Raw genomic sequence first — 57,671 nt, 5'->3', positions numbered from 1 at the left:
TATAAATACTTATCTTTTGCTATGATTCTATAGAGACTTTTTATTTTCGCCTCCTTTTTGTAAACGGTTACTTTTTGTTGTATCTCAATTTCTCTTTCCACTTTGACACCTTCCTTCTTTTTAAACTTGTTTGATTAATCTAAAGGTATTTCACCCTTGCATTTCCTGCAATGACACTTTTTATTTATCAGGTGATTTTTATCGATTGCACTTTTTCTATTTCATTGACTTTTTTTGAGAAAGCTAGTGTTTGTAAGGGGTGAGGCGGGATTGGGCAATTAGGTTCGCTATAGAATATTAGCCGGTAAACATTGTAAATGACATTTTCTAATACAAAGTAATTGGCATGTTGATATAGAAAACTTCCACAGCGGGTCCTTGCATCAACTAAGTTCGTTTGTTTGTCAACATGATTAAAACCGCCAGAAAATATATCTGACGGTCTCTCTTTCAGGAAACGTTAATAAGGTAAAAGTTACCTCATCACTTTTAAAAATTTACGCTTACCAACTTGCACAACTAATTCGTCTGTCAGTGTAATCTGCATTGAAACATCTTCTATCCTTTTACCATTTAGCTTAACACCCCTATTATCAATCATTCTTCGCGCTTCGCTTTTAGAATGTAGTAGCTTTAGTTCAACAAGTAAATCCACAACTGATACTTCCTCGTTGCCCTTCCACTTAAAAACTGGAATCTCTTCAGGCATAGCTCCTTTTTGAAACACAGAAATAAACTGGCTTTCTGCTTTCTCAGCCGCTTCTATCCCGTGGTACATACGCACGATCGTTTTAGCAAGCAGCATTTTTGCATCTCTTGGATGTAAAATTTCATTATCAAGCTCTTCCTTCAATATGTTGATTTGAGCTGGTGTAAAATCAGTTACAAGTTCAAAGTACTTGATCATTAATTCATCAGGAATTGACATGGATTTTCCGTACATTTCTTGTGGACTTTCATCAATTCCGATGTAATTTTTCTTGGATTTTGACATTTTTTCTACACCATCAAGTCCTTCTAACAAAGGCATTAATAAGGCTACTTGCTTTTCTTTACCAAACTTCTCTTGGAAATGTCTACCCATCAAAATGTTAAAATGCTGATCTGTCCCGCCTAGTTCAATATCATTTTCTAAAACAACAGAATCATAACCTTGCATTAATGGGTAAAAGAATTCGTGCAGAGATATTGGTTTATTAAATGCAATTCTTTCTTCAAAATCATCTCTTTCTAAAAGTCTCGCTACCGTAATTTTTCCAGCAAGTTGAATAACATCCTCGAAATTTAGTTGAGACAACCATTTAGAATTATAGTGCAATTCAACCTTTTCCATATCGATAACTTTTGCAAATTGCTCAAAGTATGTTTTAGCGTTATGTTTTACTTCTTCCTGTCAACTGCTTTCTAGCAATAGATTTTCCTGTTGGGTCACCTATTTTTCCGGTAAAATCCCCGATAATGAGTTGAATAATATGTCCATTCTCTTGAAATTGTCTCATTTTGTTTAATACAACAGTATGACCAAGGTGAACATCAGGGGCTGATGGATCTAATCCTAATTTGATTTTTAATGGTCGTTTTTCAACAATTGACTTCGCAATTTTAGCTTCTAATTCTTCCGTTGGGATAATTTCCTGTACACCCTGACTGTATATCTCAAGCTGCCTTTTTACTTCTACTGTTTGTGCCTCAGTTAATTTCATCCGGATCTCTCCTCAGTTTTTAATATAAAAAAACCACATCCCTAAAAAAAGGGACGTGGTTGACTTGTTCACGCGGTACCACCCTTGTTGAAGAATCATGTTCTTCCGCTTACTGGATAACGGTTTGACCGTTCTTTGCTGAAATTTTAACAACAAAGAAAGCTCAAGGAATGTAATTCGTGTTATCTTTGTATCGATTCACACCTACCATCGACTCTCTGTAAACAGGGAGATAACGACTACTTCTTTTCCTATCTTCGCTTGTACTTTATTAAAATTTATTTTCCCTAATGACTCTTCTTAGTAAGTTTGCAATTGATACTTGTTCTGACACACTTAAACTGGAAACAATGTCAACTTCACCTGTATGGAAGCGTGGGTACAGCTCTTCTATCACTTTCTTCCCTTTTTCAGTCAACAAGACAAAGGTATTTCTTCTGTCTTTGTCATCAACTTTCCGGTAGCAAAGTTCTTTTCGTTCCAATGTATTTGTTATGTTACTTATTGTAGCTTTTGACACACCTGCTGATTCAGCAAGTTTTTTTGTTTCAAGAGAGCCCCATATCCATAAATCATAAAGAATCGAAAATGAAGTCCAAGAAAGTCCATATTCTGAAAGTACTTCCTGCTCCATTTTATTCTTTAACCCTTGTGCTATTCTATAGATATTCGTTACAACAGCAACTGCATCCAAATTAAGTGAATCTATTGGTAACTTTGTTAACGAGCTGATTGTATCGACCTCTTCTTGAAGCAATTCTCCATCTCTATTATATATATGAATAAAATCTCACCTACTTTGAATCATAATCGTTAGCTATGAAACGATTTTAACGGAAAATATTTAATAGTGCAAGGTCAAATATACAAAGAACCCCCAATACTAATTGTACGGGGGGTTTCAGCCATTTTCAGTTTATATTGCTTGTGGCTTTATGTTCTGAAACAACGATGGCCTGCTCTTGTGCAAGCAAACACAATTCAGCAGCTTTAAAGGCATGAGCCTGAGTCATCGCTGTTTCTGTTCGGTTCATACAATCCAGGATGAGTTGCCCGAAGAATGGATATCCGACTTTGCCGGTAACGTTAAAATATTGTTCTCCGCCTTTATTGACTAAGTACACATGATTTCCACTTTGTTCTCTTGCAAGATCAACATATTTGCGAATCTCAATTGTTCCTTCTGTTCCGATAATAAACGTTCTTCCGTCTCCCCATGTACTTAATCCATCAGGTGTGAACCAATCTACTCGGAAGTAATTTGTGGCCCCATTATCACCAACAAGTGTGGCATCACCATAATCCTCTAACTCAGGAAATTCACTATTATGATAGTTTGCTATTTTACTATGCAGGACTTTCGCATCCTGACAGCCAGCATAGTACAAAAACTGTTCGATTTGATGACTGCCTATATCACATAGTATCCCACCATATTGCTCTTTCTTAAAAAACCACTCAGGTCGGCTCGGTGCATTTAAGCGGTGTGGCCCAAATCCGGTAACTTGAATTACTTGACCAATGGCACCTTCCTCAATGAGATCACCAGCAAATACAGCCCCTTCAACATGGAGACGTTCACTGTAATACACCATATACTTTTGTCCGGTCTGCGCAACCACTTTCTTTGCCTCTTCCAATTGTTCCAGGGAAGTAAATGGTGCTTTGTCTGTAAAGTAATCCTTACCTGCTTTCATCACTTGAATTCCAAGTTCACTACGTTTTGATGGAATCGCTGCTCCTGCGACAAGTTTAACCTCTGTATCAGTTAATATTTTCTCTAAAGATTCAGCAGGCTTTACTTCTGGAAATGCTTTAACAAACTGAGCTACTTTTTCTGGATCAGGGTCATATACCCATTTCAATGTGGCACCTGCTTCTACTAGTCCATTACACATCCCATAAATATGACCATGATCAAGACATGCAGCAGCAAATTGAAATTGCCCTTTTTCTACGACAGGATTTGGTTTTCCTTTTGGGGCATAGTTCATTCCATCCTTTGACATCAATAAATCCCCTCTCTTAATGTGTTCCCGACACATCTAAAGTCATTTTAGTTACGTTCTTTTTTCTGAAAGTAGATTGGCTTATTTTTTCTTGCAGTTTTTCATGATAAAGCTCTGGATTAATTGGCAATTCAACCGGCTCATTTAACCATGATGATAAATAAATTGCATTTGAAATTTCCAGCCCTTTAATTCCTTCTTCACCAGGTGCTAATAATGGGGTATCTTTTGTAATTGAATCAATCCAGTTTTGAATAATTCCCTGATGCTCTGTTGCTTTTCCCTCAATAGGTATATCAATTGTCCAGCATTCAGGACTTCCAAATCCACCTTTATATGTTGCATTAAATTCACGTTCTGATTGAGTTAAGCGATAAAAGGATAGTTTATTATTTTCGACAACCATTTTTCCGCGATCACCGACAATTTCAAAACGGTTTGTGCCAGGCGCTTCACCTGTTGAAGTAATGAAAACACCTGTTGCACCATTTTCATATTCAACGTATGCTGTAATATCATCTTCAACTTCTATATCGTGGTATTTACCATTATGGCAAAAGGCATGGACTTTCTTTGGCATCAATCCTGTTGTCCACTGCCATAAGTCCAGTTGGTGTGGCGCCTGATTTAATAATACGCCGCCTCCTTCACCTTCCCAAGTTGCGCGCCATTCACTTGAATCGTAATAGCTTTGAGAGCGGTACCAATCTGTGATAATCCAATTGGTACGTTTAATTTCACCTAATTCTCCAGCTTTAATTAGACTGCGCAATTTTTGATATATCGGGTTTGTCCGTTGATTGTACATGATACTAAAGACTTTTCCGCTTTCTTTAGCTGCAATGTTCATCTCAGCCACATCTTTTGTATATACACCTGCAGGTTTTTCAATAAGTACATGTATTCCCTTGGAGAATGCCTTTATTGCTAAATTTGGATGATCATAATGCGGTGTTGAAATAAGAATAGCATCTATTCCTGATTCATTTAAAAATGTATCTTCATCAAGATATGTTTGTACATGACCAGATGCGTACCGAGATATCATATCAAGCTGTTCTTGATTTTGATCACATATTGCTGACAGAGTTGCTCCATTAATTTTCCCGTCTACTAAAAGCTTTGCGTGTGAACTTCCCATATTTCCAATGCCAATAATCCCTACTTTAATTAATGTCATCTTTCCACCTCAAACCCTCTCATTTTATTTTACTAGTCATTTCCCGTAAGTTTCTTAAACTAATTTCCAAGCTTTCTAATGGAGGACGTTCACATATGTCCTGTTCTACTGCATACCATTCAACACCATTTTCTTCACCCCATTGCAAAATCGGGCTAAAATCAATTACACCTGTTCCTACTTCAGCAAATGTTTGACGATCATCATTTGTCATATCTTTTAAATGGATAATCGGCATCCGATTTGCATATGGTGTGAGATATTCTAATGGTTCCTTACCAGCCTTTTTAACCCAATACACATCAACTTCTGCTAGGATATTGTTTCCATTTTGCGGGTCAAGAAGATAGCTAAGGCCATCCTGCCCATCAATTTCTATATCAAATTCGAATGCATGATTATGATAGGAAATGCGATATTGTGGTGCTTCATTTGCGACTTGGTTTAATCTTCTTTTTATTTCCTTAAAACCCTCTGCATGTTGTAATTCTTTTGGAATAAATGGAAGGATAATATCTTTAGTTCCATAAAGGTCTGCTTCTTTTACTACACCTTCAAGGTCATTTGTTAAACGATCTAATGAGATATGCATTCCTGCAGCTTGCAAATTGTTTTCTTTTAAGGCAAAAGCTACTTCATGCTTGTCATATCCTTCAGGCAAAGCTGAAATTTGTACTCCAGCCCATCCCATATTTTTTAGTTTTTTAAATAACGGATGTATCCCTTCTTTTATCTCTTCTCGCAAAGTAAATAATTGTGCAGCAAATTTATGTTCCATACCTAACCACTTCCTTTATTGAGGATTTAATCGCATATTTCGGTATTCTTTTGCGGTTATGCCCGCTTTTTCACGAAAATAACGGCTAAAATGTGTGGGGCTTTCAAAACCAGATTCATACGCAACATCTTTTAACGGTTTAAGCGGTTCCATTTCAAGCAAATATTTTGCCTGGGTAAGCCTGCATTCCATTACAAATTCCATTATCGTATAGCCTGTCATTGTCTTAAATACTTTCGCGACATAGGATCTACTTAAATTCAACTCATCTGCAACACTCTGTAATGTAATCTTTTTCATGAAATGCTGTTGAAGATAATTTGCAATGTTTTCGGCATGCAATGTTTTATCTTCTTTTTGATTTGGAATTTCAATCGAACTCATCCTTCCTAAACGATGTACAATGGTCAAAGCATGAAGCAACAGTATTTTCATCTCAGTCTCGTCATGTAAGGTGGGTTTTCCAGCTGTTCTGTATAAATTAGCTAATCGATTAAAAACCCTCTCTAATTCCTTTGATTCCTCATTTTCATTGGTCCGAATTAAGCAATTATGCAAAGTTTGAAATGTTTCCAGTAGATACATACTCCCCATTTCCATAAGAAGATTTTTAATCCAAACTGGAGAAAACTGAATCACACTTCGAACATACTCCCTTGTTGGCTTAACATTTGGTTTATGCAATGTTAACCCATCCATAACAATAATGTCACCAGGCTCTAGATCATAAATTTGATTATGAATTAAATACCTTCATTCTCCTCCATGAAAAAAATAAATTTCATAATCTTGATGAGAATGATAATTAAAGGGGTGCTCCCCATTCCATTTGTTTCGATAGCTAGCAGATAGCATCTCTTCCTAAAACCTCCAATGGAACTATCCTTATTATAGTGAAATCTCACGGTTCATTCATCGTCTCATATTATCTAGTTTTCTTTTAAAATTATCTGAGAGTCTTTTCATATACTTTACTATTTAAACATTTTCATGAAAATCCCTCTAAAAAAGGCAAGAAAAAATCTTGGCATTGAATAGAAGTTCCAAGTTCGTTATTTCTATATCATTTTCATCATCCATAATTTGTCACTTGTTAGGAAACGTTTTCCAATGTTATTAATGACAATATTAAACTATATTTCTTTGATAAGAGAGAGAGGACGTAATAATGAAGGTTGGCGATGAAGTTATTTATGAATCTAAACGGTATAAGATTGTGCACATTTACGACAGCGGGTATTGTGAAATTAAGAAAGAGGATAGTAGTTATGAGGTTTTGCTGGTAAAGTTATTAGAGCTTAAAAAATAATCAAAATTGCTTGTCATATGAAATTTTGGATCTATATACATACCTACTAGATTATGGGGAAAAATATAAGCGTTAAATTAAACCTAGGTGGTTAAATTATGTATGTTTTGTATGTAAATTTTGATTTAGCAAAAGGTATTTGGTATCCAATCGTTCTTACTATTTTACTGATTCTTATTATCCTTATTTCACCAAAGAAGCTTTCAAAACAGGAGTTTTATGTCACGTTTGGTGTTATTGGATATGTTGTATGGATGGTGGATATAACACTTGCAGCTCCCTTCGATATATTCGATATTGGGACTAAACGTAATGGCCTTCCAGAATTATTGTTATTTGGACTTATCCCATCTTGCATAGCCATTATTTTTTTAAACTTTTATCAATCAACTTCAAAGAAAAAAGCACTAATAATCCTGTTTATCATTTCATCATTTATTCTTGAGTGGTTAGCCGAAATAACCGGAATAATGACTTCGAAAATCTGGCATGCTTACTATTCAATTCCAATTTTTACAGTTGTTTTTTACTTCGCTTTACCTTGGCATTTAAAATTTATTAGAACAGGGGATTATTCTAATAAATGATGGCTTATCTATCCAAACCTCAGTTCCGTATGTTAATCGGATCTGAGGCTTCCTGCCATTAATAGTATGAATGCTCTATTTAGGAACATCATTTTCATTTATTAGTGAAATTGACGATTTTCCTCCTCTAGAAACTGCTGAAAGATATTTAGAGTTCGAGTAGGATGATTCGTAAGTAATTCAATATAATGACGTTGACGGTGAAGATCAAGGGCTCTGCTTTTTTCCACTCTTTCCTTCATATAAGAAATGCTGACTTTTTGAATTTCTTTCATGGAATATCTTACTTCTTTTTGAAAAGCAAATCCTAACGCTCCAATTGCGGCAAATATGAGCGTAGAAATAAACATTTCCTGGCTAAAAGGTGTAAAGAAAACCAAACTAAGTAAATTCAGAATAGAGATAGGGATAATGAGAACAGCTAAGAACGAGTATTTTCTCGTTTTTTTCATAATTGGCAATGTTAACTTTTGAATTTCTTCTATTTCCCTTTCTACATATCTAGGAATATTCGTAAACATTTTCATTTGTAATCCTCCTCTTAACGTAAAAATGGCCTATACACTTGGTATGGCCATTTTTATATACACAAATAGACCTGTACCATATTGGTAAGGTCTCGCTAACAACATATGCTGCCAGCAAAGCCGAGAGTTTTGGACACTCCGTAATGACGACCTTGCTGTAAAAGCTACTCCCCTTAAAAAAGGATGTTATTTTATTAGTTAAACTAGTGAACTATATGTTTATTTTAAATCATTCCTAGATATTGGTCAACTTTCTTTTCTCTCATTTTCCTGCTATTAGCCTTTCAAGATATTGAAATGATACGAATCACACATTATTTTCTTTTGATGATTCTCGAATGATAAGCTGGGTATTGATAATCTTCCCTTTTCCTTTCCCTTTTCCATTCATAATACGATCAATCGTCCTCATTACCTCATTTACTAAGACATCATAATTATGATTAACGCTAGTTAAACTTGGGTATACGATGTCTGACGGGTAAATATCATCAAAGCCAACAAAAGAAAAGGTATCAATAGAAATATTTTGATCTCTGCACTCCTTGTAAGCTCCGTATATGACAAGATCATTCATACCAATAATTGCACTAGGCAGTGAGTTTCTTTCTAACAATTTTTTCATCGCTTTCCTACCAGATTCGACTGAAAAATCAGAATATATTTGCCAGTCTTCGTTAAATTCTAAATGATACTCTTTTAAAACACGTTTAAAAATCGCAAGTTTATGATCTGATGAAGATATCCCTTTCATACCACCTATCAGAGCCATTTTAGTATGTCCCAGTGTTACTAAATGCTCCACAATCGAACGAATTCCTTCTTCTTCATTTGATCGAATATTTACTGAGTTTACCCCTGTCATTTTACCATTTACCATAATAATCGGAACTTTACTTAACACATCCTGCATTTCATTAATCTCGTCATCTGAAGGATTGGTCTTATTAATACGTCCTCCCATGAACACAATACATGCTGCTCTTCTTTCGGTAAATTCACGCAGATGTGTGGATTCAACTTCACTATTACTCATTGAGTTCCTTAATAACAAAGTGTAACCCTTTTCAAATGCCCTTTTCTCTACTTCCAAATAGATTTGTGAAAAGAATGGATTTGTAATATCAGGTAGGATGAATCCTATTAAATTTGCTTGTGGTTTCGTTAGTCTTCTTGCAGCCTCATTAGGTGAAAAATCAAGTTCTTTCATTTTTTCAAGTACCTTCTGTCTCGTACTTTCCTTTACTAACGGATTATTCGTTAAAACTCTTGAAACAGTTGTAGGTGATACATTTGCTTCTTTTGCAATATCATAAATTGTTATATTTTTTTTAGTCATTATTATACCTCACTCTTGAAACCGATTGCATTACCAATATAAGCCCTTTATATTCCCTTGTCAATCAATTTCAAATTGAAGATAAAGGCAACTGCCTATTCGTCTATTTTAACTATTATTAATTGTTTTATCGACATCAACAACAGGCTTTCCACCATAATCTTCCCCGTCTTTCAAAATAAATGGGTCAGCCCACTCCCCCTTAATAATAGGATCTTGCGTTATCATCTCCATCTTTCTTCCTCCAGTTTTTATTGAGGTACGTTTTACATAATCGGTCGTATTCCGATTTTGTGACAGGCAACACTGATCCATGTCGTGGAGTTATAGGCATTGAAAATTCTTTAGGCATATTCCACTTGCCGGAAGTAAGATCGGTTGTTTCCAGTGGTAGATATCCTCTGAGACCATACTCATCAATAAAAAGATACCACTTTTCCTCTACATTTGATTTAAAAACGATCGGTCCTTCCCCGCGGTTCATGAATTCATTCTCAACATTATCGTTTATTAATTTAAACTTCCCATCCAAAAAAGAACTTCCAGATTCCTGTACAATATGCTTTCCTTTACTAAAACGAAACATTTGTCCTTTATGCTCAATTACTGTTGTGTCAATAATTGAGCATCCATAATCTATGAAAACTTGAGGCTTTGTAAATGTTGTAAAATCTTTTGTTTTTACATAGAGCATTTTATGATATCCTTTTGAACCATTTATTGGCTCTTTGTCTGGGAGCATAGATGCCCAAAAGATCAGGTATTCACTTGAAGATTTATCGTAATGGATTTCTGGTGCCCATGTGCATCCTGCTTCTGGCGGTGCTATTTCGACCATCCTTTGATTAGACCATTCTATTAAATTAGTAGATTCCCAGATCATGATATTCCTGCTGCCTTCCGTAACAGCTCTTTGCCAATCCCCATTTCCATGTATCCTTAAATCAGTTGCTATCAAATAAAATTTATCACCATCTGATGAACGAAAAAGATATGGATCCCTTACTCCCTTCTCACCTAATGAGGATGTCAAAACTGGTTTTCCATTATTTAATTCTTGCCAATCTAAAGGGTTATTTCCTTTACTTAAAGCAAAATAAATTTGCTCCCCATCCGCAGTTTCTTCACCTGTAAAGTAACTAAATAAATATCCTGCAAACTCTGTTTGATTTTGCATTATTTTCATCATCCAATCCTTTGTATTGACGATTACTCAAAATTTTCACTTTCTGATAGTGAAAAAAAAGAAAGAGCCAAAGCTCTCAAAGTGTAGACAAAGTAAAATTGCTAGCCCCTCAGACTGATTGCTAACGCTTGCCTTTCGAGGCACGAAGCCTTGTGAGGAGCGGAGTTACCGGTGTTGGTAATGAGCACCGCAGCAAGGTGAGTAACGAAGAAAGCGAGCGTTTGTCAACAGTCTGAGAGCCAAAGCTCTTTCTATATTCTACTAATCATAAACTCGAACTCTATCTCTTTATCCGCTTGAATAAGATGTTCATCATGTACCGGAGCTCCCCAGCTGTCATCTCCACCAACTCCCATCTGCTTTCCTGCAACCGTTACGACTGTATAGTGCACATTTGGAAGCTCATAGTGATGTGCAGCATTTTCAAGTTCAAACGCCGTATATGGTGAGAAATTACATTGTAATGGATCTGTTAATGACTTAATTTTTATCCCCTGGCTATTGTTGTTTGTTAATTTAGCCCAGCGAACTCCTGTCTTGTTACCAGACTCTTGGGGTACAACATATCCTTTGTTGTTTTTGACTTGAGATTTATAAATCCCCAACTTTGCACCGTTATTGCGGTCTGAATAGTTCTCTTCCGGCCCCATAGCATACACTTCAACCTGATCATAATCTGCAGATACCTTAAAGGAAACAGCGAATATCGGCATTTGCGGGAGATTTTCTGCTCCAGAGTAAGTAGATTTCACTCGTAAACTTCCATCTGAATGGACAGTATAGGCAATTTTCACCTTCATATCGGGTGAGATAGAGAACTTATAGGTAAAACCAACCGTGACCTTATCGTTTTCTGTTTCCAGTTCAATGCCGATACATTTTCTTGCCATACTTGCAGTTAACCAGCATCCTGATTGGAAGCTTTGCTTATATCCTTTATCATTATCTGTTTGTGCTCTCCAGAATAATGGTGAAGGAGACTGTTCAATCATTTCTTTCCCTGCATAATTAATAGAAATTAAGCTTCCGACTTGCTTAGAAAACATGATGATGAAGTCTTTACCATGAACACCAATATTTACATCACCATTCACAACTCTTAATTTGTCTTTTGATATACCATCCTTTTCATTTATCAACTGACCTTCATGGAAGATAAACTGTCCAAAAGCAATTTCATATCCCGCTTCAGCCCAAAGGGTATTCTCCTTTAACTTCAATGAAGTTTGAATACAATATTCTCCGGCTGCCTCTACACTCCCCTCCGGTAAGTCAAATGCAATTTGCTGCTTACTCTGTGGCGCTACATCTACATGAATGATTTCTTGGAACTTCTCTTCTCCTTCAAGTACAAGCTTATACTCTAGTTCATAGTCCTTGGTTCTACTAAATAGATTGTTATTATGAATCATTACACCATCCCTATTTGGGACTAGTTTAATATTTTGATATAAAAACTTCACTTCCTGCATTTTCGGCGATAGCTCTCGATTTGCATAAACAATTCCGTTCGTACAAAAACCATAATCTGTCGGGCGGTCTCCAAAATCTCCGCCATACGCTAAAAATTCTTGTCCGTAACGATCTTTCTTTAGTAAAGATTGATCAATATAGTCCCAAATAAAACCACCTTGATACATCGGATATTTCTCCTCAAGATCGCTATACTTATACATACCGCCAAGCGAATTCCCCATAGCATGCATATATTCACAGCTAATATAGGGCTTTTCGGGCTGATTTTTCAAATAGTTCTCAATATCCGCCGGTTTTGCATACATACGACTTTCCATATCACTTGTATCATTATAAGCTCGATTATGGAAAACTCCCTCGTAGTGAACTAGACGACTTGGATCAACAGATTTAAAGTATTTTGAAACATTTAAGATGACTTCACCTGCATAAGATTCATTTCCACACGACCAAATGAGAATAGAAGGGTGGTTTTTATCTCTTTCGTACATAGAGATCGCTCTGTCCATCACGATGTCCTGCCACTCCAGATTATTTCCCGGGACGTTCCATGAAGGCTCAACCGCCCCCATTTTTTGCCATGATCCATGTGTTTCGAGATTCATTTCATCTATAACATATACACCATATTCATCACACAGCTCATACCAATAGCTTTGATTCGGATAATGAGATGTTCGAACTGCGTTGATATTATGTTGCTTTAGTGTCTTAATATCCCATAGCATATCTTCCTTTGTGATGGCGCGACCACTTCGACAGTTAAACTCATGTCGATTTACACCTTTGAACACAATGCGTTCACCATTAATGCACATGATTTTGTCAATAAGCTCAAATCTTCTAAAACCAACCTTTTGGGGTATGACCTCCACCAGAGCACCGTGTTCATTATATACAGCTATATATAGTTTGTATAAATAAGGATTTTCAGCATTCCATAACGTTGGGCTATCAAGTTCTAATGAGAAAGATTGGTTCATTCCACTTATTCGACAATTCGAAGAAGCAACCACATCATTATCTTTATCATGCAATTTCACTACAATCGTTGAACCTTCAGGAACAGAAGATAAAAACTTAAGATCTGCCTGAACAATTCCCTTCGTAAAAGAAGCATCAAGTTCTGCACGAACATGTAAATCATATACGTGGATCTCAGGAACAGTATAAAGATACACATCTCGGAAAATACCGGAAAATCTCCAAAAATCCTGATCCTCAAGCCAACTACCGGTACTACGTTGATAGACTTCCACCGCTAGTTTATTCTCACCTTCCACTAGATAAGGAGAGAGATCAAATTCAGCAGGTGTAAAGGAATCTTCACTGTAGCCGATAAATTCACCATTTAACCAAACGTAAAAAGCTGACTCCACACCTTGAAAAGAGATAAATACCGGTTTATTTTGCATATTTTTCGGTACATGAAAATACTTTACATAGCTTCCAACCGGATTATGATCCTTTGGAATTTCAGGTGGTCGGATATCATTGTGGCCGTCCCAAGGATACATTGTGTTCACATATTGCGGCTGACCATGCCCCTGCAGTTGAATATGTCCGGGTACATGAATATCGCCCCACCCAGCACAATCGAAATCATGCTTATAAAAATGTTCCGGTCTCATTTGAGGATTAACTGAATAGTGAAATTTCCAACTTCCATTTAGATCATATCTCAACTTCATTTCAGCCGAAGCTTGAGCCTCCTGCTTTGTTTCATAAAAATGGTGATCCGAATGGGCTGGTAATCTATTTACTGCAAATACATTAAGATCTGAAAGCCAGCTAATACTAGGGGTTATTTTTTTATTTACACTAGTTGTTGTCATGGATATCTCTACACTCCTTTTCTCATTGAAACCTATTTTGGGTAGCAGTGAGTTTATATCATTATGAAACCGGTACCATTATGTTTAAAATTTTTTTACTAACTTTCTATTAAGATATTATTTTCTTAACCTTAAATACTTTGAAGTGAAAATTAAATCAAAAACTAAAATGAAACTGGTTCCATTCCACTTTCAAAAAAAAGAATGTCTATACCCTACCTCCCACCTATTGAAAGCACTTTCATAAACTAATCTTATTTTACCTTTATTTAAAGATAGGTGTCAATTAATTTCATTTCGATTCTTTTTTTGCATGCTGCCTTCATTACAGTTCAGGAAATTCTCTTCTCGGTAAAGTAAGATGAGACCCCTTTAATGTCTCACCTCACCACCTTTTTCTTGCATACTAACTATAAATAGACTTCTTTTAGGAATCTATTAGTAATAGCTAAACTTTATTGATAGGCTATGGTTTATAACAGTGATTCAGCACCATCAACAAAGATTTCCGTTCCTGTTATATGGTTTGAAGCATCAGAGAACAAAAACTGAACTAGATCTGCAACTTGTTCCGGTTTTGCAGCTTTATGTTCAAGCGGCTGGCTGCCTTCAGGGTAAACGATCGGTATTTTTATCTTTTCCAGATTTTCTTTTTCAGGAAACGTATTTTGACCGATATTGGTTTCTACAGCACCAGGGCAAATGATATTCACACGAATTTTGTACTTGGCAAGCTCTAATGCTGCCATTTTTCCAAACGCTACTTGAGCCGCTTTTGATGAACTATATGCAGACATACCAAATCCTGTAAACTTCCTGTTTCCATTAATTGAGCTAGTAATGACAACACTTCCACCATTGTTCTTTAAATGTGGAATTGAGTATTTTACTGTTAAGAATGTACTTTTTAAATTTGTTGTTATCGTTTGATCCCATTCCTCTGGGGATAAATCTTCAATTGGTGCAACCGTTCCATTAATTCCGGCATTTGCAAAGACAAAATCTAATCGATTCCATTTTTCATAAATTTCTTTTACACTTTGTTCGACTCTTTTAGGATCAGATACATCAGTATCAGTTATGATTGCTTTTCCACCTTCTACTTCAATATCATGTTTAACTTTTTCAAGCTTTTCCTCTTTTAAATCAACAAGACCAAGTTTTACTCCTTCTTTCGCAAGGCGCATAGCAGTAGCACGTCCTATACCAGATCCTGCTCCAGTTATGAGAGCAACTTTGTTTTGAAGTGACATATTAGCATCTCCTTTTTTTACATTTTTAAAATTAATTTACCCATTTTGGGTATTAAGTATGTAAGAAAAGGAAAAAATATAAACTTTTAATATGGCTGTTTTCGCATACTTTGTTGTTTTTAATGCAATTTAAGGTGTAAATTAATTCGTTCCATAGCGAAAACAGCCTTTAAGATAAACATTATGAACTAGGCATAAGTGAAATACCGCTAAATAAGGTTTTCATCGGTATATCATTCATTTGCCTAATCTTTTATCCAGATCTTTTGAACTGATAGAAAGTATTTGACATCCTTCTTATTTAGCAACTAACGTAACGATTGAACGAGGAGGAATGGAAACTGCTTTTTTTGCCGGGATTAAGTTTTTCTCCTCTAAATCATCGTTTTCAGATGTAACATATGGTTTGAATTGGACCGCTTTCTTTTTCCCAGGAAGATGATCAACATTCACTTTTACTGACTTTTCTTCATTACTGTAATTAACAAACACAACAGATAGCTGATCGTCTTCTTCATGATAATACGCGGAGCCCATTAGTTCCTCTTGATCATTTGCTCCTTGTAAATCAACTCGGTAGGCACCTGGTCGAACAAAGCGGCTGTAGTTCCCCATTGCCCAAAGTAATTTTGACTCAATGATCGACTCCTCATCACCAGGCTGAGAATAATCTGTATAAATCAAGCCATCCTTATAATCATAATTTGACATTGCCAGCCACCATTGCCAAGCTGAGGCTTGAGTTTCGACCATATCAAAATGAATTAACCTTGCTACATCAAGTGCAGTCTTCATTGTTAAATCTCTTCCAGGTCCATTACTTCCCAAAATACAATATTCAGACATCCAAAATTTAATATCTTGACCATACTGATTTAGATTTTCCCTTACAGATTTCCTTAAAGGAACAAGACGGTCTTCACCAGAATAATGATCTGACCAATACGCATGTGCACTAATTTTACTTCCGATTATCTCCTTTATCTCTGGGTCTCCCAGCATTTCTTTAATATATTCACGGTACTTTCCAGGATAACTACCATTTGCATTTCCACTATTGTATACAGAATCACCGCCTGTAAATTTCTGATACATCTCATCATCAAGAAGGGATGTATACTCTACGGCTTCAGTAGCATCAATTTCTGTATCAAGTCCTCTCTCTTCAAGTTCAGCGTGTAACGCCAATAGTACTTCTTTTATATCTTCAATGTTATAACGATTGCCTTCCTGACCAGCATAATCCCAATTCCATGTTGGTTCATTAATAGGACTAATATAGTTGAATGGCAAATTTTGTTCTTCAAAGTGCTCCAATACATCTGCAAGGAATACCGCAAAATCATCAACTGATTCTTCTTTTAAATTCGTGCTCCCTACAGAAGGATCAGGTTGAGCGTGGCCATTTTTTGTCATCCATACAGGTGGGCTGTTTACAAACGCAATAAATTCCTCCACACCTCTTTCTTTTGCTGCATTTAGAAACCATTGCTGTCCAGCTTGTTTAGACCAATCATATGGCTCATTTTCGCCTGATTTAAAACTCTCGGCTCTTCTCCACGGGTCTGTAATGATTTCCTTATCTGTTTCTTCACTTCCAGCGCCTATGTTAAAGCGCCACATAGATAAGCCAATTCCTTTTTCCGTTGAAAATAGCAAATCGGCAATCTGTTTCTTATTTTCCTCAGACCATTCAGAGCCTATTTTATCAAAGGACCAAGCACCTGAAGCTCCAAATCCATCAATTTCTTGGTATTTGTTATCTACATTAATCGTTATTTCTTGGGTATTTTCCTTTTTTTTCGTAGACATATTGTTTTCCTTTGCTTTGATATTTGTTGGTACAAGTGTGAACATTAATAGAGATATAGATAATATACAGAATCTTGAAACTGCCTTTTTATTAAGTAACATAACTCTGCCTACCCCCTGCTTACATATTTATGATTTGGGACGAGGGACCTGTCCCCATGGTCCAATTACGTTAAAGCTATTTTCGGTTTCTTCTATTTCGTAGATTTTTGCACGGGATTCTGGGGTGCTGAAGGGATGATGCAGGATGAGCTTCCAGGTGTCTTCAAATGTTTTGAAGAGCATGCCGTGTCCACTGTCTCCTTTGACTAAAGGTTCTAGTTGTTCCCATGGACCTTCCAGTTTACCAGTCTGAGATCTTGCAATTGTTTGGACATATCCTTCATCGTTATAACTTGACCAGAGCATACATAAGTGACCGCCTTTTGTTCGATATAATTGACATCCATCAGATACGTACACTAGGGGCTTTACATTAGGCTTTTGTTCCGCATTTATCCATGGGGCATCTGAAGCTTTAAATAGATGTTTTGGTTCACCATCTGCTGCAGATAAATCAGGCTTTAACGGGATAGCTTCAAAAGTACCATCCAGTACTTGAATCCATTCGTGACAATAGACCATCCATGGTTTTCCATTCTCATCCTCATACAAGGTTCCATCTAAAGTCATAAAGTTTCTAGGTGGCACCGGTCCATCCTTTTTTATTAAATGGAATGGACCTTCTGGAGAATCTGATACTGCAATACTCGTTCCGCGAAGATGATTCGTTTTCCAAACCTCTGGTGGCTCTGCTAATATGGTATCTCTGTTATGAAGGGTAACGAATAAATAATATTTACCTTTGTATTGATGGACTTCCGGAGCCCATGTTCCATGCTTTGGATGTGCCCATATCCCATCAGGAACCTCAAAAATCACAAAAGGTCCCTCCCAATCTAGTAAATCCTTACTCTTGTAAACTAACACCCCATTTCTATCTAAATCTGTTAATTCAGGAATTCCTGTTGTATATAAATAATAGGTATTTGTTTCTTTATGTGATAAGACAAATGGGTCATGTGCAGGAATATCGCTTAGGCTAAAGCCCTTCCTAGGATTGGTTGTATCAGATGCAGCATTATAGGGCATTCGGTCATCATCTCCTCATCTTTATTTTTTTCATTCTAATTAACGTTTATGACAACAGATGAGCTATCCAATCCATCGGACGTTACCTTTAATGTAATTGTCCCAGATTGATCAGAAGCTTTCACATAAATTAACAATTTTCCTTGGTAGGCATTTCTGTAGGTCTCTTTATAATTCTGATGACTTGCAGGGTTGCTGCATTCCATTCCGATGATTTCACCAGGTCCTTCAATTTCGCAATTTATTTGATTATTTGCATCAAAGACAAGATAATTATCGGCATCAAGGATATTTACTTCTACATGTGCTACATCATATTTATCAGCTTTAAGAGCAATGGTATCAGGGTGTAATTGGAGTTTAACAGGCTTATCAGCTGTATTTAATTCATAAGAACAACTAATTTCTCCGTTTCTTTTCCCTACTGCTCTTAATGTCCCTTTCTCGTATGGAACATCCCAATAAATTGTTCCGCCTGGGAAGTCTTTGCTTTTTTTGACTCCATATGATGTTCCATTTAAAATTAAATCCACTTCCGGACAATTTGTACAACAAGCAACTCTTACAAGTTCCCCTTCAGTCCCTTTCCACGCACTAACAACTTCATGGTCCCAATAAATTTGTTTAGATTCTCCATCCTTAATAGCTGTTGTTCCTAAATAAACCATATCTTTTTCAGACCACTGACTTTGTTTGAAAAAGTATAGCGGCTTCTTGAATCCAGCAAGGTCGAGCATCCCTGGTGTTGCATGGCGAACCGGCCAACCACGCGCTTCTCCTAAATAATCAATTCCTGTCCAGATAAAATGTCCTGACACAAAGTCATTATCTTTTACAGCCATCCACTCATTGTGATGCCTTCCGTTTTCACTACCATAAATGACTCTCTTAGGGTATTTTTCATGGTCTTTTTGATAACGAAATTCTTGATAGTTATAACCAACCACATCAAGTGCGTCTGGAAATTCAGTTTCATTTGACATGATGACACTTGCCAGTGCTGCTGTAACAGGCCGTGTCTGATCATATTGTTTTACAACGCTCACCAATTTTTTCGCAATATCTCCCATTCCTTTTGCTTCAGGTTTATCAGCTTTGTAACGATCTTCAAGTACCGGATGTGAATAAGGATCATTAGGATAATCAATTTCATTTCCAATACTCCAGAAAATAATTGACGGATGGTTTCGATCCCTTAATACCATATCTCTTAAATCTGCCTCTGCCCATTCAGCAAAGTCTGATGCATATCCATCAAGTGAAGGTTCTCCCTTATTCCACCCTTCTACCCATTTGTTCTTAGGATGCTCCCATTCATCAAATGCTTCATCCTGGACTAAAAATCCGTAAGTATCACACATATCCAGTAACTCTGGTGCAGGTGGATTGTGGCTCATTCTGATCGCATTTACTCCAGCTTCCTTCAATCGTTGCAAACGTCGGTGCCATACCTTTTCAGGAACTGCTGCTCCAAGGCACCCTGCATCATGATGAAGACAAACACCTTTCATTTTTAGGCTCTCTCCGTTTAGATAAAATCCAGAGTCCACATCAAAGTGGAAATATCGAACTCCAAGTGAAGTTGTCTCAAAGTCAATTACTTCACCATCTTTTATTAACTTCGTTTCAACACTGTATAAGTATGGATTTTCAGGAGACCAAAGATTTGGTTTTTCTAAGAAGATAGAATGAAGAAAATGTTGTTCATTATTTGCTTGAATGGTCTCCATGGAAGAACAGACTATTAAATCTTTACCCTTAGCATCTTTTATACGATGTTCAATTATCATTTCACTTTTGTGATTGTAATCATTTTTTACACTTGTTTGAATGTTAATTTCTGCTTCTGATGTTGAAATATTCGGAGTTGTAACATATATACCGTAAGGCTTGATGTACACATGATCACTTAAATTAATATGTACATTTCGATAAATACCTGATCCCGGATACCACCTGGAATCCGCAAAATCCGAGTGATCCACCTTTACAGAAATGACATTTTCATTTGATTCGAAGTTTATAAACGGTGTTAAATCATAGTGAAATGAGCTGTATCCATAAGGTCTTTTACCAAGAAAATGTTCATTAATCCAAACTTCACTATTTTTATAAATGCCATCGAATTGAATGACGATCTTCTTACCTTTTAAATGATCTGGCACAATAAATTTTTTTCGATACCAACCAATACCTCCAGGTAAATACCCGGTGGAGCTTGCGTATTCCTTCTTAAAAGGGCCTTCTATACTCCAATCATGTGGCAGGTATACTGTGCGCCAATCAGAATCATCATACTGAATTTTGAGTGCTTTCGAGTCGTCACCTTTTAAAAATTTCCAATCAAAGTTAAACTTTCTGCTCTTAACAGATAGATCCCATTCTTGAGTGATTGCATTTTTCATTTTTGTATACACCCTTTCCAGTAATGGAAGATTGATAGATAAAGGGCTATCAAATAAGTATGATAGCCCTCTTTTCACTTTTCTCTTCTAAATTAGTTACCTTCTACAAGTTTCTTATATTCATCCATTTGTTTTTGGATTTCCTTTAAAACTTTCTCATAACCCGCTGCTTCTAATCTCTTACGGAAATCTTCAACAGCTTTTTCCGGGTCTCCCGCTTTACCGAATGCAATTGCCGGTACCATTTGGGCAGTCACTTGTGAAAGTGCAGCAATTTCAGCTTCTACAGGTGTACTATCGAAAACAAATTGTCCATAAGGGAACGGCTTCTTAATTTTATCGTACTCTGCGTAGATCTCAGGCATTCCTTCCCATCTGTCAGAACTAGGGATTTCAAATTTATCTACACGGCCACCCCAGAAGTTAGAAGCAAATGAATCTTTTGTTTCATCATACCCTTCCGGACGAACACGTTTTCCATCTTTAATTTCGTACTGAACTCCTTCAATCCCATAGTTAAATAACTTATAAATTTCCTCATCGTTTCGAAGTAAGTCATATACCATTAACGCACGCTCTGGGTTTTTACTATGTGCACCTACAGCCGTAGCTCCATGAGTAATAGACATTGAGATTAAGTTATCACGAGTGTCAGACCAGGCAAACATATCAATTTCAGATCCTGGCTGTTTCACATCCATTTGTGGACGTAAAGTCGAGAAAGTTTCTGTATGATGCTGATCAGCACCGGTTTTTCCAGCTTGGAATAAAGCACGTGTGTCACCTTTGTAATTTAATACATCAGAACGCCAATATCCTTTATCTGCCCAATCCTTCATTAGCGTTGCATAATCGACAAAAATATCTTCAAACACTGGACTAACAACGTCATACGGTTCATCAGCAGATTTACCCCAGTAAATCGGGAATACTCCTGTAGCAATCGGCAGTTCAATTTGATCTGAGTAAGAAGTTGTATATCCCCATGCTGTTGTAACGTTTGTTCCTGGTGTATCCCAAGGAATCACACCCGGCTTATTATCAACAATCCCTTGGAAGTATTCTCCTAATGTCTCAAAATCTTTAATAGGTTCAGTAATTCCAAATTCCTTTGCCCAATCCGTACGATAGAAGAAGCCGTGGTTAACCCATTGTGTAAAGGAGTCTTCTGGAATCATGACAATTTTCCCATTGTATTTTGTTTGCTCCCAGCTTTCATCAGAAACTTCTTCCCATGTTTTTGGAGCATATGTTGGCAGAAGTTCAGAAATGTCCTTGAATGCACCTTTCTGAGCATTTCCCCATGCATCTAACCAGTCAGTAGCAGTGATAATTAAATCAACTGGTTCACCGGAAGCTAAAGTAAGGTTATACTTTGTCATATAGTCCGCCCATTCAATCCATTTTATTTCAAGATGAGCGTTTACTTTTTCTTTTAATTTCGCATTTACTTGTTCCATTACTTTTTCTAATTGTCCGTTTGTCGGTTTATCCCCCAATGCCATTATTGTAATATTGACAAATTCAGACGTATCAATTTCCCCATTTTCATTAACCTTTGTACTTGGTTTCTTGTTTTCTGAACTTGTTTGACTGGATCCATTACAAGCCACAAGGCTAAAGGTTAACAGCATGACCATGACTAGTACGAAGAATTTTTTCATCTTCAACATTTCATTTCCTCCCCTTTATCTTTTTTTGTTCTTGATCTATGAAACAAGGAAAAATCCTTACTCATATTCATTAGCCCTTAACTGCACCAATTGTAATACCTTGAATAAAGAACCGTTGCACAAACGGATAAAATAGAATAACAGGACCCGTAGCCACAACTGCTGTTGCCATTTTCATAGATTCCAAAGGAATTTCTTGTGGTGCTACATTAGAAGATGCCGCAGAGTTCCTGATAAAATCAGCACTTGTGATGACATTATAGAGAAACAACTGGAGTGGCCGATATTCCATATTAGGTGAAAGGAAAAGCATGGCATTATACCATTCATTCCAATATCCTAAGGCAATGAAAAGTCCGATTGTCGCTAAAGCTGGAGTAGACATCGGTAAAATTAATTTTAAAAAGATTGTAAAGTCACCTGCACCATCCATCTTTGCGGATTCGGTAATTTCATGAGGGATCGACTTTGTAAACGCCTTCATCATAATGATTAGAAAAGGACTCAGCAATCCTGGAAGCAGTACTGCAAGATAATTATCTTTAAGATCCAGATACTGGGTAACCAAAAGATAAAACGGAACAAGTCCACCTGAAAAAAGGGTTGTAAAGTAGATATAGAATGATATTTTATTACGATACAAGAAATCCGCACGTTGCAAGGCATAACCGGTCATGGCCACAATAAACAAACCAACTGCAGTCCCAACAATCGTAATCCCCATTGTTACGACATAAGAACCTATGATAAGCCTTGGATTTCGGAAAACAATTTCATATGCAAATGTAGAAAATTCTTTCGGCCATAAAGCAAACCCACTTTCCATAATTGCCTTCTCAGATGTGAATGAAGAAGATAAGATTAGGACAAAGGGCAAAAGACAACATAGAGCAAATAGACCAATAAATCCATATCCAATAATACGAACCATGATCGTAGAAAAATCTACATTTCGTCTGAATGTATTTTCCACAAGTACATCCCTCCTTTAGAATAATGAATTTTCTGGTGAAACCTTCTTAACAATCCAATTTGCTGTAATGACAATAAAGAAGCCAAAAATAGATTGATATAAACTTACAGCACTTCCTAATGAGAAGTTAAAATTCGTCATTAATGTCCGGAATACATAGGTTTCGATAATATCTGTGGTTGGATATAGCATTGTATTATTGGCACCGACTAAGTTATAAAATAAGCCGAAGTTTCCTTTTAATACTCCCCCTAACGAGAATAATAATAAAATGATGAAAGTTGGTTTTAGCCAAGGAATAATAATATATCGAATACGTTGAAAAGCATTAGCCCCGTCAATTTCTGCAGCTTCTAAAATTGATTTATCAAGGCCCATAATGGCAGCAAAATAGACGATTGATCCGTAGCCTGTAGATTGCCAGAGGAAAGTAATAACAATAATATATGGCCAAATTGCCGGATTCGAATAAGTTTGTACTGGATCTAAGCCAAGCATTTCTAGAAATGAATTGAGTAGGCCATAATCATAACTAAGAATGTTATAAGCTAAAAGTCCAACTAAAACGGCGGAAATGAAATGTGGTAGAAACATAATGGTTTGCGATATTTTTTTAAACCATTTATTTCTTAGTTCGTTAAGCATGATGGCTACAGCTATTTGCAGGAAATTACCTAATATAATGAAAGCAAGATTATAGGCAATCGTATTAAAGGTTAACTTCCATAAATCACCCGTCATAACTAGAAAGCGGAAATTTTCCAATCCTACAAAAGCACTTTTAAAGATCCCAAGTGTATAATCATAATTTACGAAAGCAAGATAAAGCCCCGGCATTGGAAGATACGCAAATACGGCAAAGAAAATAATAGCAGGCATACACATTAGAAGAAGGGTCCGGTTCTTCCATATTTTTTTAAAGTGCGACTCTTTCGTTTGTTTTTTAACAATAGGTGTCTGTGACTTTACAATAACGGCTTTCATATAATTCCCCCCTATGCTCACGATCTTAATTTCGATGCAGCAACCCATCTTAAAAAAAGAATGACAAGGTAATTCTGTAAATACTAATCTTAAAGCAGCTGTGTACCAAAAAATTAAAAGGCATCGTAGACAAAGAAAATGAGGAAATGAAACGGGTTTCATTAATGTGCAAAAAAGTCTAACGGTAAAATCTATATTTGCAATTTATATAAAGTTATACCACACACAAAATGAAACGGGTTTCATAAAAAGCTAAGAATAACTTAACGTTAGAGTCATTTCATATCATTAGTTAGTTATACATGAACCAAAGTACAAGAGCCTTGGTCTCTCTAGGATAAGTAAGTCAATTTAGAAAAGAAAGCTGTTTTTTCGCTTTAAATCTAAATTACCTAAGTTCCTTAAAGAGGTCTTGTCGAAACGACTTCACTTGCACGACATATGCTTTAGATCAAAGTATCAAAGCACTGTCCACGATTAAGAAATTAATAACAACACAAAAATGAAACGGGTTTCATTTTTGTGTATCATTTCTTTGCTAAATACCATATTAATTAATGATCATCATTTTTTGAAAGCGGTTACTTCTCCTTCATTATAGTTCCATTCCTATTAAAAGTAAATAACATTTTATCAAATAAATACACTTTAACTAATAATTCTATAAATTCTGTATTTTCCCTACGTATATAATTGAACGAACTTCTTTTCTGACAACTTATAGAACCTAATGAAAAAAGCATCAATTCCTTATATCATTACAAGAATTAATGCTTCTATCCATTCAGAGGGAAATTCCTCCTGTCTCACGTCATATTCTAAAATGCATTATTCACCACTTGATCGGAAATGATTAATTCAGGCTCAGTGGACTCAATTACATCCTGCACACTATAATCTTGTGCAACTTCAATTAACTTCAATCCATCCTTTGTTACATCAATTACTGCTCGATCTGTTATGATTCGATCCACAACATTTTGCCCTGTTAATGGTAACGAACATTTCTTAAGGATCTTTGGCTGTCCGGCCTTATTCACATGTTCCATAATGACAATAATTTTTTTGGCACCGTGAACTAAATCCATTGCCCCTCCCATACCTTTAATCATTTTTCCAGGTATCATCCAATTTGCTAAATCACCATTTTCCGACACCTCCATGCCACCTAAAATGGCTAAATCAATATGACCGCCACGTATCATGGCAAATGATTCAGCATTACTAAAAAAGCTGGCTCCTTTAATAGCGGTTACTGTTTCTTTTCCCGCGTTAATTAAATCTGGATCTACTTCGTCATTTGTTGGATACGGACCTATGCCTAATAAACCATTCTCCGATTGTAAGACAACCTGTTTATTAGTAGAAATGTAGTTTGCAACCATAGTTGGCATTCCTATCCCTAAGTTTACGTAGAATCCATCTTGAATTTCTCTTTCAGCTCTTTGTGCAATTTGTACTCTTACGTTTTTCGTCATCATTTTCCCTCCTCTATTTCATTTATGATTGAACAGTAAGGCGTTCGATCCTCTTCTCATGTCTACCAACAATCAGTCCTTGAACATAAATACTTGGAGTATGAATTTGGTCAGGATCTAATTCCCCAACTTCAACAATTTCCTCTACTTCAGCAATTGTAATTTTACCTGCAGCGGCCATGATAGGATTGAAATTTTGTGCTGTTTTGCGGTAGATGATATTGCCCATTTTGTCTGCTTTCCACGCTTTTATTAAGCTAAAATCTGCAGTAAGGGATTCTTCAAGTAAATATTTCTTCCCATGAAACTCCCTCGTTTCTCTGCCTTCTGCAACAGGCGTTCCGACTCCGGCCGGGGTATAAAAGGCAGGAATCCCGGCTCCACCGGCACGAATTTTTTCTGCTAATGAACCTTGTGGTGTCAGCTGTACCTCTAACTCTCCGCTCAATACTTGTCTTTCAAACTCTTTATTTTCACCAACATAGGAGGAAACCATTTTTTTAATTTGTTTATTTTTCAGTAATAGACCCAATCCCCAATCATCTACTCCACAGTTGTTTGAAATGACTGTTAAATCCTTTACATTCTTTTCACAAAGTGCATTGATAAGATTCTCTGGTATACCTACCAGTCCGAATCCTCCAACCATTAGTGTCATTCCATAGGTAATGTCTTTGACCGCTTCTTCAAAACTAGTAAATATTTTTTTCATCACAATACACCTCTCGTTTCATAGTTTTCTATAATGGTTGAGGCTCCTTGCCCTCCTCCGATACATAACGATGCTAAGCCATATTTTCCATTTCTTCGTTTTAACTCATGAATTAATGTCGTAAGTATTCTCGCACCACTTGCCCCAATCGGATGTCCTAAGGCAATGGCTCCACCATTCACATTTAATTTATCGTTTGGAAATTGAAGCTCTTTTCCAACTGCTAATGCTTGTGCCGCAAATGCTTCGTTTGCCTCTATTAAGTCCAAGTCTTGTATGGTAAGACCAGCTTTACTTAAAGCTTTATTCGTTGCAGGAACTGGACCAATCCCCATAATACTTGGATCTACAGCTGCAGTTGTATTTGCTCGAATCGTAACTAACGGTTTGATGCCAAGTTCCTTTGCTTTACGAAGACTCATTATGAGAACGGCAGCAGCTCCATCATTAATTCCAGAAGCATTACCTGCTGTTACACGTCCATCCTTTTTAAAGGCAGGTCTTAGTTTTCCTAACTTCTCCGCTGTTGTCCCAGGCTTCACATATTCATCTGTATCAAAATGAAAAGAATCCCCTTTTCGTTGAGGTATTTCAATTGGAACAATTTCATCTTTAAATTTTCCTTCGACGATTGCATTTGCTGCTTTTTCTTGGCTCCAAGCTGCAAATACATCTTGTTCCTGACGGGTTATTTCAAATTGGTCGCAAATATTTTCTGCTGTAATTCCCATGTGATAATCATTAAAAGCACACCATAGCCCGTCATGAATCATACTATCAATAAGCTTCTGATTCCCCATTCTATAACCCTCTCTAGCTCCCATAGAAAGGTATGGTGCCTGACTCATATTTTCCATTCCACCAGCTACAATCATTTCAGCATCTCCTGTTAAAATGGACTGTGTTGCTAAATGGACGGCCTTTAATCCTGATCCACACACTTTATTTATAGTGAAAGCAGAAACATGTTCAGGAAGACCTGCGAGTATAGCTGCCTGCCTTGCCGGGTTCTGACCAAGACCCGCTTGAAGCACATTCCCCATAATGACTTCATCTATTTGATCTCCACAAATTCCAACTTGGTCAATCACTGCTCTAATCACATGTGAACCCAATTGGACTGCACTTACATCTTTTAAACTTCCTCCAAATTGACCAATCGGCGTTCTTAAAGCGCTTACAATTACTACATCATTTTTATCCACTATACTGCTCCTCTCCCTCCATCAAGTTTATTCAGAACTTTCTCTATATATTTACTTATTAATTTACAGCATACCTACTTATGAGTAAAATGAATAATAAGTATATTTTTTATTCCAAAACAGAATAAAAGGTGATAATAAATGGAATTAAAGGATCTTCGATATTTTACCGAAGTAGCAAATTACGGCAGCTTTACAAAAGCAGCTGCAGGTACCTATATCTCACAGCCAACTTTAAGTAAATCGATCAAAAAATTAGAAGCTGAACTCAAAGTCGAGCTCTTTGAACGTTCGACACGTACATTAAAGTTGACGGATGCAGGTGAAATTGTCTTTAGGCAAGCAAGCAAAATATTAGGGGCTACAGATGAGCTTTCTATTCTTTTAGATGATTTAATGAATTTACCAACCGGGAAAATTAAAATAGGCATTCCTCCATTAATTGGGACGCTATTTTTTCCGGAGATAGCGAAACAATTTAACTATCATTATCCAGAGGTAAATGTGGAATTAATTGAACTAGGAGCAAAACGAATTGAACACTTGGTAGATGAAGGTGTGGTAGACGTAGGTATCATTGTTTTTCCTACAGATACTAGTAAGTTTGATGTTACTCCGTTTATAAAAGAGGAATTCATGCTTTACACAAGTACAAAGCATCATCTTGCAGAAATGGACGAGGTCAGCATTAAACTATTAGCTGATGAACATTTCATTCTTTTCAACCGGGAATTTGCCTTACACGAGTTAGTTATTAAAGAATGCCAAAAAGCAGGTTTTCAACCAAACATTTCCTACGAAAGCTCACAGTGGGATTTAATAGCAGAACTTGTTGGAGAGGAACTCGGTATTACACTAATGCCAAAATCAATTTATCGAAAAATGGACCATCGCAACATTAGGATGATAAAATTAACGTCCCCTCCTATGTGGGAGCTTGGATTTATTACCAAAAAAGATCGCTATCAATCATTTGCTGTGAGAACTCTATTAAAGTATGTTTCTAAATTTTAATTTGAAGTTAATAAGCCGATTGAGGAGTGAACCCAATCGGCTTCAATATACTAATTTTTTAATCTAAGAAGCGTTAGACCGCACCTGTCTGCTCATCGCTATTTGACGCCATTTGCCCTGACGCCATCTCCAAAGCATGAGGACACCCCTTAGCCATTCATCAACTATAAAGGCAATCCAAATTCCAGCAAGCCCGAATCCAAAATATATGCCAAGGATATAAGCTACCGGAACACTAACTCCCCACATCGAGAGAATGCCGATAAAAACAGGAAAGTTCACATCTCCAGCAGCACGTAATGAGCTGATAACAACCGCATTAAACGCACGACCTGGTTCAACTAAAGCTGTTAACAACAGCAGAATACTCCCTGTGACAATAATATCTTGATTCGTTGTAAAAAGACTCAGTATCGGTTTGCTAAATAAAAAAGAATGATACCAACAATACTTGTTATGCCTATTGCTATTAAGAGACTATGAACACAGCGCTTATATGCTGCATCAAATTGCTTTGCACCGATTTGATGTCCAATGATAATTTGATTTCCTTGGCCGATCGCGAGTGAAAAGAGCAGAACAAACATCCCAATATTTTGAGCATACACCTTTGTTGTAATTGCTTCTGTACCAAGTAACACAATAAACGAAGTAATCACAAGCTGTGATCCATTAAATGAAAGATGCTCTCCCGCAGAAGGAACTCCAATTTGAAGTATTTTTTTCAGCTCAAAACTTGGAAATCTCCTAAACAAGTACGAAAAAGGCAGTGTAGGATTAACTCTTTTATACAAAATCATAAAAATGATCATCAATCCAATAAGTCTACTAATAATAGTTGAAATCGCTACCCCTGTTACTCCAAGTACCGGAAGTCCAAACAACCCAAATATAAACAGAGCATTACCAACAATATTTATGACATTCATCCCAAGAGTTACAAACATGGCCTCTCTCGTAAAGCGGTAGCTACGTAATATCGCTCCCATCGTCATAATACCTGATTGCAGGAAAATACAACCACCTACAATCTGCAAGTAAAGTGTAGCTTCTGACATGAGATTACTAGAAACACCCATCATAGAAATAACGCTCGAAGCTGCAAACAAGAGGATAATTCCAATCATTAGCCCTAAGAGGATATTTGTAATAATGGAGACAACAGCTATTCGACTTGCTTCTTTAAATGAATTGGCCCCAAGATTTCTGGAAACAAGTACACTCGTTCCTGTTGCTACAAATCCAAACATCACCACAATTAACGATAAAATTTGATTCGAAACCCCAACAGCCGCCACTGCATCATCTGAATACTGACTTAGCATGAGTGTATCAGCATTCCCCATCAGTAAATGTAGAGATGTTTCAATAAAAATTGGCCAAGTAATAGCGAAAAGACTAAGCTTTTGAGCTGTATTTTCTTTCGGCTTCATGTTGATCTCACCTTCGTGACAAATGATTTTTAAATAAATTGATTTTAAGAACCTCCAGCCAATTATAAAGAAACCTTTTTCTTTTCAACATATAAATATCCGACATTAAGGAGTAGAAAGCAGTGTTTTGAAGCCATTGTAAATTACAAAAGATTACAAGGAAAAAAATTGACTTAAAATAAGAAAAAACTTGACTCTCCCCTTAAAGGAGAGTTTAAAATAACGTCTTATAGTTGTAAAAATCTTTTAAGGAGATGTTGAGTATGTTAAGACAGAACATTACTTTAACAATATTATTACTAAATCTTTTCATCGCTTTTTTAGGTATAGGACTTGTTATTCCTGTAACACCCACAATTATGAATGAATTAAATTTATCCGGTTCAATTGTGGGTTACATGGTTGCAGCTTTTGCTGTCGCCCAGTTAGTTGTATCCCCAATTGCAGGCCGTTGGGTAGACAAATTTGGTAGAAAAAGAATGATTATCATCGGATTATTTATATTTGGGAGTTCAGAGTTGTTATTTGGAGTTGGAAATACACTGAGCGTTCTTTTTCTCTCTCGGATACTAGGAGGTATAAGTGCTGCATTTATTATGCCGGCTGTAACTGCCTTTATTGCAGATACAACATCATTAGAAACACGATCAAAAGCACTTGGGTACATGTCAGCAGCTATCTCCACCGGCTTTATAATTGGTCCCGGAATCGGAGGATTTTTAGCGGAAATCGGAACTCGCATCCCCTTTTTCTTTGCTGGTGCTTTAGGATTTTCAGCAGCCATTTTATCCATCATTACATTAAAAGAACCGAAACGGAATTTGCAAGGTGAAGAGGAATTAGAACCAAAAGCTAGATTGAATCGTATCTTTTCACCCGTATATTTCATTTCATTTATGATTATCTTAATTTCAGCTTTTGGCCTATCTTCATTTGAATCTTTGTTCGCTCTATTTGTAGACCATAAGTTCGGATTTACTCCACAGGATATTGCGATCATGATAACTGGAGGGGCTATTGTCGGGGCTATTGCTCAAGTAGCTTTATTTGATCGACTTACAAGATGGCTTGGAGAAATACGTTTAATTCGGTACAGTCTTATATTTTCAGCCATTCTAGTCTTTTTATTAACTATCGTAAATCATTACTATATGGTTTTATTTACGACAATTATTGTGTTTATTGGTTTTGATTTAATGAGACCTGCTGTTACTACTTATCTTTCTAAAATTGCCGGCAATGAACAAGGATTTGTAGGTGGTATGAATTCCATGTTTACGAGTATTGGAAATGTGTTTGGCCCAATCATTGGAGGTATACTATTTGATATGAATTTAAATTATCCATTTTACTTTGCAACCATCTTCCTAGCTATTGGTACAGGGCTAACTCTCGCTTGGAAACAGCATCCACTTGCTAAAGTTTCCCCTGCAAAAATAAACTAAGCCGAAATAGAAATGGGGTGGATTTAATATGGAAGATAAACTTTATTCAATAGGTGAAGTTTCAAAGTTAATGAACATTACCATTAAAGCTTTACGCTACTATGATTCTATAGATTTGTTTAAACCCGTCTATGTAGATCCAAAGTCAAATTATCGTTACTACAGTGATTTACAATTGTATCGCTTGGATCTCATAAAATCTCTAAGTTATATCGGGACTCCTTTAAACCAAATCAAAAAGGTAGAAGATTTAAATAATGAGGAGTATGTTTCCTTTTTAATGGATCAAGAAAAAATTGTGGAAGAAAAACTGGATGAGCTATTTGAAATACAAGAGATTATCGCCAATGTTAGAGAGGAATTACAAAGACAAGACGCTCCTTATGATGAAATTGTCCTTTTAGAAAAAGATGAAATGAAAATAATTCAAACAAAGGTTACTGGTTTAGGGCCAATTAACACACTTAACTCATCATATAGCAGTTTGAAAAAATATGGACCATCAACAGAAGGCTTTAGAAAAAAAGGTTATGGCTCAATTTTTCCATTTAAACAATACAATAAAGTCGAAGATATCAATTATCACTATTTGTTTACACCTGTGCTATCAAATAAACATATTTCATCTCTTCAAAATGATGCGGAATTCGCAGTCTTACCTGAAGGGAAATATTTAAGTATTATTTCAAACTCTACTTCATTTGAAAATTACTTTAAAACTTTTCAAAAGCTAATGGATCATATAAGAGCCGATCAGATAAAACCCCTAAGCGATATATACGAATTCTTTTCTGTTTATTTTCAAAATAATGAGCACCGCTATATAAGCGAGTTTAGAGTAAAAATTATGGACTAGGGGGACAGTACCTCGTCCCAGGAACAAAAGCGCAAGCGCCTTGATCAGCCCCGAAAAGCATAAGACGATTTAGAATAGAAGGCGCTCTTTGTCTTCAATTCTAAATTGGCTTATGACCTCGAGGGGCTAGGCGCTGGAGCTGGATGTCAAAGCGCTTATCCACAGTTCAAGAAATTTATAATTTCCTAAAAGGTGAAAACTGGGACAAGGTACCTGTCCCCCTGTATCTTTACATGTAATAACTAATAAACAAACCAATAAAAAGAAGAAAACCAAAGATTGTATTCGTTTGAGCGGTTGCTTTCATTGCTAAACCAGTGTTCATAGGTATTTCCGTGTTTAAGAATCCTTTGACAGCTTGAATTGGCTTAGGAACACTTAATAAGACAAGGAAAAGCCAAGGACTTGTATTGCCCACTAACACTAATCCGGTAATCCATATATAAGAAATAATAAATAACAATGCCAGAAAATAGACTGCTTTTTTGTGGCCCAGTAATATAGCTAATGTTTTCCTGCCGCCTTTTTTATCTTCTTCAATATCTCGAATATTGTTAGATAGATTAATAGCTCCAACTAGAATGGCGATAGGAATAGAAATTAAGATTATTTGAGTGTTAATGAAACTTGTTTGGATAAAAAATGAAATTAATACAAAAAGAGAGCCCATACATAGACCAGCAAATAGTTCTCCAAACGGTGTATATGCGATAGGAAATGGACCTCCAGTATAAAGGTATCCTACTAACATTCCCATGATCCCAATTAAAGCTAACCACCAACTGCTATTTGCACAAATATAAATCCCTAACAATAGTGCCAAAAAATACAAACCTAAAGCGAGCTGTAATACAGTTTTTGGTTTCATTCCATGACGTACGATAGCTCCCCCAATACCTACCGAATCCTCTGTATCCAATCCTCGTTTAAAATCATAATATTCATTGAATAAATTTGTAGCAATTTGAAGAAAAAGACATGAAACTAACATTGCGATAAAAATCAAGATGTCAATCTTCATATAAAACATAGCTGATACAGTTCCTATTAAAACAGGTATAAAAGACGCTGTTAACGTATGAGGGCGGGTTAATTGCCATAACAGTTTTCCTGTACTTAATTTTTCCAGGTTTTTATTTTCTTTAACCATTTTACCTTGATTCATCATTTCATTCCTTTCAACCAGATAGTAGCAAACAAATTATTTTACCATATTTGAAGTCCTAAAAGGAATATCCTCGCAACTAAAATCTGTAACTTTACCTCCTCTTTAGTTATATCATACTAGTTTACTAAATGGGTACTATGCGTATTAATCATATTTTGGAAATCTATAATCCTACCATAAAAAAAACTGCCTAAAAAAGGCAGCCTTGTTATTATTATGATTGAAGTTGAAGTTCGAATTGTTTTTGTTCCTGTTTAATCTTAGCCTGTGCTGCTGCCAGACGTGCTAGAGGTACACGGTATGGAGAACAACTCACATAATCAAGTCCCACATCATGGCAGAATTGGATTGAATTCTTTTCTCCGCCATGTTCACCGCATATTCCGGTTTTTAATTCAGGCTTTAATCTCCTGCCAAGTTTTACACCTGTTTCAACCAGTTTCCCTACGCCTTCCTGGTCAAGGGAAGCAAACGGATTTGTTGGAAGTACTTTGTTTTCAATATAAGCTTGTAAAAACTTACTCTCTGCGTCATCACGGCTATATCCAAATGTTGTTTGTGTTAGATCATTTGTTCCGAAGGAGAAAAAGTCTGCCTCCTCGGCGATTTGGTCTGCAGTTAAGGCAGCTCGAGGTACTTCAACCATTGTACCTATTAGATAGTTGAATTTTTGCCCTATCTCTTCCTCAACTTGAACCCCCGCAGAGATCACTAATTGACGCATTTCTTTTAACTCATTTACGTGGCCAACTAAAGGAATCATAATTTCCGGGCCTACAGCAATTCCTTTTTCCATCACCTTCGAAATCGCGTAAAAAATGGCTTTCGCTTGCATCACGTAAATCTCCGGAAAAATCATTCCCAAACGGCAACCGCGATGACCTAGCATCGGGTTGAATTCATCAAGTTGACGCACTTTTCTTAAAAGCTGCTCTTTCTCTTGTAACTCCTTAGGATTTGAATTTGTTAATTGAAGTTTAGTCACCTCAACCAGCAGCTCTTCCTTATCTGGTAAAAACTCGTGAAGAGGAGGGTCTAATAAACGAATGGTTACAGGATTACCATCCATTGCTTCAAAAATCCCCTCAAAGTCTTCTTGTTGCATTGGTAATAATTTAGCTAATGCAAGTTCTCGTTCCTGATGTGTTTCAGCAAGAATCATCTCTTGAACAATTGGAATACGTCCAGCATCCATAAACATATGCTCTGTACGGCATAATCCGATTCCTCCTGCTCCAAATTCAAGTGCTTTTTTGGCATCAATTGGATTGTCTGCATTTGCTCTCACACCAAGTTTTCGTTCCTCATCTGCCCAAGAAAGCAACAATTGAAATTCATCAGAAAGTTTTGGTTCAATCATTGGAATTTCTCCTAGCATTATTTCACCAGTTGAACCATCAATCGTAATGATATCACCTTGTTTTATCATCGTATCTCCAACTTTAAATTGCTTTGACTTAAGATCAATCTTTAATGCTTCACATCCGCATATACATGCTTTTCCCATACCTCTAGCAACAACGGCTGCATGGCTTGTCATTCCTCCGCGGCTAGTAACAGTTGCCTCTGCAGCAACAATTCCATGAATATCATCAGGCGTTGTTTCCGGACGGACAAGAATAATCTTCTTTTTCTCATCTTTTGCTAACCTTTCAGCTTCATCTGCATCAAATACGACTTCACCTGTTGCTGCCCCGGGAGAAGCTGGCAGTCCTTTCGCTATCTGTTTTCGTTCATGCGTGTCATCGATTCGACGATGGAGCAGTTGATTAAGTTGATCAGGATCTACTCGTAATATGGCTTCTTGTTTCGTAATAATATGTTCTTTAACTAATTCAACAGCAATTCTTATCGCAGCTTGAGCTGTTCTCTTTCCGGTACGTGTTTGCAGAATAAAAAGTTCTCCTCGTTCTACAGTGAACTCAATGTCCTGCATGTCTTTATTATGATTTTCAAGGAGCTGACATGTTTGTGTAAACTGCTGATATACAGCTGGCATTTCCTCTTGAAGTGATGTAATTGGTTGTGGAGTACGGATACCAGCAACTACATCCTCCCCCTGTGCATTGATTAAATATTCACCGTAAAGCTTTGCTTCCCCTGTTGATGGATTACGCGTAAAAGCTACTCCAGTACCCGAATTGTTGCCCATATTACCAAAGACCATGCTCTGAATGTTCACTGCTGTTCCAAGATGTTCGGGGATATTTTGAAGACGGCGGTATACAATAGCACGTTGATTATTCCATGAATCAAAAACAGCACGAATCGATAGGAATAACTGCTCTTTTGGATCCTCTGGAAAGGCCGTTCTCGAATGCTTCGCAACAATTTTCTTGTATTCTTTTACAACCTCTTTCCAATCTTCAGAAGTCATTTCAGGATCTGAGCTATATCCCTTCTCTTCCCTGACTTCGTCCAAATATTGTTCAAAATAAAAACTATCAACTTTTAATACAACATCGCTAAACATTTGGATAAATCTTCTGTAAGAATCATAAGCAAAGCGCGGATTATTCGTTAGATTTGCAAGACCCTCGACAGTTTCATCATTTATGCCAAGATTTAAAATCGTATCCATCATTCCCGGCATTGAATGCACTGCACCTGATCTTACGGAAACAAGCAATGGGTTGGAGGAATCTCCAAGTCTTTTCCCTGTTTTTTCTTCGAGAGTAGTGAGTGCTTCCAAAATCTGATGTTCAATATTCGATGAAATTGATTTTCCCGCACCATAATATGTGTTACAGGTTTCAGTTGTAATAGTAAATCCATAAGGTACTGGTAAGCCAATCTTCGTCATTTCAGCTAAATTAGCTCCTTTTCCTCCTAATAATTCCTTTTTGCTACTATCCCCTTCATCAAACATATAAACAAATTTAACCACGGAAAACAGCTCCCCTCTTTTTTAACATCGCTAATATTAAATCAGCTGTCTCTTCAATTGCTTTATTTGAAACATTAATAACTGGACACCCAATTCGCTTCATGATTTTTTCGGCATAATCTAATTCTTTAAGGATTCGATCTAAATTCGCATAATTTGCTTGTGTTGTTAGTCCCAAACTTTTTAATCGCTCCAGGCGAATCTCATTTAGCTTATTTGGTGTTATAACTAACCCAACACATTTATTTTTTGGAATAGAAAAAAGTTCATCAGGAGGTGCTATTTCTGGTACTAAAGGGACATTTGTCACCTTATATTGTTTATGGGCCAAATACATTGAAAGCGGTGTCTTGGATGTTCTGGAAACTCCAATCAAGACGATATCTGCATGTTTAATTCCTCTTACATCTTGACCGTCATCGTATTTTACAGCGAATTCCACTGCTTCGACTCTACGAAAATAGTTTTCATCTAATTTTCTCATTAACCCCGGTTGTCGGATCGGCTCTGTATGTAATTTTTCAACAAACGCATCCATAAGCGGTTTCATTAAATCAATAGCAGGAATTCCCGCTTCCCATGCCCGCTCGTCAAGATATTTCTTTAAAGAAGGTACTACAATTGTGTAGGCAATGATGGAGTGATTATATTTCGCAGCTGTAATAACATGATCAAGATCTTTCATATCCTCTATGTAGGAAATATGCTTAATTTCTACATCTTGCCGATTAAATTGAGTTGCAACAGCTTTAACTAATAGTTCAGCTGTTTCACCAACCGAATCGGAAACCACATAAATAATTTCCTTCTTATTCACTACTAACCTCCTACTCCATGGCTCTTTTCATTTAGTAACGTTATTGTGTTATACTTAAAATTATAATTACAATAAATATGTTATACTATTTATTAAGTAGTATATTAACACTTGCAATACTTCGATTCAATCCCTTTTTCAAAAAATTAAAATTATTTTATATTTCTTAAGGTTTCGGTAAAATTGATACATAAGAAAGCAGAGATTGGATTTTCCCTCTAAAATAGGATAATCTAATAGACATAAATTCTAAGATTGGATGGAAATAAAAATGATTGCAAAAACTGAAGAAGATTTTAACGGATTAAAAGAAATAGGAAAAATTGTGGCCTTAATTCGAAATGAATTAGTTGAAAAGACAGTCATTGGTATCACCACAAAAGAACTTGATGAAATGGCAGGAACTTTATTTGAAAAGCATGGGGCTATTTCTGCGCCAATGGGAGAATACAATTTTCCTGGATACACTTGTATAAGTGTTAATGAAGAAGTGGCACATGGTATCCCGGGCAGTCGTGTTATCCAAGATGGTGATCTTGTAAATATAGATGTTTCAGGCTCAAAAAATGGTTATTTTGCTGACACTGGAATCTCATTTGTAGTTGGTAACAGTACACCTGAATTAACCAAATTATGTAATACTGCTAGAGAAGCCTTTGATGCAGGTTTAAAAAGAGTAAAACCCGGTACAAAGAAAAGCAGACTAGGCAAAGCCGTTATAGCTACTGCACGGGAAAATGGATTTACCGTTATTATGAACCTTACAGGTCATGGAATTGGGCGCACCATTCATGAGGCCCCACACCATATTTATAATTATTATGAGCCTTCTGATGACGAGCTTCTTAAAGAAGGAATGGTTATTGCTTTTGAACCATTCATCTCGACACGTGAAGAGGAAGTATTTCAATACAAAGATGATGAATGGACATTTGCAACAGAAAACAGCTTTGTAGCACAATGTGAACATACGGTTATTATTACGAAAGATGGCCCTATTGTCATTACTTTATAATGATGAATGTACAGTACGAAAAGACCACCCTTATTATCTAAAAAGGGTGGTCTTTTTATATGCCATTAGCTTATTATTGGTGTTTTTGATTGTTCTTTTTTCTTCTTTTCTTTTGTTTTTTTCTTTTTTTCAATTTCGACATTGGCCGCTTTATAAAACGAAGAGCCCATCAATATTATGACCACGGAAAATGGAAGGGCAGCAATGATCAGCATATTCTGCAGTCCCTGTGTACCGCCAAAATAAACAATAATAGCTGCCATTGCTGACATGGCAAGACCCCAAGTAACTTTAACTGCATTTGATGGATTTAGGGAACCCCATGTACTCAGCATTCCTAGAACGAACGTTGCTGAATCAGCCGAAGTGATAAAAAAGATAGCAATAACGATGATCGTTAAAAATGCCATAAAATCTCCGAGCGGGTAATGCTGAAGAACACCAAATGTAGCTGTTTCCAATGAATAGTTGGAAATAGCGTCAATTCCATTTTGTTCGATATTTAATGCGGAAACACCAAATACCGCAAAAAAGATAAAGCAAACGATCGCAGGGACAAAAAGGACTCCTAGTAAAAATTCCTTGACTGTTCTTCCCTTCGACACACGGGCAATAAAGATCCCTACAAATGGTGCCCAGGAAACCCACCATGCCCAATAAAAAATTGTCCAGTTATCGATCCATGTACGACCTTCCTCATTTAATGGAGACAGTCGGAAACTCATATCAAAGAAATTTGTAATATAACCACCGAGTGTTGTTGTAAACATATTCAAAATATATAATGTAGGTCCTACAATGAAAAGGATCAACAGAAGTACAAATCCAAGACCCATATTAATATTACTTAAATATTTTATCCCTTTTCCAATTCCAGACCAGGCTGAAAAAATAAACAGTATGGTTGAAATGGCAAGAATTAATAACTGCACCCCATAATTGTTTGGCGTATTAAATAGGTAGGCTAACCCACCGTTAATTTGCGCTGAACCGAAACCAAGAGTGGAAGCGACCCCTACAACTGTAGCGAAGATGGCCAGAGTATCAATTATCTTTCCCGGCATGGCTCGCATACTTTCTTCGCCAAATATAGGTATTAGTGTTGCACTTATTAATCCAGGATATCCTTTTCTAAATTTAAAGTAAGCTAAAACGAGAGCGACAACGCCATATACTGCCCAGGCATGAATTCCCCAATGAAAAAAGGAGTACTGCAGCGATTGTTTAATTGCCTCATCGGAACCCGGCTCAAATCCCGGCGTACTTTTAAATGCATGTGAAATAGGTTCTGCAGTTGTCCAAAAAACCAGCCCCATCCCCATTCCTGCACTAAATAACATAGCAAACCAGGTAGGTGTACTAAATTCCGGTTTATCATCTTCTTTACCTAATTTGATTTTTCCAAACCTGGAAAACATTAAATAGATACAAAAAGCCAGCAGCAGCATGATAAGTAATAAATAGTACCATCCAAATGCTTCTGAAATGTATGACGTTAGAGTTGACGTCAAGTTTTGTAAATGCTGTGGAGCCCAAGCCCCCCAAACAACTAGCACTACACAAATAGCGAGTGCATACCAAAAAACTGAACTAACTTTGTTCACAAATTTTCACCTCATATGAAATATTCATATATTAATTATGTCGTAGCTTCTGTTATATAGCAAATATTTATAGATAAGTATATGTATGTATATCCATTTTATTGTATGATCATTCATCACTACTGTTGAAATATAGATCCTTTTTTGTCCCATTCACCAAATCATCCATATTTTATGCATATTAATAAAAGTTAATAATATTTCTAACCTTGATTAAATGTTTCATTTGGAGGACATTTGAGGGCTTTTGATTTTGATCTGAGTATTTGGTTAATATGATTTTTGGCCATCATATCAAACTTTGCTATAACACAAGGAATAACAGACCGCACACGCAGTCTGTTATTCCTCAAATTTACTGATATTATTTATCTCTTCTCGGATTGTTAAAATCAGTCATGTTTCTATTTTGAAATAAATTTGTATCACTTGTTTTGATGTTCGTTTGCTCTGGATTTCTTTTCCATTCGCTTGGATCAGGACTTTGAATGGTTGTCTGCTCCATTTTATTACTTAATTTATTTAGAGTACGACCAGCAGCTTCTCTTCCGCCTAATCCAAAAGCCAATCCAAATGCAATGGTGAAACCTCCCAGGATTAAGATGAAGGCAGCATTGACAATTGTGCTAGCTACTCCTAATTGATTTAGTGCCATGAAGAAGGCTAGTGTAATAATTGTATATTTAGCAATATTTCCGAGCAGCTTCCCTTCTGTTTCTTGTCTTACCATGCTTTTCACAATACGTTTGACAAGATCTCCTGCATAAAATCCAATTCCAAGAATTAGAACAGCCGTTAGCACCATTGGGATATACGCTAATACAACGGTTAATATAGAAACTAAGCTATCTAGATTGACAAGCTGTAACGCTTCGATTGTAAATAATAGAACAACTATAATCTGTGCGATTAATCCGACCAGCTCAGAAATCGTTAACGTTTGTGTGCTCTTTCGCAGTGATCCTAGTCCTATTTTAGATAAAATGCTGTTAAATCCAACTCGTTCTAATAAAGAAGTAACGGCTGTTTTAACCCATTTACCGACCCATAAACCTGCTGCCACAAGTAGAATCGCTACAATGATATTTGGAATCATGTCCATGATTTGACCAAGCATTCCTACCGCCGGTTCAGAAATGCCATCAATATCTAATGTTTCAAGAGCCGAGATGACAACCGGGATTAAAATGAAAACATACACGATAGTCCCAATCAGCTGAGAAAGGGAATGTTTATCAAGTGCCTTTTCAGCACCTAGCTTAGCTGCAAGACGATCTGTTCCTATACTGCTCAAGAACTTCACAAGAATTTCTTTTACGATCTTCGCTACTAACCATCCAATAAAGAGGATAATCGCTGCACCAATTAGCTTAGGAATAAAGGCAAAGAATCCATTTAACATTCCTTCAAGAGGCTCTGAAATGGCCTCAATTCCGAGTGCTGAGAGAACAGCTGGCAAAAACAGCAACAGTGTTAAATAAAAGACTGCCTTAGAAACAGAAATGACCGCTTGATTACCTTGAATCGTGTCATTTGTCAGCTTCCATCGCGATAAAAATCCTTGAATACGCTGACTTCCTCCTGCCTTTTTAATCAGCATCGACAAACCTGATGCAATCAACCAGGCAACAACTGCGATAAGAGCCGCTTTTAATAGGTTTGGTATCGCAGCTACGATAACACCTAGTGCTTCGGAAATCGGCTGTGCCACATATGGCAGGCTCAACATATTTAAAAATAAAACAAAAGCTACAGCCATGATCAACCAAAATACAATCTTACTAATAATTTTTTCAGAAGAATAATTGACAGGCTTTGATGTACTCCGTTCTCTATCAGAATCAGGTCTCATCCATCGCGCCATTTTGTTATCAAAATCTGTACGATGCAAGGCAGCTTTTACAGCCTTTGCAACAAGTGCTGCAACAATCCACCCTATTAAAAGGACGAGAAGTGCAAGAACTAAATCTGGTAATCTACCTAAATACGCCATCCAAGAATCTGTTACTCCGTTGTAATCTATCATTTTCTTCCTCCTTTTAAAATTCGATTAAGTGTTGTGATTGCTCATAGTTTACTTTCCCAATGAACAGGATGGTTAAACGGCAAATATTTCAAAAAAATAACTAGAATTTAGGTTTCAAAAAATGTTAATAGGGTTAGAGATTAAACAATTATTATAAAGATGATTAATTAAATTTAGTAAACTACCTCACCTCTATGTTTACAAAAAATGAGGAAGGGTATCCATGAAAACGAAGGACAATAAATCATGAAGGAGGAATAAACATGCAAATTACCGAAGTTATGACAACTGAAGTGGAAAGTTGTACACTTAAAAGTTCTTGCAGTGATGTAGCCTTAAAAATGAAAGAGCTTGAAGTAGGCTCAATTCCTATTTGTGAAGATGATAGTTTAGTAGGGATCGTAACAGATCGTGATATGGTCATAAAAGGGATAGCAAACAATCTATCAGGTGAAACATCAATTTCAAAGATAATGACCGAAGATGTTATAAAAGGAACCCCGGATATGACAGTTGAACAAGCGACAGAGATTATGTCAAAATATCAAATTCGAAGACTACCTATTGTTGAAGGTAGAAAATTGGTAGGAATGGTCTCGCTTGGTGACTTAGCTGTTCATAATGATTCAACGAAAAAAGCCGGAAAAGCACTTGAGGATATTTCCGTACCCGCCGAACCTAATAAATAAAATAGATGAAACCTAAGGATCGAGAAAAGGAGTGGTATAAATGCCATTGTTGGAAATTAGCATCATTCCCATCGGAACTGATTCGACCAGCTTCAGTTCAGAGGTTTCCAATGTTGTCAAAAAAATAGAGGATAAAGGTTTAACGTATAAGTTGACTCCGACCTCTACTGTCATCGAAGGAGAGATTGATCAACTGTGGGACATCGCAAAGGACATGCATGAAGAAGCATTATCAGCCGGTCCTGACCGTATTGTGACCAATGTCAGCATTGACCATCGTACAGACAAGCAGATGGATATGAAGCATCAGGTGAATACGGTTAAGAAGGATTTAGAATAGATAAATAAAGACACAGAGAAGACCCACATACTTATTCAAAGTATGTGGGTCTTCTCTGTGTTGGATAAAATATTTTATTTTATGGTAGACTTAAGTAGGAAAAAATGTGAAAAGAGGAACATGATGAGTGTGAATGAAAAACATAAACAAATTAAATTAAGAAAGCTTCTACAAGGATTAATGGTCATTATTGGCGGAATTGTAGCAGCATATGGATTAGAAACAGTATTAATTCCTAACAATGTATCTGATGGAGGAGTGACAGGACTTAGCATCGTTGCCTCAAAACTATTTGATATACCGTTAGGAGTTTTAATCGCAGCCCTAAACATCCCTTTTGTTTGGCTGGGATACAAACAAATTGGTAAAACCTTCACGATATTATCCATTCTTGGAATAGCTTCTCTTGCTGTTAGTACTGTTTTCATGCACCATATACCTGCAATTATTGAAGGGGATACCTTATTAGTTACTGTAGTCGGAGGAATTATTCTCGGCTTTGGGATGGGGTTAGCATTACGTAATGGTGGGGCATTAGATGGAATTGATATGCTTGCCGTATTACTATCCCGGAAATTACCATTCGGTACAAGTGATCTCATTCTATTCTTAAATATTTTTGTCTTTATTTTTGTATCAACCGTATTCGGTCTCCAAGGGGCCATACTTTCTGCTATTGCTTATTTTATCGCTTCAAAAGTTATACATATTGTTGAAGTAGGTTTAAGTGGTTCCAAAACATTTCAGATTATTACAACTCAGCCTGACATAATGATTGAGACAATAAGAGATCGTTTAGGTAGAAGTGCGACATATAAAGAAGCTTACGGCGGCTTTTCTAATGAGAAATTCAAAGAAATCACATGTGTCATCAACCGTATGGAAGAAACCAAGCTGAAAGAAATCATTAATGAAATTGATGGAGGTGCCTTTGTTACTGTATATGATGTAGCTGAAGTCAAAGGTGGTAATTTCAAGAAGCATAATATCCATTAATTTATGTTTCCTCAATAAAAAGGCGCAAACATATGCGCCTTTTTGATTTAGGATTTAAAAGATCAAAAAAATGGTTCCTATCGTGATAACTATCCCACCTATAACCTTTGCTTTAGTAATTTTCTCCTTTAAAATAACAAAACTCAGAATCATTGTTATGACAACACTTGACTTATCAATTGGAGCCACAACAGAAACCTTCCCAATAGCCAATGCAGCAAAATAGCAAAGCCATGATAAACCTGTCGCCACCCCTGAAAGAATTAAAAAAAGATAACCTTTTGATGAGATTTTTTTCATTTCTTTATGATTACCTTTAAAAAATACGATTGTCCATGAAAAAAGTAAAATCACAATCGTTCTTAAAAAGGTTGCAACATTTGAATCAACATCCTCAATTCCTATTTTCGCCAATATGGCCGTTAATGCAGCAAATACAGCCCCTAATATGGCATACACAATATAAATTTGCGAACCTGTAAATCGTTTCTTTTCTTCATTCTTCCCTATCAAGATAAAGGTCCCAACAGCAATTAGTGCCCCTCCAACCATAATATGCGGGACAGCTTTCTCACCCAAAATTACAATCGATAAAATAATTGTTAATACCACACTTGATTTATCAATCGGTACTACCTTGGAAGCATCCCCCATCGCAAGTGCTCTAAAGAAAAACAACCATGATATACCCGTTGCAACCCCTGATAATAGGATAAACAGTAATGCTTTTGTTGAAATCAGGGTTATTGAATAAAGCTGGTCTGTAATTAACACAATCAAAAAAGCCATTATTAACACAATAACCGTACGAATGGCAGTAGCTAAGTTTGAATTCACATTCTCCATCCCAATTTTCGCCAGTATCCCTGTTAGTGAAGCGAAAAAAGCTGCAAGTAACGCTAGTGTAACACTCATGTTTATACCCTTCTTTACTTTTAATTTCTTCTATAATATGAATAAAGCTCTGTCTTTACTAAGATCGTAAGTAAGAACAATTACTCTTTCTTAGAAAACACCATTCTCATTTGGAGAATTTTCCGGTATAGGCTGGCCCACATCCCAGAGTTCGGCGATAAGGTCATTATGGAAACGGAAGATATGGACAACAGCTCCTCCAAGATCATCTTGGTTTTGCTTTACATGAGAGTGAACCGCAACAATATCACCTTCTCCGATGACACGTTTCACCTCAAAAATTTTGTTAGGATTCTTGCTTGCATTTTCTTCCATTGCGAGCATAAGAGATTCAGCATCTCCACGGAAGTATGGATTATGATGGCGGAAATTCGGACCACTAAACCTACGGTATGCTTCACGCACTTCTCCTGACGCAACTAATTGTAAAAACGACACCGCTTTTTCCTTTAATGAATTCTTCATTGCAAATCATCCTTTCTACATATGGATTATAATTTGTAATTAGTATATTTCTTTCAATACCTCAGATACTCCTTGGTACAACTTATCTGGAAAACATATTCGCCTGCTTTTATCCCGTTTAGATAAACTCATACTAAAACCCAAACAGGGGAATCTTATAAAAAATAGATCAAGGAGGATTGCATATGTCAAAAAAAATGAATAAAGAGAAAGTTACTCTTATATCAAATGATGCGATTCGGGGAAAGCCATCGTTTGATATTGACCGTGTTTTCAATGTTAAAGAAACAAAAAAATCTGATAGAAAATAAGTAAAACATAATTTTCTAAAAGAAAAAATAGATTAAGAAATTATTTAGAATTTAGCTCTGTTAAAAATTCAATAGAACATCTTTTTTCATAGATGTTCTATTGATGCATTATTGGCTTAACCGCTTTGTTTGTTATCATTAGATATGGCTAAGTTAAAGTTTTTCTATTTCCTTTATCTAAAGTTACGTACGATTTTTTACTTCCTAGCTTTATAAAAGCATGCACATTCCTTTTTTGCGTATTCTTTTTTCACTTCTCATCTTATAAACGATACATAAATGGACAATATTGCAATTTTCATTACTTTTTAAATCCTTTCTTCCTTTTCTTGGATTTTGCGAATGTTTTTTTCCTCGATAACTCTTCAAAGCATACGTATTTCTTCTTTGCGTAAACTTTTTTCACTTTCACCCTTATTAACGATACAAAAATGGATAATATTAACAGTTTTTGTTGCTTTCGAGATCATTTCTACCTTTTTTTGGATTTTACGAATGATTTTTTCTCAATGACTTCTTCAAAGCATACGGATTTCTTCTTTACGTATGCTTTTTTCACTTTTCCCCCTTATAAACGATACAAAAATGGATAATACTAACAGTTTTTTGCTCTCTCTCAAGATCATTTCTACCTTTTTTTTGGATTTTACGAATATTTTTTTCTCAATGACTTCTTCAAAGCATACGGATTTCTTCTTTACGTATGCTTTTTTCACTTTTCCCCCTTATAAACGATACGCAAATAGTTAATATTTACAAATTTTCACTTTTGAACCCCCGCTTCCCTTTTCTGGTTGTTGGAAATGGATACTCATGTCGGGTTATGTATAGGCAGGCACATTTTTTTATGTATTCTTTTTTTTGAAAAAGCAAATCGCTTCCATAAAGAAATGTCTTGGACTAAGCTTATGATCTGGCCCATTTCTAAAATTATACATTCCCCTCCTTCTTGTGTTTACCTGCGTAATCGTTAGGGTATTAAAAATCCAAGTGAACAATTACTATCATAAGGAGGAATTTTGATGGATCGAGATAAAGTGCAAAGTAAGAAAAAAGATAATCCTGAACGGTTTCAAAAAGATAGGGAAGATCAGAAAGAAGTAGACCAACTAGTAATGCCTATTGATGATTTACCACTTGAAGATATAAAAGAAGAAAAAAGAGAAGAAAAAGACAAACACGACACAAAAGATCAATCTTCTAGTGAAAAAAAATACAAGCCCTAAATTTTTCTATGCACATCCTTCAGACGTTAAAAATGCAGTGGAGGTTCCACTGCATTTATATATATAACTTTATTTAATCATAACAAGTAAGGAGTCAGCTCGTTACTTGTTTGTCATTGCATGAAATGGACATTTTCCTTCAATAGGCTTAGCATCATCTCCAATAAAGTACTGTTTCCATTCTCGATGATCTGGATCACCATAATGGCTTATATTAGGATGCTTTGGCAGCTGATCCCACTTTTCCACACGCTCTCTCACTTTCTCCCTGGACATTGCGCCACCTTTCGAAGTTCCCTCCAGCCCTTCAAAAATACGTCTTGGTTGAAAACCTAAAATGAGGCTGTTCCCTAAATTTCTTGTCTTTCGTTGTTTGTACGCAGGTGCATTTCCGAAAACAAAAAATGGTTCATTTGCAAATGAAAACGCCCATAGATGATGGTCCGGATCATACGGAATATCCTCCGGCCACTCTCTTTCATCATGTTTATGTAAATACTGCAGGATTTCCCAAAAATAGTTCCGATAATATGAAATAGATTTCTCAGTCTGCTCAGGCTCTACAAAAAGAAACAATCCATGACGAATAAGCTTAGGTGCATTAAATAACTCTATAAAACTATTAATTGTATCAGGTAATTGTGACCAATTATCATGTGTAATGTAAGAATAACGAAGTTCTCCTTTATTCTCTGCACTCATTCCAAAATAACAAGGAAATGTAGGCTCTGTAACGGTTTCATGAAATGTCTGGTATTCGTCAATAACCCATTTAGGAACGATTTGTTCATTTGTCATGTCTTCTTTCGTTAACAATAAACTCTTTTTTGTTTTCAATTTCATCACCTTCTATTATTTATTTACTTATACAAATTGAAATTAAATTTCTTTTTTATGCAAAGAGACTGCCTGTTAGCAGCCTCTCTCATATTTTTAAATTTTACGCATGTTTTCGGAAACCTTTCATTACTAAACTAACGACAAATACTAGAACAATAGCTCCTATTAAAGCCGGAATAATATAGAAGCCACCTGCTTCCGGTCCCCACTGCCCTAATAAGAAAGAGCCGAGCCATGCTCCAATAAATCCTGCAATGATATTACCAATAATCCCTCCTGGAATATCACGTCCTGCGATTAATCCTGCTAACCACCCAATAACTCCACCTATAATTAATGCCCAAAGAAATCCCATAATTCATCTCTCCTTTTAAAGTTTTTTAAATGTGTTTACTAGTAGATACCCATTGTTCAAAATGATAAACTTATAAGTTTAGGATTATTAAAAGAAACTTTATTACTCTATTATCATTTCAAAGGTCCATAAAAGAGCTTGTACTAGTTTTATGTACAAGCTTCTTTTATGGTTATGAATCATCCACTTAAAAAAGCTTACTCATTATCTCTTTGTTTACTACGGGCCTCTCCACCTTTTTCACCAATTTCTTGGTAAAACTCTTTATCGTGATTTTGTGAAGTAGCTTCTCCGCCTTTTCTACCAATCTCTTGATAAAACTCTTTATCATGATTTCTAGCGGTAGCCTCTCCGCCTTTTCGGCCTGCTTCTTCTACTGTCATTTTCTCATCATTTTTTTTAGCCATTTTAATTCCTCCTCTAGAAAAATAATAGTTAAAGAGTTGTCCTCTTGGACGTATAGAATCTATAACCTTATTGTTTAAGAAATAAACATGTATTTTTAGAAAAAGCTAATTTTCTACTTGTAAAAGGATAAAAGTATCTACTGGTATATGTTGCTCCGATCATTTAAATCACTTTAAATCATTATTAATATTTTCCCCTTACAAGTTTTAATAGGAAAATTTAAAGGGTAAGTAACCATTAAGAAAATAATAGATCTATTGGATTTGTAAAAATTGAATAAAACAAATAAACGAAAGGAAGTTTTTAATGATGGGAAGAAAACCGGACTCTGCAAAGGATTTAGTAATGGAAGAAAAACCAAAGACGACAAATGAGGAAACACAGGAAGGGGCGAGCAATGACCCTATTGCTGCTATAAGATCGGAAATGCCTTCTAAGGAACAACAAAACGGGATGGATATTACCAATCCATATGAAATCGCAAAACGGTTAATTGAACGTGCAACAGAGTCACTTAACCTGCCAAAAGGTGTTTATGAAATTTTAAAAAATCCGACAAGAGTCATGAAAGTTTCGATTCCAATTCGGAAGGATAATGGTGAATATGTAAGCTATACCGGTATTCGTTCCCAACATATCGATATACTGGGACCAACGAAAGGTGGAGTTCGATTCCATCAAAATGTTACCGAGGATGAAGTAATAGCCTTGTCAATGTGGATGTCTTTAAAATCTGCCCTTATCGGTTTACCTTTTGGAGGAGGAAAAGGTGGAATTATTGTTGATCCACATGAACTTTCAAATAGAGAACTCGAGGAATTAAGTCGTGGATTTATTAGGGAATTGGAACCTATTATTGGACCTGAAAAAGATGTCCCCGCGCCTGATGTGAATACTAATCAACAAATAATGGGCTGGATGCTGGACGAATTTGATCAATTATCAGGACATAGTGTTCCCGGATTTATAACAGGTAAACCGATCGTCATTGGAGGGTCAGCAGGACGTATTGAGGCAACCGGACGTGGAGTTGTTATTTCCATTCTTGAGGCTGCCAAACGTTTAAATCTCAAACTCGACAATTTAACCGCAGTTATTCAAGGATTTGGGAATGTTGGTTCGATCACTGCAAAACTATTACATCAGCATGGTGTCAAGGTCGTTGCTATTACTGATGCACAAGGCGGAGCCTATCAACCAAATGGGTTGGACATCATGAATCTTATTGATTATGTTAATGAAAACGGAACGGTAAAAGGTTTTAAAGACAGTATAAATATCACAAATGAGGAACTGTTTTCAATAGAATGTGACATCCTCGTTCCAGCAGCATTAGAGAACCAAATCACTAGCAAAACTGCTCCAAATATCAAGGCGAAAATTGTAGCGGAAGCTGCTAATGGCCCAACAACACCGGAAGGAAATAACATAATGGAGAAAAAGGGCATATTTGTGATTCCGGATATATTATGTAACGCTGGTGGTGTAACCGTATCCTATTTTGAATGGGTTCAAAATTCAATGAATTATTTTTGGAAAGAAGATGAAATTAATGATAAGCTTCAAGAGAAATTAACCAACGCATTTGAAAGTGTTTATAGAATGAAAGAAGAGAAAAAAGTGAGTATGCGAGAATCAGCCTATTTAGTAGGAGTAGGAAGACTTGCCGAAGCCATGAAGGCTCGAGGATGGATTAAGGACTGGAAAATGCCGATTGATTGTTAAGTGAGACAAATGTTCTCTAACAATAATGAAAGAGGGGGATGTTTTTAACATCCCCCTCTTTCATTATATTTCATGGAAAATACATTAAAAAACCAGCTCCACTTTTAATGGAGCTGGCTTAATATTTTTAATGATCGTATTTCCTGTTTCGTTTCATCCGTACCTAGTTGATAAATTTTTTCATATAGTTTTGTGAGTAAACGATATTGTTCTTCTCTTGCTTCTATACCATTTTCTTCATTTAACGATGTGAGAATTGGTTTTGGGTCATATTCTGTTATTTCGATCTCTTTTAAGATCATCTCAATTTCTTCCACTTGCTCCTTCGAAGCCACTATTTCATAATAATGAAAGTGATCATCATATTGGGAATTCTGGATATCCCCGGCTTCAACTGATACATAGTATCTATTCGCCATTTTAATCGCTCCTAAAAACTATTTAGTTCAATTAATGGACTTCCTTTTTTACTCTGTTTCTGGATTTTTATTTTCGTTATCTACATCGTCCTTTTGTTCTCCATCACTAGGACCATTGTCTTGATCGACTCCATCAGCACACCCTGCTAGTCCTCCAAAGGTTAATGTTGCAGCCATTCCACCAATAATTAATTTCTTCTTCCAACTTTTATCCATTTCTAATTCCTCCTTCTAACTGTGTTAGGAAGGTTTTACCCTACATGAAAAGCTCTCAAACGTAAAACTCTTATCTTCATAACAGTTCTTTTAAAAAACAGAAGATTTATTAAAACATTTCCTTTTAGATGGCCACTTACATCCTTAAAATTAGAATTTAAATTTAAAGTGGAATAAATGTTTTACAAAAAATAGGACGGGTATGAATCAGATTAAGAATACTAAACAAAATTGGGGGACTATCCATGTTCGGATTTGAAGATATGGGGAAATTCTTTATTTCACTCTTTCTAGTACTTCCTCTTGTTACCATCATCCATCAAAGCGGGCATTTATTTTTCGCAAAGCTTTTAGGCTGTGAAGTAGAAATTCATATAGGTACAGGAAAAATGCTTTGCAAAATGGGCCCTTTTTGTATGCGTAAGGTCTATTTTATGGATGGATGGTGTGAATATAAAGAATTGCATCATAGAAATAATGGGAAGATCAAAAAAACCCTCATTTTTCTTGGTGGTTCTATATTTAACCTTACAACAATTATTATCGTTAATGGTTTAATTCTTCAAGGGATCCTTGAACCAAGTATACTACTCTATCAATTTGTTTACTTTTCTGTTTATTATGTTTTTTTCTCTCTCTTTCCAACACAATTTGTAAGTGGCTGTCCAAGTGATGGCAAAGCAGTATTAAACATCCTTTTTAATAAGCCATTAGAAAAAGATCCTATCAACTAATTGTTTAATAAAAGCTAAAAACAAAGAACTTGTTGTTGCTCATAAATTGACTACTAGAAAATGGGATCAAGATTAATACCTACTTAATTTATGAGCAATTTCTTTTTCTAAGAATGTTTAGAGTTATTTATTTAGGGAAACTGTTTAGAAAAAACATTGGTGGTAGCTATGAAAAATAATAATCAAGAAAAACACAGTGATAGTCAATACCCTAGCAGGCAATTTTACTTTCCCGAACAAATTATCGAATCCTTTATACTAAAAGGAAAAGAAACGCTGCAATTTAAAAGACGTGCACAATTTATTCTTTCCCTCATGGCGGGAGCGTTTATTTCATTTGGTGCCTTAGCTTCTGTTTTATTATCTATAAACATCGAAATAGATGGTTATTTTCATCTTTTATCGGGGATTGGTTTTGCCATTGGATATGCCATGATATTGTTATCAGGATCTATTCTTTTTACAGAAGTTAATGTTTTATTACCGAGTTACATTTTATATAGTAAGTATTCGTTAAGCAAAAAGGTTTTACAGTTTTGGATCGTTTGTTATATCGGGAATTTTCTGGGAGCTCTTTTTGTTGGGTTTTTACTTAATCTTTCTGGTTCATTGGATAAAGAATTTTATGAAGGTCTTCTCGTTTTCATGGAGAAAAAAATGCAGTTTACTGAGCGAGGGACATGGGGATGGTTTCAAGTTCTTTTTTCAGGTATTCTTGCCAATTGGTTAATTGGAATTGCAGCTGTTCTATCCACAGCTGCCAGAGATGTTGCAGGGAAAATTTTAGGTATCTTCCTACCTGTTATTATTTTTGAAGCAGGTAATTTTCAGCATGCTGTAGCAAATATGGGGTATTTTAGTATTACGGTGTTGGAAGGCTTTGAATATAATTGGTTTCAACTCATCTTTTATAATATTATTCCTGCCTCGATAGGTAATTTAATAGGAGGAGGAATTTTAGTTTCACTACTTTTATCGTTCGCTTTTAAAGAGGATATTGATGAAGAAGTGCTTGAAGAGGAATCAAAAAGCATAGAAGGATGAGGATAGATTAACAGGCTTTAACCTCTCCCATTCGGAGAGGTTTTTTAAATGCGTGCTAAAGATTTCTGTTTCTTGACCTAGCCGGCATTGTCTTCAATCTGCCTCAATACATAAAGAAGAGCTTTAACTTCTTGAAAGGAAGTCTTTTTAGCTTTTAGCCAAAGCCTGACAAGCTTTTTTCACTTTTTTCTTACATATGATACACAAATGGGTTTTATTTACAATTTATATCGCATTCGAGATCATTACTTCCTTATTATGGTTGTTACGTATGGGTTTTTCTTGCTTGATTCGAAAAAGCATACGCATTTTTAGTTTCCGTATGTTTTCTTCACTCTTTCACCTTATAAATGATACACAAATGGGTTTTATTTACAATTTCCATCCCATTTGACATCATTTCTACCTTATTATGGTTGTTACGTATGGGTTTTTCTTACTGGCTTCGAAAAAGCATACGCTTTTTTAGTTTCTGTATGTTTTCTTCACTCTTCCACCTTATAAATGATACAAAAATGGGTTTTATTTACAATCCCCATCCCATTCGACATCATTTCTACCTTATTATGGTTGTTACGTATGGTTTTTTCTTACTGGCTTTGAAAAAGCATACGCATTTTTAGTTTCCGTATGTTTTCTTCACTCTTCCACCTTATAACGATACACAAATGGGTTTTATTTACAATTCCCATCCCGTTCGACATCATTTCTACCTTATTATGGTTGTTACGAATGGGTTTTTCTTGCTTGATTCGAAAAAGCATACGCATTTTTAGTTTCCGTATGTTTTCTTCACCCTTTCACCTTATAAACGATACACAAATGGGTTTTATTTACAATTACCATCCCGTTCGACATTATTTCTTCCTTATTATGGTTGTTACGAATGGGTTTTTCTTACTGGCTTCGAAAAAGCATACGCATTTCCAGTTTCCGTATGTTTTCTTCACCCTTTCACCTTATAAACGATACACAAGTGGTTAATTCTCTTTAAATGTGATTTAGCTAATTTCTTACCAACCTCATAAATAATTACCCTCTTTTTAAATAATTTGTCTGTTTTTTTCCTTCCAAGGTATTTATAATGGAATCTATAAGTTTTTTAATAAATAAAAGCAACTCTTTCAAATTCTTGTGAGTTGGAAATTCATAACATATACATGGTCAACATATACTTAACAAAAGAACTAAAAGAGGGAATAAAGTGACAGAACATAATAAAATTATTCAGATAGCTAATGAACTGTTGTATGTATCTAATAGTTTGGTTGAAGTTAAAATCGAAGAAAATTGTCCGTTAAATCGGAATATAGGCGGGAAATACAGTCTAAACGAGCATTCCATTACATTATATATAGCTGAAATAAAAAAACAATGTGAGTTATTGTTCCCAGGGAAAAATGTATTCCTTGATTACACAGCTGTTATTCTTGCTCATGAACTCGGGCATGCCACAGATGAATCTCTTTTAACTTTGATTGAATTGCAAGAGAAAACAAAGGAGCCGTTAAAAAGAAGACAAATTGACTTTCTAATTGAGTTTCAAGCGTGGAAAAATGCAAAAAATTTAGTACCTAATATTCCATCTTCTTTTTTTAATTATATAAAACGTCATTCGTTAGAGTATTATTACAATGAAATGAATCGGTATTATGCTGTTTAAAATCGACGTGCTAAATAGACACCCATAAATCCTCAAAATAGAAGCTTGTACAATTCAGTACAAGCTTCTACACGTTACTTAATTTTTATCGTTACATTTCAATAATGAAAATTAATCGTTATCTCGTTGTTTACTGCGGGATTCTCCACCCTTTTCACCAATTTCCTGGTAAAACTCTTTATCATGGTTTTCTGAAGTAGCTTCTCCGCCTTTGCGTCCGATTTCCTGATAAAACTCTTTATCATGGTTTTCTGAAGTGGTTTCTCCACCTTTGCGTCCAATTTCCTCATAAAATTCCTTATCATGATTCTCTGAAGTGGCTTCTCCGCCTTTGCGTCCGATTTCCTGATAAAATTCTTTATCGTGATTCTTTGAAGTGGCTTCTCCACCTTTGCGACCTGCTTCTTCTACTGTCATTTTTTTATCATCGTTTTTAGCCATTTTCAATTCCTCCTCGAAAAAGTAAAATATAGTTTGTCCTCTCGGACTTAATGAACTATAACCGCTTTGTTAAGAATGTAAACATTATTTTCAAATAAAAGTTAGTACTTTTTCAATCCGACCTTCTGTAACTTTGTAATACAAGTACCACTATTCTATTATCAGGTTTCATTTATTCACCAATCGGGAATTTAATAGATAAAAACTTGTATATAAGGTGATAAAATGATAACGAGTATCGGCCCCAATAACTGGAAATGGCATCAATATAACAAGAATGAGATTGAAAAGATAAAACATGTTATCCATAAAGAATATTGTCCCTTTAATAAGGAATGGCTGGATAATGTTCAGGAAAATAAAACAAATTGCCTAAGAACTGTACTATTAGAAAATGAGAAAAAAATTGTAAAAGGATCACTTGTTTACGATCAAAACTTCGATGATGAATTAGAACATAAAATTTGCCATTTTTATATAACAAATGATCAATTAATTACCGTAGATCTTGAGCTTTCTTCTCTTCAGCATATGAGCCAGGAACTATTATTCCAACAAATTGATAAAACAGAAAATGCAGTTGATGGCTTTTTAATTATTCTTGGAGAACTAATGAATGAAATGTTATACGGTATTGATCAATTTGAAGAAAAACTAAATAAACTGATTTGGAATGTAAGTAAAAAAAATAAAACAAGCATTCTTGATAAAATATACATACAGCGACATGAACTCTTAATTTGGAAAAACCTAATTATTCCAATGAAGGAGTTAAAAATGGCCATAGAGGAAATCTATCTTGATGATATTAATACAGGAAACATTTTCAAACGTACATGTAAAAAGATTGACAGAGCAATGGCTCTAATTACCGAATATGAAACTGAAATTGATTCTATGATTAATTTAGAAGAGGTCATTTCCTCCCATCGCGGAAATGAAATTATGAAAACTTTAACAGTTATAACGACAATCTTCACTCCAGTAATGGCCCTTGGTGCTCTATGGGGAATGAATTTCAAGCACATGCCTGAGCTCGAATGGAAATACGGCTATTTATTTTCAGTCTTACTAATCGTAATTTCCACTCTGGCCCTTTATGGTTATTTAAAAATGAAAGGCTGGACGGGTGACCTTCTAGAAGGCAGAAAAAAGGGCTCATTTTTCGAATGACAGACTAGTAAATAAAAACAATACCTATCATTTTGGTCATGATTTAAAACTTCTTTAATCTTTTTGCCATTTTTATGAAATGTTCGTGTAACATGAGTATGATACGATCTTTATAAAGCTGAAAAAAGGAGTTTAATCTATGCCAAAATATTTCATAGATCATTCCAAACTAGTCGTCCATCGAACAGCTTTCATTACTGATGGATGTAACCATCATAAGATCCTTCTTAAAAACTTAGAAGAAACAAATAATGATGAACAAGTACTAAACTTGATAGATCAAGAAGAGTATAATGGATGCCCCCACTGTTTTGACTATTTTGCCTTAATGAAGAATAGCCGAGATTATGTTAGCCACTAGATGTCATGTCTGATCATATGAAATGACTTTATTTATGAACCAAAAAGCTCCTTTTAAAGAAAGATCCATCTAACTCATTGCTAGATGGATTTTTTGTTTTTCTTTCAGGATTAATTCAAACCTACAAAAACTTTGATTGGTCTATATCTACTATAACTGATTTTAATCTTTCTTATACTTTTACTAAAATCTCTCTATATAGTATAGTTTAGGTATATTTTTATTTACTTCATTGGTTAAGCTGTAAGTTTTCTCTACATATTGGAAATAGTAATTCTATTAATAAAATGCTCGAGAGATAAAATAGAACGTTTAAAAAATCTGACTTTTAACAGGGGATGATAAATCATGCAAAATACTGAAACAAATAAGCCACCTTTTTCAAGAACAAATCCATTTCAAGCAAAAGTACTTAAAAATATTGACTTAAATAAACCTGGTTCTAATAAAGAAACGATGCATATTGAGTTATCTTTAGAGAACTCGGGCCTTTCTTATATTCCTGGGGATACCCTTGGCATAATCCCTCAAAATGATCCGGAACTGGTTGATTCCATTATTGAGGAAATGAAGTGGGATGGAAAAATCCCCGTAACAATCAATAAAGAAGGAGATACACTTCCACTAGAAGAAGCGCTAACAACACACTTTGAAATTACACTTCTAACCAAAAAGATTTTACAGCAAGCTGCCGAATTAACAGAAAATGAAAAGTTACAAAGGCTGTTGTTAGCTGAAAATGCAAAACAAATAAAAGAATATACGGTTGGACGTGACTTGCTTGACATGCTGCGTGACTTCGGCCCTTGGAATGCGTCTGCTGAAAAAATTGTTTCGCTTTTAAGAAAAATGACACCACGTCTTTATTCTATTGCCAGCAGCATGACAGCGTACCCTAATGAAGTTCATCTTACAATCGGTGCTGTTCGCTACACAGCTCACAGTCGTAACCGAAAAGGAGTTTGTTCTGTATTGGTTGCTGAACGAGTACAAGAAGGAGATACACTTCCTATTTTTATTCAACAAAATAAACACTTTAATCTGCCGAATTCCGAAGATAAGGACATTATTATGGTTGGTCCAGGAACAGGAATTGCCCCATTCCGTTCATTTATTCAGGAACGAGCGGTGACAAAAGCGACAGGCAGATCATGGCTATTTTTTGGAGAGCAGTATGCAGCAACAGATTTCCTTTATCAAGACGAGTTAGAGCAATTTTTAAGTGACGGGGCTTTAACAAAATTAGTGACTGCGTTCTCGCGTGATACAGAGCAAAAAATATATGTACAGCACAGAATGCTTGAGAATAGCAAAGAATTGTTTGATTGGCTGGAAAATGGAGCTTACTTCTACGTTTGTGGTGATAAGCTTAATATGGCAAAAGATGTTCATAACACACTTATTAGTATTATTGAAACAGAAGGTGCGATGACCCAAGAAGAAGCTGAAGTATATCTAAATGAGCTAAAGAAGCAAGGTCGTTACCAGCGTGATGTTTATTAAATGAAAAATGGTAGAAATTCAAGGCTT

General features: G+C 35.9%; 51 protein-coding genes, 3 pseudogenes and 1 other annotated feature (1 of these 55 cut by a window edge). Of the genes and pseudogenes, 17 read left to right on the top strand and 37 right to left on the bottom strand.

What is annotated here, in order from left to right; translation table 11 throughout:
• The 7 genes and pseudogenes from HWV59_RS07865 to HWV59_RS07835 form a co-directional block, all read right to left on the bottom strand.
• Nucleotides 1-101, bottom strand: the 5' portion of a protein-coding gene (locus HWV59_RS07865; RefSeq protein ID WP_235991690.1) for an ABC transporter permease. It extends 862 nt beyond the left edge of the window; 101 of the gene's 963 nt are visible here — the first part of the coding sequence; the start codon lies at nucleotides 99-101; its stop codon lies beyond the left edge, outside the window.
• A 374-nt stretch (nucleotides 102-475) separates the two neighbouring features.
• A pseudogene (gene tyrS, locus HWV59_RS07860) lies at nucleotides 476-1,703 on the bottom strand (tyrosine--tRNA ligase).
• 46 nt (nucleotides 1,704-1,749) lie between these two features.
• Nucleotides 1,750-1,970: a binding site (T-box leader), on the bottom strand.
• 4 nt (nucleotides 1,971-1,974) lie between these two features.
• A complete protein-coding gene (locus HWV59_RS07855) occupies nucleotides 1,975-2,460 on the bottom strand; it encodes a MarR family transcriptional regulator (protein ID WP_321197538.1) in 486 nt (161 codons plus the stop codon).
• A gap of 154 nt (nucleotides 2,461-2,614) precedes the next feature.
• Nucleotides 2,615-3,712 (bottom strand): Gfo/Idh/MocA family protein, encoded by a 1,098-nt coding sequence (locus tag HWV59_RS07850; protein WP_175638521.1) that lies wholly within the window; start codon nucleotides 3,710-3,712, stop codon nucleotides 2,615-2,617.
• A 16-nt stretch (nucleotides 3,713-3,728) separates the two neighbouring features.
• Nucleotides 3,729-4,892 (bottom strand): Gfo/Idh/MocA family protein, encoded by a 1,164-nt coding sequence (locus tag HWV59_RS07845; protein ID WP_175638520.1) that lies wholly within the window; start codon nucleotides 4,890-4,892, stop codon nucleotides 3,729-3,731.
• A gap of 19 nt (nucleotides 4,893-4,911) precedes the next feature.
• Nucleotides 4,912-5,670 (bottom strand): sugar phosphate isomerase/epimerase family protein, encoded by a 759-nt coding sequence (locus tag HWV59_RS07840; protein WP_102230074.1) that lies wholly within the window; start codon nucleotides 5,668-5,670, stop codon nucleotides 4,912-4,914.
• Nucleotides 5,671-5,685: 15 nt separating this feature from the next.
• On the bottom strand, nucleotides 5,686-6,354 hold the full coding sequence (locus HWV59_RS07835; RefSeq protein WP_175638519.1) for a helix-turn-helix transcriptional regulator: 669 nt from the start codon (nucleotides 6,352-6,354) through the stop codon (nucleotides 5,686-5,688).
• Nucleotides 6,355-7,077: 723 nt separating this feature from the next.
• Here HWV59_RS07835 and HWV59_RS07830 point away from each other — a divergent pair.
• Entirely contained in the window at nucleotides 7,078-7,566 is a 489-nt protein-coding gene (locus tag HWV59_RS07830) for a hypothetical protein (protein WP_102230072.1), read from the top strand.
• A gap of 101 nt (nucleotides 7,567-7,667) precedes the next feature.
• Here the strand turns inward: HWV59_RS07830 and HWV59_RS07825 are convergent, their stop codons facing one another.
• The 15 genes from HWV59_RS07825 to HWV59_RS07760 all read right to left on the bottom strand — a co-directional run bounded on the left by HWV59_RS07825 (nucleotide 7,668) and on the right by HWV59_RS07760 (nucleotide 27,555).
• Nucleotides 7,668-8,093 carry a DUF5392 family protein gene (locus HWV59_RS07825; RefSeq protein ID WP_102230071.1) on the bottom strand — a complete coding sequence of 142 codons (426 nt, stop codon included), beginning with the start codon at nucleotides 8,091-8,093 and terminating at the stop codon, nucleotides 7,668-7,670.
• Between the two features lie 307 nt (nucleotides 8,094-8,400).
• The gene (locus tag HWV59_RS07820; protein WP_102230070.1) at nucleotides 8,401-9,432 is read right to left on the bottom strand and encodes a LacI family DNA-binding transcriptional regulator; all 1,032 of its coding nucleotides are present in this window, start codon (nucleotides 9,430-9,432) and stop codon (nucleotides 8,401-8,403) included.
• A 108-nt stretch (nucleotides 9,433-9,540) separates the two neighbouring features.
• The gene (locus HWV59_RS27275) at nucleotides 9,541-9,666 is read right to left on the bottom strand and encodes a hypothetical protein (protein ID WP_268921760.1); all 126 of its coding nucleotides are present in this window, start codon (nucleotides 9,664-9,666) and stop codon (nucleotides 9,541-9,543) included.
• Nucleotides 9,635-10,609, bottom strand: a complete 975-nt coding sequence (locus HWV59_RS07815) for a glycoside hydrolase family 43 protein (protein ID WP_175638518.1) — start codon at nucleotides 10,607-10,609, stop codon at nucleotides 9,635-9,637. The genes HWV59_RS27275 and HWV59_RS07815 overlap by 32 nt, the downstream gene beginning before the upstream one ends.
• A gap of 260 nt (nucleotides 10,610-10,869) precedes the next feature.
• Complete coding sequence (locus HWV59_RS07810; RefSeq protein WP_175638517.1) at nucleotides 10,870-13,929, bottom strand: glycoside hydrolase family 2 TIM barrel-domain containing protein; 3,060 nt, start codon at nucleotides 13,927-13,929, stop codon at nucleotides 10,870-10,872.
• A gap of 473 nt (nucleotides 13,930-14,402) precedes the next feature.
• Nucleotides 14,403-15,182 (bottom strand): SDR family oxidoreductase, encoded by a 780-nt coding sequence (locus tag HWV59_RS07805; RefSeq protein ID WP_175638516.1) that lies wholly within the window; start codon nucleotides 15,180-15,182, stop codon nucleotides 14,403-14,405.
• Nucleotides 15,183-15,479: 297 nt separating this feature from the next.
• Nucleotides 15,480-17,096: a glycoside hydrolase gene (locus HWV59_RS07800; protein ID WP_235991689.1), complete on the bottom strand. Its 1,617-nt coding sequence runs from the start codon at nucleotides 17,094-17,096 to the stop codon at nucleotides 15,480-15,482.
• A gap of 27 nt (nucleotides 17,097-17,123) precedes the next feature.
• Nucleotides 17,124-18,125 carry a glycoside hydrolase family 43 protein gene (locus tag HWV59_RS07795; RefSeq protein ID WP_175638515.1) on the bottom strand — a complete coding sequence of 334 codons (1,002 nt, stop codon included), beginning with the start codon at nucleotides 18,123-18,125 and terminating at the stop codon, nucleotides 17,124-17,126.
• A gap of 35 nt (nucleotides 18,126-18,160) precedes the next feature.
• On the bottom strand, nucleotides 18,161-20,530 hold the full coding sequence (locus HWV59_RS07790) for a glycoside hydrolase family 2 TIM barrel-domain containing protein (RefSeq protein WP_175638514.1): 2,370 nt from the start codon (nucleotides 20,528-20,530) through the stop codon (nucleotides 18,161-18,163).
• A 92-nt stretch (nucleotides 20,531-20,622) separates the two neighbouring features.
• Nucleotides 20,623-22,203 (bottom strand): ABC transporter substrate-binding protein, encoded by a 1,581-nt coding sequence (locus tag HWV59_RS07785; RefSeq protein ID WP_175638513.1) that lies wholly within the window; start codon nucleotides 22,201-22,203, stop codon nucleotides 20,623-20,625.
• Between the two features lie 70 nt (nucleotides 22,204-22,273).
• Nucleotides 22,274-23,134, bottom strand: a complete 861-nt coding sequence (locus tag HWV59_RS07780; RefSeq protein WP_102230243.1) for a carbohydrate ABC transporter permease — start codon at nucleotides 23,132-23,134, stop codon at nucleotides 22,274-22,276.
• A gap of 57 nt (nucleotides 23,135-23,191) precedes the next feature.
• Nucleotides 23,192-24,061, bottom strand: coding sequence for an ABC transporter permease (locus tag HWV59_RS07775; protein ID WP_407941624.1), 870 nt, complete (start codon nucleotides 24,059-24,061; stop codon nucleotides 23,192-23,194).
• 917 nt (nucleotides 24,062-24,978) lie between these two features.
• Nucleotides 24,979-25,638: a CoA transferase subunit B gene (locus tag HWV59_RS07770; protein ID WP_102230061.1), complete on the bottom strand. Its 660-nt coding sequence runs from the start codon at nucleotides 25,636-25,638 to the stop codon at nucleotides 24,979-24,981.
• Between the two features lie 22 nt (nucleotides 25,639-25,660).
• Nucleotides 25,661-26,350: a CoA transferase subunit A gene (locus HWV59_RS07765; RefSeq protein WP_175638512.1), complete on the bottom strand. Its 690-nt coding sequence runs from the start codon at nucleotides 26,348-26,350 to the stop codon at nucleotides 25,661-25,663.
• Nucleotides 26,350-27,555 carry an acetyl-CoA C-acetyltransferase gene (locus tag HWV59_RS07760; RefSeq protein WP_175638511.1) on the bottom strand — a complete coding sequence of 402 codons (1,206 nt, stop codon included), beginning with the start codon at nucleotides 27,553-27,555 and terminating at the stop codon, nucleotides 26,350-26,352. Before HWV59_RS07760 ends, HWV59_RS07765 begins: the two co-directional genes overlap by 1 nt.
• Before the next feature lie 141 nt (nucleotides 27,556-27,696).
• Here HWV59_RS07760 and HWV59_RS07755 point away from each other — a divergent pair, with 141 nt between their 5' ends.
• Nucleotides 27,697-28,569 carry a LysR family transcriptional regulator gene (locus HWV59_RS07755; RefSeq protein WP_175638510.1) on the top strand — a complete coding sequence of 291 codons (873 nt, stop codon included), beginning with the start codon at nucleotides 27,697-27,699 and terminating at the stop codon, nucleotides 28,567-28,569.
• Between the two features lie 63 nt (nucleotides 28,570-28,632).
• Here HWV59_RS07755 and HWV59_RS07750 read toward each other — a convergent pair.
• Nucleotides 28,633-30,002 (bottom strand): annotated as a pseudogene (locus HWV59_RS07750) (MATE family efflux transporter).
• Nucleotides 30,003-30,265: 263 nt separating this feature from the next.
• Between HWV59_RS07750 and norA the strand changes: the two are divergent.
• Together norA and HWV59_RS07740 are read left to right on the top strand one after the other, a co-directional pair.
• On the top strand, nucleotides 30,266-31,447 hold the full coding sequence (gene norA / locus HWV59_RS07745; protein WP_175638509.1) for a multidrug efflux MFS transporter NorA: 1,182 nt from the start codon (nucleotides 30,266-30,268) through the stop codon (nucleotides 31,445-31,447).
• A 28-nt stretch (nucleotides 31,448-31,475) separates the two neighbouring features.
• Entirely contained in the window at nucleotides 31,476-32,303 is an 828-nt protein-coding gene (locus tag HWV59_RS07740) for a MerR family transcriptional regulator (RefSeq protein ID WP_175638508.1), read from the top strand.
• Nucleotides 32,304-32,532: 229 nt separating this feature from the next.
• Here HWV59_RS07740 and HWV59_RS07735 read toward each other — a convergent pair whose 3' ends face one another.
• The 3 genes from HWV59_RS07735 to HWV59_RS07725 all read right to left on the bottom strand — a co-directional run bounded on the left by HWV59_RS07735 (nucleotide 32,533) and on the right by HWV59_RS07725 (nucleotide 37,175).
• On the bottom strand, nucleotides 32,533-33,468 hold the full coding sequence (locus HWV59_RS07735; protein WP_175638507.1) for a 1,4-dihydroxy-2-naphthoate polyprenyltransferase: 936 nt from the start codon (nucleotides 33,466-33,468) through the stop codon (nucleotides 32,533-32,535).
• Nucleotides 33,469-33,685: 217 nt separating this feature from the next.
• Nucleotides 33,686-36,358, bottom strand: coding sequence for a pyruvate, phosphate dikinase (gene ppdK, locus HWV59_RS07730; protein ID WP_175638506.1), 2,673 nt, complete (start codon nucleotides 36,356-36,358; stop codon nucleotides 33,686-33,688).
• Nucleotides 36,351-37,175 (bottom strand): pyruvate, water dikinase regulatory protein, encoded by an 825-nt coding sequence (locus HWV59_RS07725; RefSeq protein ID WP_175638505.1) that lies wholly within the window; start codon nucleotides 37,173-37,175, stop codon nucleotides 36,351-36,353. Before HWV59_RS07725 ends, ppdK begins: the two co-directional genes overlap by 8 nt.
• 271 nt (nucleotides 37,176-37,446) lie before the next feature.
• Between HWV59_RS07725 and map the strand changes: the two genes are divergently transcribed.
• Nucleotides 37,447-38,190, top strand: a complete 744-nt coding sequence (map, locus tag HWV59_RS07720; protein WP_175638504.1) for a type I methionyl aminopeptidase — start codon at nucleotides 37,447-37,449, stop codon at nucleotides 38,188-38,190.
• Nucleotides 38,191-38,255: 65 nt separating this feature from the next.
• Here the strand turns inward: map and HWV59_RS07715 are convergent, their stop codons facing one another.
• Together HWV59_RS07715 and HWV59_RS07710 are read right to left on the bottom strand one after the other, a co-directional pair.
• Complete coding sequence (locus HWV59_RS07715) at nucleotides 38,256-39,794, bottom strand: BCCT family transporter (RefSeq protein WP_175638503.1); 1,539 nt, start codon at nucleotides 39,792-39,794, stop codon at nucleotides 38,256-38,258.
• A 364-nt stretch (nucleotides 39,795-40,158) separates the two neighbouring features.
• Nucleotides 40,159-41,820, bottom strand: a complete 1,662-nt coding sequence (locus HWV59_RS07710) for a mechanosensitive ion channel (protein WP_175638502.1) — start codon at nucleotides 41,818-41,820, stop codon at nucleotides 40,159-40,161.
• Between the two features lie 263 nt (nucleotides 41,821-42,083).
• Between HWV59_RS07710 and HWV59_RS07705 the strand changes: the two genes are divergently transcribed.
• The 3 genes from HWV59_RS07705 (at nucleotide 42,084) to HWV59_RS07695 (ending at nucleotide 43,845) form a co-directional block, all read left to right on the top strand.
• On the top strand, nucleotides 42,084-42,509 hold the full coding sequence (locus HWV59_RS07705) for a CBS domain-containing protein (protein WP_102230051.1): 426 nt from the start codon (nucleotides 42,084-42,086) through the stop codon (nucleotides 42,507-42,509).
• Between the two features lie 40 nt (nucleotides 42,510-42,549).
• On the top strand, nucleotides 42,550-42,849 hold the full coding sequence (locus HWV59_RS07700; RefSeq protein ID WP_102230050.1) for an MTH1187 family thiamine-binding protein: 300 nt from the start codon (nucleotides 42,550-42,552) through the stop codon (nucleotides 42,847-42,849).
• Nucleotides 42,850-42,972: 123 nt separating this feature from the next.
• Nucleotides 42,973-43,845, top strand: coding sequence for a YitT family protein (locus HWV59_RS07695; protein ID WP_175638501.1), 873 nt, complete (start codon nucleotides 42,973-42,975; stop codon nucleotides 43,843-43,845).
• A gap of 54 nt (nucleotides 43,846-43,899) precedes the next feature.
• Here HWV59_RS07695 and HWV59_RS07690 read toward each other — a convergent pair whose 3' ends face one another.
• Both HWV59_RS07690 and HWV59_RS07685 read right to left on the bottom strand, forming a co-directional pair.
• A complete protein-coding gene (locus HWV59_RS07690) occupies nucleotides 43,900-44,760 on the bottom strand; it encodes an EamA family transporter (RefSeq protein WP_175638500.1) in 861 nt (286 codons plus the stop codon).
• A 90-nt stretch (nucleotides 44,761-44,850) separates the two neighbouring features.
• Nucleotides 44,851-45,225 (bottom strand): nuclear transport factor 2 family protein, encoded by a 375-nt coding sequence (locus HWV59_RS07685; RefSeq protein ID WP_102230047.1) that lies wholly within the window; start codon nucleotides 45,223-45,225, stop codon nucleotides 44,851-44,853.
• A gap of 185 nt (nucleotides 45,226-45,410) precedes the next feature.
• On the opposite strand from HWV59_RS07685, the gene HWV59_RS27270 reads away from it, so the two are divergent.
• Entirely contained in the window at nucleotides 45,411-45,536 is a 126-nt protein-coding gene (locus tag HWV59_RS27270) for a hypothetical protein (protein ID WP_268921759.1), read from the top strand.
• A 518-nt stretch (nucleotides 45,537-46,054) separates the two neighbouring features.
• Here HWV59_RS27270 and HWV59_RS07680 read toward each other — a convergent pair.
• The gene (locus tag HWV59_RS07680) at nucleotides 46,055-46,252 is read right to left on the bottom strand and encodes a hypothetical protein (protein ID WP_175638499.1); all 198 of its coding nucleotides are present in this window, start codon (nucleotides 46,250-46,252) and stop codon (nucleotides 46,055-46,057) included.
• 306 nt (nucleotides 46,253-46,558) lie between these two features.
• Between HWV59_RS07680 and HWV59_RS07675 the strand changes: the two genes are divergently transcribed.
• On the top strand, nucleotides 46,559-46,762 hold the full coding sequence (locus HWV59_RS07675; RefSeq protein ID WP_102230046.1) for a hypothetical protein: 204 nt from the start codon (nucleotides 46,559-46,561) through the stop codon (nucleotides 46,760-46,762).
• Between the two features lie 102 nt (nucleotides 46,763-46,864).
• On the opposite strand, the gene HWV59_RS07670 is transcribed toward HWV59_RS07675, so the two are convergent.
• The 3 genes and pseudogenes from HWV59_RS07670 to HWV59_RS07660 form a co-directional block, all read right to left on the bottom strand.
• Nucleotides 46,865-47,560 carry a YqcI/YcgG family protein gene (locus tag HWV59_RS07670; protein ID WP_407941623.1) on the bottom strand — a complete coding sequence of 232 codons (696 nt, stop codon included), beginning with the start codon at nucleotides 47,558-47,560 and terminating at the stop codon, nucleotides 46,865-46,867.
• Between the two features lie 142 nt (nucleotides 47,561-47,702).
• A complete protein-coding gene (locus HWV59_RS07665) occupies nucleotides 47,703-47,957 on the bottom strand; it encodes a GlsB/YeaQ/YmgE family stress response membrane protein (RefSeq protein WP_102230044.1) in 255 nt (84 codons plus the stop codon).
• Between the two features lie 200 nt (nucleotides 47,958-48,157).
• Nucleotides 48,158-48,364: pseudogene (locus HWV59_RS07660) on the bottom strand (KGG domain-containing protein); the annotation flags it as partial.
• A 454-nt stretch (nucleotides 48,365-48,818) separates the two neighbouring features.
• On the opposite strand from HWV59_RS07660, the gene HWV59_RS07655 reads away from it, so the two are divergent.
• Complete coding sequence (locus HWV59_RS07655; protein ID WP_407941622.1) at nucleotides 48,819-50,090, top strand: Glu/Leu/Phe/Val family dehydrogenase; 1,272 nt, start codon at nucleotides 48,819-48,821, stop codon at nucleotides 50,088-50,090.
• Nucleotides 50,091-50,194: 104 nt separating this feature from the next.
• On the opposite strand, the gene HWV59_RS07650 is transcribed toward HWV59_RS07655, so the two are convergent.
• Nucleotides 50,195-50,509: a hypothetical protein gene (locus HWV59_RS07650; RefSeq protein WP_102230042.1), complete on the bottom strand. Its 315-nt coding sequence runs from the start codon at nucleotides 50,507-50,509 to the stop codon at nucleotides 50,195-50,197.
• A 48-nt stretch (nucleotides 50,510-50,557) separates the two neighbouring features.
• Entirely contained in the window at nucleotides 50,558-50,725 is a 168-nt protein-coding gene (locus tag HWV59_RS07645) for a hypothetical protein (RefSeq protein ID WP_175638496.1), read from the bottom strand.
• Between the two features lie 245 nt (nucleotides 50,726-50,970).
• Between HWV59_RS07645 and HWV59_RS07640 the strand changes: the two genes are divergently transcribed.
• The 3 genes from HWV59_RS07640 to HWV59_RS07630 all read left to right on the top strand — a co-directional run bounded on the left by HWV59_RS07640 (nucleotide 50,971) and on the right by HWV59_RS07630 (nucleotide 54,166).
• Nucleotides 50,971-51,459: a hypothetical protein gene (locus tag HWV59_RS07640; protein WP_102230041.1), complete on the top strand. Its 489-nt coding sequence runs from the start codon at nucleotides 50,971-50,973 to the stop codon at nucleotides 51,457-51,459.
• 168 nt (nucleotides 51,460-51,627) lie between these two features.
• Nucleotides 51,628-52,503, top strand: a complete 876-nt coding sequence (locus HWV59_RS07635; protein ID WP_102230040.1) for a formate/nitrite transporter family protein — start codon at nucleotides 51,628-51,630, stop codon at nucleotides 52,501-52,503.
• A 1,204-nt stretch (nucleotides 52,504-53,707) separates the two neighbouring features.
• Nucleotides 53,708-54,166, top strand: a complete 459-nt coding sequence (locus HWV59_RS07630; protein WP_175638495.1) for a hypothetical protein — start codon at nucleotides 53,708-53,710, stop codon at nucleotides 54,164-54,166.
• Nucleotides 54,167-54,277: 111 nt separating this feature from the next.
• Here HWV59_RS07630 and HWV59_RS07625 read toward each other — a convergent pair whose 3' ends face one another.
• Nucleotides 54,278-54,607, bottom strand: coding sequence for a con-10 family general stress protein (locus HWV59_RS07625; protein WP_102230037.1), 330 nt, complete (start codon nucleotides 54,605-54,607; stop codon nucleotides 54,278-54,280).
• A gap of 225 nt (nucleotides 54,608-54,832) precedes the next feature.
• Here HWV59_RS07625 and HWV59_RS07620 point away from each other — a divergent pair, with 225 nt between their 5' ends.
• The 3 genes from HWV59_RS07620 to HWV59_RS07610 all read left to right on the top strand — a co-directional run bounded on the left by HWV59_RS07620 (nucleotide 54,833) and on the right by HWV59_RS07610 (nucleotide 57,644).
• Nucleotides 54,833-55,780 carry a magnesium transporter CorA family protein gene (locus HWV59_RS07620; protein WP_175638494.1) on the top strand — a complete coding sequence of 316 codons (948 nt, stop codon included), beginning with the start codon at nucleotides 54,833-54,835 and terminating at the stop codon, nucleotides 55,778-55,780.
• Nucleotides 55,781-55,919: 139 nt separating this feature from the next.
• Complete coding sequence (locus HWV59_RS07615; protein ID WP_102230035.1) at nucleotides 55,920-56,141, top strand: hypothetical protein; 222 nt, start codon at nucleotides 55,920-55,922, stop codon at nucleotides 56,139-56,141.
• Between the two features lie 348 nt (nucleotides 56,142-56,489).
• Nucleotides 56,490-57,644, top strand: coding sequence for a sulfite reductase subunit alpha (locus HWV59_RS07610; RefSeq protein WP_102230034.1), 1,155 nt, complete (start codon nucleotides 56,490-56,492; stop codon nucleotides 57,642-57,644).
• Nucleotides 57,645-57,671: the final 27 nt, after the last annotated feature.

Origin of the sequence: Metabacillus schmidteae (assembly GCF_903166545.1) — a bacterium.
GTDB lineage: Bacteria > Bacillota > Bacilli > Bacillales > Bacillaceae > Metabacillus > Metabacillus schmidteae.
This window is presented reverse-complemented; position numbering and strand designations above follow the sequence as displayed.

What these genes read in the sequence shown, in the direction of transcription:
- HWV59_RS07850 (WP_175638521.1), bottom strand. Translation starts at nt 3,712, where the DNA reads ATGTCAAAGGATGGAATGAACTATGCCCCAAAAGGAAAACCAAATCCT.
- HWV59_RS07845 (WP_175638520.1), bottom strand. Translation starts at nt 4,892, where the DNA reads ATGACATTAATTAAAGTAGGGATTATTGGCATTGGAAATATGGGAAGT.
- HWV59_RS07840 (WP_102230074.1), bottom strand. Translation starts at nt 5,670, where the DNA reads ATGGAACATAAATTTGCTGCACAATTATTTACTTTGCGAGAAGAGATA.
- HWV59_RS07830 (WP_102230072.1), top strand. Translation starts at nt 7,078, where the DNA reads ATGTATGTTTTGTATGTAAATTTTGATTTAGCAAAAGGTATTTGGTAT.
- HWV59_RS07825 (WP_102230071.1), bottom strand. Translation starts at nt 8,093, where the DNA reads ATGAAAATGTTTACGAATATTCCTAGATATGTAGAAAGGGAAATAGAA.
- HWV59_RS07820 (WP_102230070.1), bottom strand. Translation starts at nt 9,432, where the DNA reads ATGACTAAAAAAAATATAACAATTTATGATATTGCAAAAGAAGCAAAT.
- HWV59_RS27275 (WP_268921760.1), bottom strand. Translation starts at nt 9,666, where the DNA reads ATGGAGATGATAACGCAAGATCCTATTATTAAGGGGGAGTGGGCTGAC.
- HWV59_RS07815 (WP_175638518.1), bottom strand. Translation starts at nt 10,609, where the DNA reads ATGCAAAATCAAACAGAGTTTGCAGGATATTTATTTAGTTACTTTACA.
- HWV59_RS07810 (WP_175638517.1), bottom strand. Translation starts at nt 13,929, where the DNA reads ATGACAACAACTAGTGTAAATAAAAAAATAACCCCTAGTATTAGCTGG.
- HWV59_RS07805 (WP_175638516.1), bottom strand. Translation starts at nt 15,182, where the DNA reads ATGTCACTTCAAAACAAAGTTGCTCTCATAACTGGAGCAGGATCTGGT.
- HWV59_RS07800 (WP_235991689.1), bottom strand. Translation starts at nt 17,096, where the DNA reads ATGTTACTTAATAAAAAGGCAGTTTCAAGATTCTGTATATTATCTATA.
- HWV59_RS07795 (WP_175638515.1), bottom strand. Translation starts at nt 18,125, where the DNA reads ATGCCCTATAATGCTGCATCTGATACAACCAATCCTAGGAAGGGCTTT.
- HWV59_RS07790 (WP_175638514.1), bottom strand. Translation starts at nt 20,530, where the DNA reads ATGAAAAATGCAATCACTCAAGAATGGGATCTATCTGTTAAGAGCAGA.
- HWV59_RS07785 (WP_175638513.1), bottom strand. Translation starts at nt 22,203, where the DNA reads ATGTTGAAGATGAAAAAATTCTTCGTACTAGTCATGGTCATGCTGTTA.
- HWV59_RS07780 (WP_102230243.1), bottom strand. Translation starts at nt 23,134, where the DNA reads ATGGTTCGTATTATTGGATATGGATTTATTGGTCTATTTGCTCTATGT.
- HWV59_RS07775 (WP_407941624.1), bottom strand. Translation starts at nt 24,061, where the DNA reads ATGTGTATGCCTGCTATTATTTTCTTTGCCGTATTTGCGTATCTTCCA.
- HWV59_RS07770 (WP_102230061.1), bottom strand. Translation starts at nt 25,638, where the DNA reads ATGACGAAAAACGTAAGAGTACAAATTGCACAAAGAGCTGAAAGAGAA.
- HWV59_RS07765 (WP_175638512.1), bottom strand. Translation starts at nt 26,350, where the DNA reads ATGAAAAAAATATTTACTAGTTTTGAAGAAGCGGTCAAAGACATTACC.
- HWV59_RS07755 (WP_175638510.1), top strand. Translation starts at nt 27,697, where the DNA reads ATGGAATTAAAGGATCTTCGATATTTTACCGAAGTAGCAAATTACGGC.
- norA (WP_175638509.1), top strand. Translation starts at nt 30,266, where the DNA reads ATGTTAAGACAGAACATTACTTTAACAATATTATTACTAAATCTTTTC.
- HWV59_RS07740 (WP_175638508.1), top strand. Translation starts at nt 31,476, where the DNA reads ATGGAAGATAAACTTTATTCAATAGGTGAAGTTTCAAAGTTAATGAAC.
- HWV59_RS07735 (WP_175638507.1), bottom strand. Translation starts at nt 33,468, where the DNA reads ATGAATCAAGGTAAAATGGTTAAAGAAAATAAAAACCTGGAAAAATTA.
- map (WP_175638504.1), top strand. Translation starts at nt 37,447, where the DNA reads ATGATTGCAAAAACTGAAGAAGATTTTAACGGATTAAAAGAAATAGGA.
- HWV59_RS07710 (WP_175638502.1), bottom strand. Translation starts at nt 41,820, where the DNA reads ATGATAGATTACAACGGAGTAACAGATTCTTGGATGGCGTATTTAGGT.
- HWV59_RS07705 (WP_102230051.1), top strand. Translation starts at nt 42,084, where the DNA reads ATGCAAATTACCGAAGTTATGACAACTGAAGTGGAAAGTTGTACACTT.
- HWV59_RS07700 (WP_102230050.1), top strand. Translation starts at nt 42,550, where the DNA reads ATGCCATTGTTGGAAATTAGCATCATTCCCATCGGAACTGATTCGACC.
- HWV59_RS07695 (WP_175638501.1), top strand. Translation starts at nt 42,973, where the DNA reads ATGAGTGTGAATGAAAAACATAAACAAATTAAATTAAGAAAGCTTCTA.
- HWV59_RS07690 (WP_175638500.1), bottom strand. Translation starts at nt 44,760, where the DNA reads ATGAGTGTTACACTAGCGTTACTTGCAGCTTTTTTCGCTTCACTAACA.
- HWV59_RS07685 (WP_102230047.1), bottom strand. Translation starts at nt 45,225, where the DNA reads ATGAAGAATTCATTAAAGGAAAAAGCGGTGTCGTTTTTACAATTAGTT.
- HWV59_RS27270 (WP_268921759.1), top strand. Translation starts at nt 45,411, where the DNA reads ATGTCAAAAAAAATGAATAAAGAGAAAGTTACTCTTATATCAAATGAT.
- HWV59_RS07675 (WP_102230046.1), top strand. Translation starts at nt 46,559, where the DNA reads ATGGATCGAGATAAAGTGCAAAGTAAGAAAAAAGATAATCCTGAACGG.
- HWV59_RS07670 (WP_407941623.1), bottom strand. Translation starts at nt 47,560, where the DNA reads ATGACAAATGAACAAATCGTTCCTAAATGGGTTATTGACGAATACCAG.
- HWV59_RS07665 (WP_102230044.1), bottom strand. Translation starts at nt 47,957, where the DNA reads ATGGGATTTCTTTGGGCATTAATTATAGGTGGAGTTATTGGGTGGTTA.
- HWV59_RS07655 (WP_407941622.1), top strand. Translation starts at nt 48,819, where the DNA reads ATGGATATTACCAATCCATATGAAATCGCAAAACGGTTAATTGAACGT.
- HWV59_RS07650 (WP_102230042.1), bottom strand. Translation starts at nt 50,509, where the DNA reads ATGGCGAATAGATACTATGTATCAGTTGAAGCCGGGGATATCCAGAAT.
- HWV59_RS07645 (WP_175638496.1), bottom strand. Translation starts at nt 50,725, where the DNA reads ATGGATAAAAGTTGGAAGAAGAAATTAATTATTGGTGGAATGGCTGCA.
- HWV59_RS07640 (WP_102230041.1), top strand. Translation starts at nt 50,971, where the DNA reads ATGTTCGGATTTGAAGATATGGGGAAATTCTTTATTTCACTCTTTCTA.
- HWV59_RS07635 (WP_102230040.1), top strand. Translation starts at nt 51,628, where the DNA reads ATGAAAAATAATAATCAAGAAAAACACAGTGATAGTCAATACCCTAGC.
- HWV59_RS07625 (WP_102230037.1), bottom strand. Translation starts at nt 54,607, where the DNA reads ATGGCTAAAAACGATGATAAAAAAATGACAGTAGAAGAAGCAGGTCGC.
- HWV59_RS07620 (WP_175638494.1), top strand. Translation starts at nt 54,833, where the DNA reads ATGATAACGAGTATCGGCCCCAATAACTGGAAATGGCATCAATATAAC.
- HWV59_RS07615 (WP_102230035.1), top strand. Translation starts at nt 55,920, where the DNA reads ATGCCAAAATATTTCATAGATCATTCCAAACTAGTCGTCCATCGAACA.
- HWV59_RS07610 (WP_102230034.1), top strand. Translation starts at nt 56,490, where the DNA reads ATGCAAAATACTGAAACAAATAAGCCACCTTTTTCAAGAACAAATCCA.